General features: G+C 59.6%; 52 protein-coding genes (1 of these 52 running past the window's edge). 21 read left to right on the forward strand and 31 right to left on the reverse strand.

Translation table 11 applies throughout. The features are described from left to right. The first annotated feature begins 133 nt into the window (after positions 1 to 133). Positions 134 to 388, forward strand: a complete 255-nt coding sequence (locus JNB71_RS20805; protein ID WP_220373700.1) for a type II toxin-antitoxin system VapB family antitoxin — start codon at positions 134 to 136, stop codon at positions 386 to 388. After that, a complete protein-coding gene (locus JNB71_RS20810) occupies positions 388 to 774 on the forward strand; it encodes a type II toxin-antitoxin system VapC family toxin (protein WP_220373701.1) in 387 nt (128 codons plus the stop codon). Before JNB71_RS20805 ends, JNB71_RS20810 begins: the two co-directional genes overlap by 1 nt. A gap of 174 nt (positions 775 to 948) precedes the next feature. Here the strand turns inward: JNB71_RS20810 and JNB71_RS20815 are convergent, their stop codons facing one another. Beyond that, positions 949 to 2025 (reverse strand): GH25 family lysozyme, encoded by a 1077-nt coding sequence (locus JNB71_RS20815; protein ID WP_431029470.1) that lies wholly within the window; start codon positions 2023 to 2025, stop codon positions 949 to 951. A 924-nt stretch (positions 2026 to 2949) separates the two neighbouring features. Here JNB71_RS20815 and ggt point away from each other — a divergent pair. After that, a complete protein-coding gene (gene ggt, locus JNB71_RS20820) occupies positions 2950 to 4686 on the forward strand; it encodes a gamma-glutamyltransferase (RefSeq protein ID WP_220373702.1) in 1737 nt (578 codons plus the stop codon). Positions 4687 to 4890: 204 nt separating this feature from the next. On the opposite strand, the gene JNB71_RS20825 is transcribed toward ggt, so the two are convergent. After that, positions 4891 to 5490: an alpha/beta hydrolase gene (locus JNB71_RS20825; protein ID WP_220373703.1), complete on the reverse strand. Its 600-nt coding sequence runs from the start codon at positions 5488 to 5490 to the stop codon at positions 4891 to 4893. Between the two features lie 12 nt (positions 5491 to 5502). After that, entirely contained in the window at positions 5503 to 6435 is a 933-nt protein-coding gene (locus JNB71_RS20830; RefSeq protein WP_220373704.1) for a VOC family protein, read from the reverse strand. 383 nt (positions 6436 to 6818) lie between these two features. Here JNB71_RS20830 and JNB71_RS20835 point away from each other — a divergent pair, with 383 nt between their 5' ends. The 3 genes from JNB71_RS20835 to JNB71_RS20845 all read left to right on the forward strand — a co-directional run bounded on the left by JNB71_RS20835 (position 6819) and on the right by JNB71_RS20845 (position 7984). Then, entirely contained in the window at positions 6819 to 7043 is a 225-nt protein-coding gene (locus JNB71_RS20835; RefSeq protein ID WP_276572477.1) for a cold-shock protein, read from the forward strand. A gap of 148 nt (positions 7044 to 7191) precedes the next feature. Continuing rightward, positions 7192 to 7407 carry a hypothetical protein gene (locus tag JNB71_RS20840; protein ID WP_220373705.1) on the forward strand — a complete coding sequence of 72 codons (216 nt, stop codon included), beginning with the start codon at positions 7192 to 7194 and terminating at the stop codon, positions 7405 to 7407. A gap of 196 nt (positions 7408 to 7603) precedes the next feature. Beyond that, positions 7604 to 7984 carry a DUF6481 family protein gene (locus JNB71_RS20845; protein WP_220373706.1) on the forward strand — a complete coding sequence of 127 codons (381 nt, stop codon included), beginning with the start codon at positions 7604 to 7606 and terminating at the stop codon, positions 7982 to 7984. A gap of 163 nt (positions 7985 to 8147) precedes the next feature. Here JNB71_RS20845 and JNB71_RS20850 read toward each other — a convergent pair whose 3' ends face one another. The 4 genes from JNB71_RS20850 to JNB71_RS20865 form a co-directional block, all read right to left on the reverse strand. Continuing rightward, positions 8148 to 10262 carry a mechanosensitive ion channel family protein gene (locus JNB71_RS20850; RefSeq protein WP_220373707.1) on the reverse strand — a complete coding sequence of 705 codons (2115 nt, stop codon included), beginning with the start codon at positions 10260 to 10262 and terminating at the stop codon, positions 8148 to 8150. 194 nt (positions 10263 to 10456) lie between these two features. After that, a complete protein-coding gene (locus tag JNB71_RS20855) occupies positions 10457 to 10840 on the reverse strand; it encodes a response regulator (RefSeq protein WP_220373708.1) in 384 nt (127 codons plus the stop codon). A gap of 83 nt (positions 10841 to 10923) precedes the next feature. Beyond that, positions 10924 to 12402: a glycogen synthase GlgA gene (glgA, locus tag JNB71_RS20860; protein WP_220373709.1), complete on the reverse strand. Its 1479-nt coding sequence runs from the start codon at positions 12400 to 12402 to the stop codon at positions 10924 to 10926. 226 nt (positions 12403 to 12628) lie between these two features. Further along, the gene (locus tag JNB71_RS20865) at positions 12629 to 12859 is read right to left on the reverse strand and encodes a DUF2934 domain-containing protein (protein ID WP_220373710.1); all 231 of its coding nucleotides are present in this window, start codon (positions 12857 to 12859) and stop codon (positions 12629 to 12631) included. A 315-nt stretch (positions 12860 to 13174) separates the two neighbouring features. Here JNB71_RS20865 and JNB71_RS20870 point away from each other — a divergent pair, with 315 nt between their 5' ends. Next, the gene (locus JNB71_RS20870) at positions 13175 to 13543 is read left to right on the forward strand and encodes a hypothetical protein (RefSeq protein WP_220373711.1); all 369 of its coding nucleotides are present in this window, start codon (positions 13175 to 13177) and stop codon (positions 13541 to 13543) included. A gap of 10 nt (positions 13544 to 13553) precedes the next feature. Here the strand turns inward: JNB71_RS20870 and JNB71_RS20875 are convergent, their stop codons facing one another. The 5 genes from JNB71_RS20875 to JNB71_RS20895 form a co-directional block, all read right to left on the reverse strand. Then, entirely contained in the window at positions 13554 to 14201 is a 648-nt protein-coding gene (locus JNB71_RS20875) for a spermidine synthase (protein ID WP_222857378.1), read from the reverse strand. Positions 14202 to 14291: 90 nt separating this feature from the next. Further along, on the reverse strand, positions 14292 to 15338 hold the full coding sequence (locus JNB71_RS20880; RefSeq protein WP_220373713.1) for a glutathione synthase: 1047 nt from the start codon (positions 15336 to 15338) through the stop codon (positions 14292 to 14294). Between the two features lie 8 nt (positions 15339 to 15346). Further along, positions 15347 to 17191 carry a flavohemoglobin expression-modulating QEGLA motif protein gene (locus JNB71_RS20885; protein ID WP_220373941.1) on the reverse strand — a complete coding sequence of 615 codons (1845 nt, stop codon included), beginning with the start codon at positions 17189 to 17191 and terminating at the stop codon, positions 15347 to 15349. 50 nt (positions 17192 to 17241) lie between these two features. After that, positions 17242 to 18060: an N-formylglutamate amidohydrolase gene (locus JNB71_RS20890; protein WP_220373714.1), complete on the reverse strand. Its 819-nt coding sequence runs from the start codon at positions 18058 to 18060 to the stop codon at positions 17242 to 17244. 150 nt (positions 18061 to 18210) lie between these two features. Next, on the reverse strand, positions 18211 to 18876 hold the full coding sequence (locus JNB71_RS20895; protein WP_220373715.1) for a TetR/AcrR family transcriptional regulator: 666 nt from the start codon (positions 18874 to 18876) through the stop codon (positions 18211 to 18213). A 129-nt stretch (positions 18877 to 19005) separates the two neighbouring features. Between JNB71_RS20895 and JNB71_RS20900 the strand changes: the two genes are divergently transcribed. After that, positions 19006 to 19269, forward strand: a complete 264-nt coding sequence (locus tag JNB71_RS20900; protein WP_112853088.1) for a hypothetical protein — start codon at positions 19006 to 19008, stop codon at positions 19267 to 19269. A 119-nt stretch (positions 19270 to 19388) separates the two neighbouring features. Here the strand turns inward: JNB71_RS20900 and pncB are convergent, their stop codons facing one another. Then, positions 19389 to 20693 (reverse strand): nicotinate phosphoribosyltransferase, encoded by a 1305-nt coding sequence (gene pncB, locus JNB71_RS20905; RefSeq protein ID WP_220373716.1) that lies wholly within the window; start codon positions 20691 to 20693, stop codon positions 19389 to 19391. Positions 20694 to 20919: 226 nt separating this feature from the next. Next, positions 20920 to 21234: a DUF6074 family protein gene (locus tag JNB71_RS20910; protein ID WP_220373717.1), complete on the reverse strand. Its 315-nt coding sequence runs from the start codon at positions 21232 to 21234 to the stop codon at positions 20920 to 20922. A gap of 474 nt (positions 21235 to 21708) precedes the next feature. Here JNB71_RS20910 and JNB71_RS20915 point away from each other — a divergent pair, with 474 nt between their 5' ends. Next, on the forward strand, positions 21709 to 21900 hold the full coding sequence (locus JNB71_RS20915) for a hypothetical protein (protein WP_220373718.1): 192 nt from the start codon (positions 21709 to 21711) through the stop codon (positions 21898 to 21900). A 39-nt stretch (positions 21901 to 21939) separates the two neighbouring features. Here the strand turns inward: JNB71_RS20915 and JNB71_RS20920 are convergent, their stop codons facing one another. From JNB71_RS20920 to JNB71_RS20930, 3 genes are all read right to left on the reverse strand, one after another. Then, entirely contained in the window at positions 21940 to 23475 is a 1536-nt protein-coding gene (locus JNB71_RS20920) for a SpoVR family protein (protein ID WP_220373719.1), read from the reverse strand. Positions 23476 to 23487: 12 nt separating this feature from the next. Beyond that, entirely contained in the window at positions 23488 to 24801 is a 1314-nt protein-coding gene (locus JNB71_RS20925; protein WP_220373720.1) for a YeaH/YhbH family protein, read from the reverse strand. A 140-nt stretch (positions 24802 to 24941) separates the two neighbouring features. Then, positions 24942 to 26891, reverse strand: coding sequence for a PrkA family serine protein kinase (locus tag JNB71_RS20930; protein WP_220373721.1), 1950 nt, complete (start codon positions 26889 to 26891; stop codon positions 24942 to 24944). An 870-nt stretch (positions 26892 to 27761) separates the two neighbouring features. On the opposite strand from JNB71_RS20930, the gene JNB71_RS20935 reads away from it, so the two are divergent. Beyond that, positions 27762 to 28355: a transglutaminase-like cysteine peptidase gene (locus tag JNB71_RS20935; protein ID WP_220373722.1), complete on the forward strand. Its 594-nt coding sequence runs from the start codon at positions 27762 to 27764 to the stop codon at positions 28353 to 28355. A gap of 77 nt (positions 28356 to 28432) precedes the next feature. Here the strand turns inward: JNB71_RS20935 and JNB71_RS20940 are convergent, their stop codons facing one another. Beyond that, positions 28433 to 29230 carry a hypothetical protein gene (locus JNB71_RS20940; protein ID WP_220373723.1) on the reverse strand — a complete coding sequence of 266 codons (798 nt, stop codon included), beginning with the start codon at positions 29228 to 29230 and terminating at the stop codon, positions 28433 to 28435. A gap of 275 nt (positions 29231 to 29505) precedes the next feature. On the opposite strand from JNB71_RS20940, the gene JNB71_RS20945 reads away from it, so the two are divergent. Both JNB71_RS20945 and JNB71_RS20950 read left to right on the forward strand, forming a co-directional pair. After that, a complete protein-coding gene (locus tag JNB71_RS20945; RefSeq protein WP_220373724.1) occupies positions 29506 to 30906 on the forward strand; it encodes a sensor histidine kinase in 1401 nt (466 codons plus the stop codon). Next, positions 30903 to 31553: a LuxR C-terminal-related transcriptional regulator gene (locus JNB71_RS20950; RefSeq protein WP_220373725.1), complete on the forward strand. Its 651-nt coding sequence runs from the start codon at positions 30903 to 30905 to the stop codon at positions 31551 to 31553. The genes JNB71_RS20945 and JNB71_RS20950 overlap by 4 nt, the downstream gene beginning before the upstream one ends. Here the strand turns inward: JNB71_RS20950 and JNB71_RS20955 are convergent. Then, complete coding sequence (locus JNB71_RS20955) at positions 31547 to 31993, reverse strand: hypothetical protein (RefSeq protein WP_220373726.1); 447 nt, start codon at positions 31991 to 31993, stop codon at positions 31547 to 31549. The genes JNB71_RS20950 and JNB71_RS20955 overlap by 7 nt on opposite strands. A gap of 370 nt (positions 31994 to 32363) precedes the next feature. Continuing rightward, on the reverse strand, positions 32364 to 33110 hold the full coding sequence (locus JNB71_RS20960) for a helix-turn-helix transcriptional regulator (RefSeq protein WP_220373727.1): 747 nt from the start codon (positions 33108 to 33110) through the stop codon (positions 32364 to 32366). Positions 33111 to 33660: 550 nt separating this feature from the next. Here JNB71_RS20960 and JNB71_RS20965 point away from each other — a divergent pair. From JNB71_RS20965 to JNB71_RS20975, 3 genes are all read left to right on the forward strand, one after another. Further along, the gene (locus tag JNB71_RS20965) at positions 33661 to 34971 is read left to right on the forward strand and encodes a polysaccharide biosynthesis/export family protein (protein ID WP_220373728.1); all 1311 of its coding nucleotides are present in this window, start codon (positions 33661 to 33663) and stop codon (positions 34969 to 34971) included. Between the two features lie 67 nt (positions 34972 to 35038). After that, positions 35039 to 35956 (forward strand): dTDP-4-dehydrorhamnose reductase, encoded by a 918-nt coding sequence (gene rfbD, locus JNB71_RS20970; protein ID WP_220373729.1) that lies wholly within the window; start codon positions 35039 to 35041, stop codon positions 35954 to 35956. Positions 35957 to 35963: 7 nt separating this feature from the next. After that, positions 35964 to 37466, forward strand: a complete 1503-nt coding sequence (locus JNB71_RS20975) for an O-antigen translocase (RefSeq protein WP_220373730.1) — start codon at positions 35964 to 35966, stop codon at positions 37464 to 37466. A gap of 88 nt (positions 37467 to 37554) precedes the next feature. Here JNB71_RS20975 and JNB71_RS20980 read toward each other — a convergent pair whose 3' ends face one another. Genes JNB71_RS20980 through JNB71_RS21005 form a run of 6 tightly spaced genes read right to left on the reverse strand, consistent with a single transcriptional unit; the run spans position 37555 to position 43070 of the window. Then, on the reverse strand, positions 37555 to 38742 hold the full coding sequence (locus JNB71_RS20980; RefSeq protein ID WP_220373942.1) for a DegT/DnrJ/EryC1/StrS family aminotransferase: 1188 nt from the start codon (positions 38740 to 38742) through the stop codon (positions 37555 to 37557). Continuing rightward, entirely contained in the window at positions 38739 to 39716 is a 978-nt protein-coding gene (locus JNB71_RS20985) for an NAD-dependent epimerase/dehydratase family protein (protein WP_220373731.1), read from the reverse strand. Before JNB71_RS20985 ends, JNB71_RS20980 begins: the two co-directional genes overlap by 4 nt. 16 nt (positions 39717 to 39732) lie before the next feature. Beyond that, positions 39733 to 40437, reverse strand: a complete 705-nt coding sequence (locus tag JNB71_RS20990) for an acyltransferase (protein WP_220373732.1) — start codon at positions 40435 to 40437, stop codon at positions 39733 to 39735. Continuing rightward, positions 40427 to 41533, reverse strand: coding sequence for a DegT/DnrJ/EryC1/StrS family aminotransferase (locus JNB71_RS20995; RefSeq protein WP_220373733.1), 1107 nt, complete (start codon positions 41531 to 41533; stop codon positions 40427 to 40429). Before JNB71_RS20995 ends, JNB71_RS20990 begins: the two co-directional genes overlap by 11 nt. Continuing rightward, a complete protein-coding gene (locus tag JNB71_RS21000) occupies positions 41530 to 42567 on the reverse strand; it encodes a Gfo/Idh/MocA family protein (protein ID WP_018329796.1) in 1038 nt (345 codons plus the stop codon). Before JNB71_RS21000 ends, JNB71_RS20995 begins: the two co-directional genes overlap by 4 nt. Continuing rightward, positions 42564 to 43070, reverse strand: coding sequence for an acyltransferase (locus tag JNB71_RS21005; RefSeq protein WP_220373734.1), 507 nt, complete (start codon positions 43068 to 43070; stop codon positions 42564 to 42566). Before JNB71_RS21005 ends, JNB71_RS21000 begins: the two co-directional genes overlap by 4 nt. 365 nt (positions 43071 to 43435) lie before the next feature. Here JNB71_RS21005 and JNB71_RS21010 point away from each other — a divergent pair, with 365 nt between their 5' ends. Next, positions 43436 to 44692, forward strand: a complete 1257-nt coding sequence (locus JNB71_RS21010) for a glycosyltransferase family 4 protein (RefSeq protein WP_220373735.1) — start codon at positions 43436 to 43438, stop codon at positions 44690 to 44692. Positions 44693 to 44729: 37 nt separating this feature from the next. Here the strand turns inward: JNB71_RS21010 and JNB71_RS21015 are convergent, their stop codons facing one another. Then, positions 44730 to 45638 (reverse strand): glycosyltransferase family 2 protein, encoded by a 909-nt coding sequence (locus JNB71_RS21015; protein WP_220373736.1) that lies wholly within the window; start codon positions 45636 to 45638, stop codon positions 44730 to 44732. Positions 45639 to 45969: 331 nt separating this feature from the next. Here JNB71_RS21015 and JNB71_RS21020 point away from each other — a divergent pair, with 331 nt between their 5' ends. Next, positions 45970 to 46842, forward strand: coding sequence for a right-handed parallel beta-helix repeat-containing protein (locus JNB71_RS21020; protein WP_220373737.1), 873 nt, complete (start codon positions 45970 to 45972; stop codon positions 46840 to 46842). 609 nt (positions 46843 to 47451) lie between these two features. After that, positions 47452 to 48243: a response regulator transcription factor gene (locus tag JNB71_RS21025; RefSeq protein ID WP_220373738.1), complete on the forward strand. Its 792-nt coding sequence runs from the start codon at positions 47452 to 47454 to the stop codon at positions 48241 to 48243. Positions 48244 to 48344: 101 nt separating this feature from the next. On the opposite strand, the gene JNB71_RS21030 is transcribed toward JNB71_RS21025, so the two are convergent. Together JNB71_RS21030 and JNB71_RS21035 are read right to left on the reverse strand one after the other, a co-directional pair. Beyond that, positions 48345 to 49025, reverse strand: coding sequence for a sugar transferase (locus JNB71_RS21030; RefSeq protein ID WP_220373739.1), 681 nt, complete (start codon positions 49023 to 49025; stop codon positions 48345 to 48347). A 479-nt stretch (positions 49026 to 49504) separates the two neighbouring features. Beyond that, on the reverse strand, positions 49505 to 50428 hold the full coding sequence (locus tag JNB71_RS21035; RefSeq protein WP_220373740.1) for a glycosyltransferase: 924 nt from the start codon (positions 50426 to 50428) through the stop codon (positions 49505 to 49507). Between the two features lie 470 nt (positions 50429 to 50898). On the opposite strand from JNB71_RS21035, the gene JNB71_RS21040 reads away from it, so the two are divergent. The 3 genes from JNB71_RS21040 to wecB all read left to right on the forward strand — a co-directional run bounded on the left by JNB71_RS21040 (position 50899) and on the right by wecB (position 54566). Continuing rightward, complete coding sequence (locus JNB71_RS21040) at positions 50899 to 52461, forward strand: lipopolysaccharide biosynthesis protein (RefSeq protein WP_220373943.1); 1563 nt, start codon at positions 50899 to 50901, stop codon at positions 52459 to 52461. Between the two features lie 67 nt (positions 52462 to 52528). Continuing rightward, the gene (locus JNB71_RS21045; protein WP_220373741.1) at positions 52529 to 53317 is read left to right on the forward strand and encodes a CpsD/CapB family tyrosine-protein kinase; all 789 of its coding nucleotides are present in this window, start codon (positions 52529 to 52531) and stop codon (positions 53315 to 53317) included. Between the two features lie 76 nt (positions 53318 to 53393). Next, positions 53394 to 54566, forward strand: a complete 1173-nt coding sequence (gene wecB / locus JNB71_RS21050; protein ID WP_220373742.1) for a non-hydrolyzing UDP-N-acetylglucosamine 2-epimerase — start codon at positions 53394 to 53396, stop codon at positions 54564 to 54566. Between the two features lie 134 nt (positions 54567 to 54700). Here wecB and JNB71_RS24660 read toward each other — a convergent pair whose 3' ends face one another. Beyond that, complete coding sequence (locus tag JNB71_RS24660) at positions 54701 to 56413, reverse strand: calcium-binding protein (RefSeq protein WP_220373743.1); 1713 nt, start codon at positions 56411 to 56413, stop codon at positions 54701 to 54703. Between the two features lie 525 nt (positions 56414 to 56938). Then, on the reverse strand, positions 56939 to 57671 hold the 3' portion of the coding sequence (locus tag JNB71_RS21060; RefSeq protein WP_223215941.1) for a glycosyltransferase. The gene runs 239 nt beyond the window's last position; 733 of the gene's 972 nt are visible here — the last part of the coding sequence; the start codon falls outside the window, past its right edge; it ends in the stop codon at positions 56939 to 56941.

Consider the following 57671-nt stretch of genomic DNA (forward strand, 5'->3'; position numbering starts at 1 on the left):
GGCGGGACTAGTATGGCTCTATCAGAGCCAACGCCGTGGCAATCAACGGGGCGGCTTGCAGCGCCGGCAAGCCCTTGCGAATACCGCTTGCTCTAGGTAGAATTACGCCAATTAGGCACCAAGGAGCCACTTTATGGCACTCAGCATAAAAGATCCGGAAACAGAACGCCTCGCCAAAGCGCTGGCCGATAGAACGGGTGAAACAATCACATTGGCAACGCGGCGAGCGTTGGAAGATCGGCTTCGTCGCCTGGGAAGTCAGGCGGGAAAAGAGATGCTGCTGGAAGAACTGGCGGCAAGCCGCAAACGCTGGGCCGCCCTGCCGGTGCTCGACAATCGTTCGGCAGAAGAAATTCTTGGCTATGACGAAAACGGCTTCCCCCGCTGATGGTGATCGACACATCGGCGATCGTTGCGATCGCACTCAACGAACCAGACGCCGAAGCCTTGGAGCGGAAAATCGTCGACGCGCCGCTGCGACTGATGTCCGCTGCATCCTTGCTCGAACTGACAATGGTTATTGAAACCCGCCTGGGAGAAGCTGGCGCCGCTGAGCTTGATCTGTGGCTCCACAAGGCTGAGGTCGAGATCGTCCCCGTCGAGGTCGAGCAGGCCTACGTGGCGCGGCGGGCGTGGCGGAAATTCGGCAAGGGACGGCACCCTGCCGGCCTGAATTACGGTGATTGCTTTTCCTATGCGCTGGCCGCCATCCGCGGCGAGCCGCTCCTTTTCAAGGGTGAGGATTTCTCCCTCACAGACATTGGGGTGGCCTGACCGCCGCATCGACGGCATTGTCGGGGCAATTCACCGGTCGGCCTAAAGCATGTCGCGCAAAAGGGTGCAGCGGTTCTGTTCAAACGACATGCGTGAAAACAAAGACCGACAGCGCGACAAGCGAATCTGAAAGATCGCGCCGCGCTTTAGGCAGGGACCTTATCAGTCCGCCCCTCACAGGGCCGCAACCCACTGATGCCAATCCTCTTCGCTGCCGTGGAACACGTTGAGGTCGATCCTGCCCTCCACGCCATGCGAAAGTCCCGAGCCGGAATATTGCCAGAACAGCCATTTGCGTCCCGGATAGACCTTTGACGGGTGGGCGGCGACGGAGCGGAGCCAGAACGGGTGGTTCTTGAATTCGCCGTCGAGATTGTCGCGGTAGAAGTCCGGTGCGGTGTAGATCACCGGGCGCTGGCCGTAGTGCCGCTCCAGCTTGTCCATGAAGACCTGCATCTTTTCCAGCACTTTCGCCCGCGAGATGCGCCGCTTGCAGCTCGACTCGCCGTTATATTCGACGTCGATCACCGGCGGCAGCGCGTCCGGGTCGCGCGGCACGTTGCGGATGAACCAGTCGGCCTGTTCGCCGGCGGTGCGGCACCAGTAGAAGAAGTGATAGGCGCCGCGCTTCAGCCCGGCCGCCTTGGCGCGCTTCCAGTTCTTCCTGAACATCGGATCGAGATGATCGCCGCCGTCGGTCGCCTTGATATAGGCAAAATTTGCCCCTTGCGTGCGAAGCTTGCCCCAGTCGATCTCACCCTGCCAGCGGGAAATGTCGACGCCGTGGACGGCAAGCTTGCGCGGCGAGCGGGAGCCGAAATTGATCGGATGGGCGTCGCGGAACTGGCGGCTGTAGATCTGCGACCGCCGGCCCGGCGTCGTCTCGATCGCCGGATCACCGGGCGTCATCAGCGTCACCGGCCGATCCGTCGGAACGGCCATGCCCTCCGTCGCCACGGCCTCGAAGGCCTGCGGCTGCGGTACCTGTCCGGCCCAGGCCAACTCCTGCTGCTGCGGCGCGGCCTGCGCCTCGGTGACGTCGGCCGAGGGCACGGGGACGGCCGGCTGCGCGACCGAGTTGGTCGTCTCCGGCGACGACCGCGCCGAAGCAACGCTGTCCGGCCGCGACCCGCAGCCCGAAAGGGCAAACCCGACAACAAGGAGTGCTAGAGCAAATCCAGGAAAAGTGCGAAGCGGTTTTCCGTCCGGATTTGCGTCAAAACAAGGAAATAGAACAGCCGACAGACGCATAGGACCACACACGCAAAACAAGAGCCCACGGCGCTGGCGCGCCCCACTGCCGTCAATTGCTAACGGAAAATTACCAACAAAGATTAAATCCGATCTTTCTCATACGGGAAACGAGGTGTCGCGTCCCGATGTGTGGGCAGACCGGGCATGATCGTCGGGTCAAACCTGGTCAAATCCGAGGGTGACGACAGGGCTGATCTTTCAAGCTTGGTCCCGGCATGGCTGAACCTCGAAGAGGAGAATGGCGGCAAAAGAGCCTTGCATGTCGGCGCGGCCCCGCGGGTCTCCAACCACCAGGTCATCCTCGGGCTTGACCCGAGGATCCAGGCACGAGCGAGACGCTTGCCAAAAATGGCAAAAATCCCCCCCGCAGTTTCCCCGCTGATCCCCGCCTGGAAAACCTGTGCGATGATCGTGGCGTTCCGTCATCGGCTACCCCGCGAGGCGTCTCGGCGAGGCGGAACCGGTGCCGGGTGGAGGAAGGACGTGAGCCTTTGCCCGGTGGACTGGCAGAAAATGGTTTCCCTCTCGTCTGCAAAATGGCGGGGCGTGCCTGTGAGGCACACATGGGGAGCGGCGACTGGGCTTGCGATAAGCAATTCCCTTTCGTGGCGCCGCCGAACCGGGAGCAATCCGGTATCGGTCGAGCGCCACCCTGTACCGGAAAAAGGTGCCGCCATCCCCGCAGAGAAACCGGAGTTGCCAATCGACGAACACGCGAACGGGGCGCTGGAAGGCGTCATATAAAACTACTTAGTCTCGGCACTTTCCAGCGCCCCGGCCAGGTAAAAGACAGAGCAGAACCACGGCGGATTTTCCGGGCGTGAACAAAGGTGTTTGAGGGTTAGATGCATCGAATGGGTGGCATTGTCGCCTGATCTCGGCAAAGATGCCTTCTCCGAAAACTGGAACCGGGAGACCGCCATGCAACCCGCTGCCCGTGCCTTCGCCGCTTTCACCCTCGTCTTCTCGCTTGCCCTTTCACCCGCGCTTGCCGCCTCGCCCCAGCCGGTCAAAGCCGAGCACGGCATGGTCGTCACGGCCCAGCACCTCGCCTCCGATGTCGGCGTCGAGATCCTGAAGAAGGGTGGCAATGCCGTCGATGCCGCAGTTGCCGTCGGCTATGCGCTCGCTGTCGTCTACCCCACCGCCGGCAATATCGGCGGCGGCGGATTCATGACGATCCGGCTGAAGGACGGCAAGACGACCTTCCTCGACTTCCGCGAACGCGCACCGCTCGCCGCCACCAAGACCATGTATCTCGACGGCAAGGGGGAGATCGTCAAAGGCGCCAGCACCGACAGCTACCTCGCCGTAGGCGTGCCCGGCTCGGTCATGGGCCTGGAGATCGCCCGCGAGCGTTACGGCACGCTGCCGCGCGCCGAACTTCTCGCTCCGGCGATCCGCTTCGCCAAGGACGGGTTCGTGCTCGAACAGGGCGACGTTGCTTCCCTTGCCAACGGCGCAAAGAAGCTGTCGAAGGACAAGGCGGCCGCCGCGATCTTTCTCAAACCGGACGGGAAGCCCTTTGAGATCGGCGCCAAGCTGGTGCAGCAGGATCTCGCGGCGAGCCTGACAAGCATCTCGGAGAAAGGTCCAGACGCGTTCTACAAGGGGGCGATTGCCGACAACATCGTCAAGGCGAGTGCTGCGGCCGGCGGCATTCTTGCCAAGGCCGATTTCGAGCACTACGCGGTCCGCGAGCTGAAGCCCGTGACCTGCGATTATCGCGGCTACGAGATCGTCTCCTCGCCGCCGCCGAGTTCCGGCGGCGTCATCATTTGCGAAATCCTCAACGTGCTGGAGGGCTATCCGCTATCCTATCTCGGCTATGGCTCGGCCGAAACCGTGCATGCGATGGTCGAAGCCATGCGCCACGCCTATGTCGACCGCAACTCCGCGCTCGGGGATCCTGATTTCGTCAGCAATCCCGTCGAGAAGCTCACCGGCAAGGCCTATGCCAGGGAGATCCGCGAGAAGATCAACCCGTTCAAGGCTGGCGTTTCAAAGGAGCTCATGCCGAAGGGCATGGGCGAAAGCACCGAGACGACGCATTATTCGATCATCGACAAGGACGGCAATGCGGTCGCGGTCACCTATACGCTGAACGGTTCCTTCGGCACCGGCATGGTGGCGCCCGGAACCGGCATCCTGCTCAACAACGAGATGGACGATTTCACCTCCAAGCCGGGCTCCCCCAATCTCTATGGGCTGGTGCAGGGCGAGGCAAATGCGATCGAGCCGAAAAAGACGCCCTTGTCGTCGATGAGCCCGACGATCATTTCCAGGGATGGCAAACCCTTCATGATCATCGGCAGCCCCGGCGGCGCCCGCATAATCACGATTACGCTGGAAGCCATCATCAACGTCATCGACCATGGCATGAATATCCAGGAAGCGATCGATGCGCCGCGGATCCACCATCAATGGCTGCCGGACAAGGTCTATATGGAGCCCTACGCGCTGTCGGCCGACACGCTGAAACGGCTCACCGAAATGGGCCATGACGTACAGATCGATGCAAGCTGGCCGATCTGGGGTCAGGCGGCCGGCATTCTCGTCGGCGGCAAGAACCTCGCCGAAATCGAGGAAGGCGGCGGCGCCCGCTATAATGGCGCCATGGATAGCCGCGCCGCGGCGGGGGCGGCCAGGGGATTTTGAGACTAGCCGCGTTGCGCGAGGTTTGACGTGCGCTTGGAACTTGCCGCTCATCCGCCCTGCCGGGCACCTTCTCCCCGAAAGACGGGGAGAAGGAACGCGCGGGTTGACGGTAGGCAGGTCCCCTATCCCTGCCCTGCGAGGAGAGGGTTAAGGGTGAGGGGCTGTCGCCGCGCGAAGAGATGGTGCGAAATCGCCAAAGTCACCCTAGCGCAAGAACCGCTGAACCGCCTCGATCTCGTTCTGTCGGATGTCATGACCACCCGTATGCCACTCGACATCCACGACCGCCTTCTGGGCCGTGAAATAGTCGGCAAGGCCTTGCGTCAGCGGAGCCGGGCAGATCGGGTCGCGCTGGCCGGCGGTAATCAGGATCTGCCTGCCCTCCAGTGCCGCGTTGTCCTTCGGCTTGAAGGGAATGAGCGGATGCAACAGGATTGCCTTGTCAAACAGGTTCGTCTCGATCAGCAGGTTGGCGAGGATGTTGGCGCCGTTGGAAAAGCCGAGGCCGATAACCTGCGAAGCCTGATGCTCCCTGGCAAGCGAGCCGACAAACGTCGCCATCTTGTCGGTCGCCCGGGCGAGATCGGCCATGTCGTAGACGCCCTCGCCGGTGCGGCGAAAAAAGCGCGCCGCCCCGTGTTCGGAAACATCGCCGCGCGGCGAGACGATCGTCGCATCCGGCAGGAGATCAGAGCCGAACTCGAAGAACTGCCGCTCGTCGCCGCCCGTTCCGTGAAAGACGAAGAAGATCGGATTTCCGGGTGCACCGGCCTTCAACCGGTGCACATAGCCATAATCGGTCATTATATCTCTCCTTTAGTCTTCCAGCTTCTGCAGATGCTGCTCGAGGATCGGCCGCAGGTGCTTGTGCTGCTGCGGCAGTTTCAGCGCCTCGCCAAGATGCGCGGTGTCCTCGTCGCGATCAAAACCCGGTTCGTTGGTGGCGATCTCGAACAGGACGCCGCCGGGCGTGCGGAAATAGATCGCCCAGAAATAGTCGCGGTCGATTACCGGTGTCACATGATAGCCCGTGTCCATCAGCGCCTTGCGAACCTCGAGCTGCTTCTCGCGGTTTTCGACCGAGAAGGCAACGTGGTGCACCGAGCCTGCGCCCTGCAGGCCGCGCTGGATGTTCGGCATGGTTTCGAGATCGACGAGGCCGGCGCCATTGCCGCCAGGCACGATCAGCCGGGTGACGCCGTCCCTGCTCTCGAGCGTCTCGTACCCCATGAACTTCAGGAGCTCGGCCGTCGCGCCTTCGTCGCGAAGACGCATGGCGACGGAATGGAAGCCACGGATCGCATGATCCTCAGACACGCCGTTCGCCGTCCAGACAGGGCGGTTGTCGTCCCGGACTTCGACCAGAGCAAAGCCGTCGCCATCAGGGCCGGCAAAGTTCAGTCGCTTTTCACCAAACGTTTCTTCGGTTCTCAGGCCCGTCACGCCGCGTTCGGAGAGCCGGTCGCTCCAGAAGCCGAGCGAACCTTCGGGAACGGAAAAGACGGTGGTGCCGACTTCGCCGGTTCCCGGGCGGCCGCGGCCCATATCCGGGAACGGGAAATAGGTCATGACCGTGCCGGGCGCGCCGGTCTCGTCGCCGTAGTAGAGATGGTAGACGTCGGGCGAATCGAAATTGACGGTCTTCTTGACGCGGCGCAGGCCGAGCACGTCGGTGAAGAACTGGTTGTTGGTGCGGGCATCTGCGGCCATCGAGGTGACGTGGTGCAGTCCCTTGATCTGAGTGAGCATGATCGTGTCCCTTTCTGCCCGTCTGAAAACCGGGCCTCGTTTCGCCTCCCTAGATGTGCCTCTTTTTCGCGTAGCGATAGGCCGGCAGGCATGGACGGATTGTCTCCAATCCGTGGACAGTCAATGGAGACTGTTCGACGAGCGGATAGGTGATCGACTTGACGGGAACAAAGGGTCTGCACAACTTGAACGAGGCATAAAAGAGGCAACTAAAACCTAAAGGTTGACAGAACCGAAGCATCCATCTATAAACCCGTCCATCGATAGTTGTTTGACCGATATTTGTTTCTGCCCGCGCTTGGCGCGTCTCTGACGAACTTCCCTTCAAAAATCGAGATTATGACCCGCCGTGCGTCGTACGGCGGTGGATATACATGTTGCTATTGAAAGGGTTCGTTATGACCACTGGCACAGTTAAATGGTTCAATTCCACAAAGGGCTTCGGCTTCATTCAGCCTGATAACGGCGGCGCCGATGTGTTTGTTCACATTTCCGCTGTTGAGCGGGCCGGCATGCGCGAAATCGTTGAAGGCCAGAAGCTTGGCTACGAGATGGAACGCGACAACAAGTCGGGCAAAATGTCCGCTTGCCAGTTGCAGGCTGCCTAAATCGGACGAAGCCTCTCGGATGACCACGGATGTACTGGCATCTTTGACGAGGCGGCGGCCAATTGGAAGGTCAGGCAAATCGCCTGGCCTTTTTTCGTGACCGAGCATCGGCCGCGAGTTCCGGTGAGAAAGCCGAAGGATATTCAAAGTGACCGAGAATTCGACCAAAACCCGCGATCAGGCGGAAACTGCCTTCAGCAGGACGCAGACCCAGTTCATGGCACGCAACCGGACGATTTCGGAAATCGACGACGTTGCCGCCGAACGTGAGGCCAAAACGCTGCGGCTGCGGCAGTTGCGCCTCGAAAGGGAAGCCAGCACGCCCGTGAAGCTTCCTGCGTCGCGGAAGACCGCAAAACGCTGATTGCCTGCAGCATGCTGCTGCTGTTATTCCTCCACCGCAGTGAAATACGGTGGCCCGGGCGTTTTTTGACGGTTCCGCTCTAGCTTGAGGAAGCGTAAAATGCGAAACGGCACACGGTTGTCGGTTTCCGCGACCCGAGATTCTTTCCGGCCAAGGGCCGGCCAAACGATAAAACCACCAACAAGGACGACGACGATTGAGACACCCAACCGATAATGGCTTTGCCGATCGGCGTAAGGCTGCGGCGGAAGCCAAGCAGAAGCTTCTGAAGAAATTTGCATCGGCACCGAAGGCGGATGATCCGGAACTGGCCGCCAAGCTTGCCGAGCGGCAGGCAAACGCGGCCGCACGCGAAGCCCGTCGCGCCGAGCGCGACCGCCTGAAGCAGGAAGAGAACGCGCGCCACCTCGCCGAAGCCGCAGCCCTGACCGCAGCGGCGGAAGCCGAGCAGAAGGCGGAGGCGACGGCCCGCGAACAGGCCGAGCGCGACCGCATCGCCCGTGTCGTCGCCGACGAAGCCGAACGCAAGGCCGAGCGCGACCGGCGTTACGCTGCCCGCAAGGCTCGCCAGCGCTAGCAACGCCTCCGGCGGCACTCTCCGCCCGGCCGTCCGCTGGAGCCTCCTGGAACAGTCCCGAGCGCTCGACAAGCAACGGCTTGTCGAACGCCTCGGTGCCGTATCAGCCGGCGTTCCCAAGGAGACGCTCAAAACGTTGCGGGAACTCTACGACGAATAAGGCTTACTGAGCCCCCTCGCCGCCGCCTTCGGCCAGCTTCTTCTGCTCCATCGCAGCTTTCACGGTTGCAGCTGCTGCTGCCGCCGCGGATGGATCGTTGCTGGCAACCTGGACCGTCGGCGAAGCGAAGACAACGCCGTTCTGGACGAAGACTTCACGGATCATCATGTAGGCGCGCCGGCGGATCATCGTCTGGTAGCCGGGCTTGGTCATCATCGAGAAGCTCAGATTGATGCCGTAGTCGCCGAACTGCTCCACGCCCTTCATCTTGACGGTTTCGATGATGTACGGCCCGAGTTCCTCATCCTCGAGCAGGGCAGCCCCGACTCCCTTGACCATTTTACGGATCTTGTTGATGTCGCTGTTATAGCCGACCGAGATCGTGAATTTGTCGATCACCCAGTCGCGGCTCATGTTCTCGATGGCGCCAAGCGCGCCAAAGGGCACGGTGAAGATTGGGCCGCGATGGTGGCGAAGCTTGACGGAGCGGATACTGAACGATTCCACCGTTCCCTTGTAGCTGCCGGCCTGGATATACTCCCCTACCCGGAAGGCATCATCCATCATGTAGAACACGCCGCTGATCACATCCTTGACCAGCGCCTGCGAGCCGAAACCGATCGCCACGCCGAAGATGCCGGCCCCTGCAATCAGCGGACCGATTTGCACGCCGAGGCCGGACAGCACCATCATGACGGCAATCAGCCCGATGACAATTGCCAGCGTCGTCCGCAGAAGCGGCAACAATGTCAGAAGGCGCGCATTTCGCGCCTTATAGGCGTCATCGCCGGTGGCAACCCGTGCGCGCTCAATTGCACGGTTGATGACAGCCTTGGCGATCTGCCAAAGAGTATCGGCAACAATCAGAATGATAGCTCCCGCCAAAACACCTTGAATCAGACGATCGGTCATCGCGGACCCGGTGAACATCGAGGATCGCTTGTTGACGAGGAAGGCAAGCCAGGCGACAGCGAGCACGATGATGCCGGCCCGCGCGCCGCGTTCGACAAGAACCTCCAGCACCGGATTGCCACCGTCGGGAGTGTCGCGCTTGGCGGCGAATGCATGTCGCACTGCGGCAGTCGTCGTCTTCAAAAGGCCAGGCAGGACCAGGGCATAGATGCCCAGCCATAGAATGACGATCATGCCCGCGACCCACAAAGCCCACAACAGGCAGAGGTAAGCCGTGAGCGCCCATTCCGTCACCCCGCGGCCCTGCGGCCGGTCAATGGCAGCCGGACGGTTCCAGACGGTTTCGATGCCAACCAGCAGCAAGCCGAGGCCGAGCGCGTAGACGACAACACCGCGCACCGGGGGCGCGACGTTGAGCGCCACCATTACGCCGGCAAAAGCCCAGCCGGCAAACAGGATAGAGGCAAGCCAGAAGACGCGCTTGTACCAGAACTCACTCGCGGTGCGATCGAGCGGTATGAGGCCGGCTGCCTCATCCGGACCATCCGCAGACGGCGGGCCGAGGAGCAGCAGCCTCGCTATGCGAACGACGAAGCGGCAAGCAATGACGCCAAGCAGCAGGGGCAGCATGATAGCGTTAAGAAGCGGCGGCCATGTCAGTGCGAGGAACAGACCAAGGCTCGCCAGGCCGAAGGCAAGCAACGGCGCCAGAACGGCAAAGAGATGATAGCCGGCCCGATGCAGCGGCTTGACACTTGCCCCGTCGACCTGTTTGCCTGCCGCGCGCGCCCGGCTGCGGCTGGCAATGCGGTGGAACAGCCACTCCGCCCCAAAACCGATCATGACCAGCGTGATGAAAAGAACGAACACCGCGAACGGGCCGTGGCCGTTGATCTCGGCGGCGATCGTGCCGCCGGCGCGCATGAATTCGGATGAAACACGCGGTACGGCCTGTCCGATATCGCGCAAGTGCTGGCGTATCTTGCTGCCCCAGTCATTGAAGGTCGCTGCCGACATGTCCACGGCGGCATCTGTCGCCGGCGAGGCGGGCGCGGTTGCGCTTTTGTTCAGCAAGGCGCGGACCTCGGGGTCGTCGAGCAGTTTGATCAACTGATCGATCTTCTGCTCGGACGCCGCCGGAGCCGGTGTCTGCGCGAGGACGGGTTGCCCGCCATAGGCTGCGGCACAAACCATGACAGCCATCATCAGCCACCGCCGCGCCAACAACGGCCAGATATAGCAAGCCTTCCGCATACGCCGCCCCTCACTCCGTGCCGCCCCACAGCACTCTCATACAATTCAGATAGTTAGAGCATTAGCGTGGCACTTTGTCACCTGCCGTGGCAAGTAAAACGACACGCACCGGTTTTTGCGCATCCTATCTGATTTCGGGACAATACTCATGTCGCCCGGCAAACCTTTCCATCTGTCGTCACGAGCGCGATTGCCGCCGCCAGCGTCGCGCTGGAATACGGCTTGTAGACAAGCTGGACAGCCGGTCCCGTTTGTATGTCCTCCACTTCGCTGTGGCCGGTCACGAAGACGACAGGCAAGTGCGCAACCATCGCCTTGGCCCGCTTGGCCAGCAAGACGCCCGACATGTCGGGCAGGCCTATGTCGGTGACAAGAACATCGTTCCGTCGTTTCGACAGGATCGTCAGCGCCGTGGTCGCATCGGCTGCTTCGAAAACCGTATGGCCCCGCTCTTCAAGCATCTCGATCGTGCCAGAGCGGATCAGCCAATCGTCTTCGCAAATCAGGATCGTGTACTTGCCGCAGGTCACCGTTCCACGCCTTCCTCTTCGACACACGCCGTGCTCCAGCGCAACCGCGCTCAAGACAGCCGACACCGTGGCGCCGGTGCCTTCTATTCCGCGGCTTTCGACGGAACGATCGGCATCATCCGGCGGTCCGGAATGAGCTGGGCATAGAGCGCCGCATATTGTTCGGCACTTCGCTCCCAGGAGAAATTCGCCTTCATGCCCTGGTTCTGAAGACGCGCCCATTTCTTCGGATCGTGATAGGCCGCAAAGGCCCGAAGAATCGAGAGACGAAGGTTCTCCGCCGTCGCGGGATGGAACTGGAAGCCGGTCGCCACCCTGGCCGAGATCGCCGCGTCATTGGCGTCGATGATCGTTTCGGACAGTCCGCCCGTGCGGGACACCACGGGCACTGCACCGTAGCGCAGGGCATAAAGTTGGGTGAGGCCGCAGGGCTCGAAGCGGGACGGCTGGATGACGACGTCGGCGCCGCCGTGAATGAGATGGGCCGTAGCTTCGTCATAGCCAATCCGGACGCCGATGCGGTCGGGGTGGCGGCCGGCGGCGGCGAGAAGGGCCGTCTCGATGTGTTCTTCGCCCTTGCCGAGCACGATCAGCCTGCCGCCGAGTTGCGAGATCTCCTCCGCTACCTCGGCCAGCATGTCGCCGCCCTTCTGCCAGGTCAGTCGGGTGACGGCCGCAAAGATCGGTCCGGGACCGCTATCGAGCCTGAATGTCTCCAGGAGTCTCGCGCGGTTCCGGCTTCTCAGCCTTATGCTCTTGTGGTCATAGGTTGCGGGCAGATGGGCATCCGTAGCCGGGTTCCAGATTTCGGTGTCGATGCCGTTGACGATACCGGTGAGTGCCCGCGGTCGCGAACCAAGGGCCCCCGCCATGCCCATGCCCAGTTCGGGCGAAATCACCTCGCGGGCATAGGTGGGGCTGACGGTGGTGATGGCGGTGGCTGTGCGAATACCGCCCTTGAGATAGCTGACATCGCCGTAATATTCGAGGCAATCGAGCGAAACAACCTCAGGCGGCAGGCCGATCTGGCTGACGACGGAGGTCGGGAACTGGCCTTGAAAAGCCAGATTGTGGATGGTCAGCACGCTCGGCACGTTCCGGGCGTTGGTCGAATATTTCATGTAGACGGAGGTCAGCGCCGTCTGCCAGTCATGCGTGTGGACGACGTCCGGCGACCAAGTCCTGATCAGGCCACCGGCGATGGCCGATGCCACGTAGGACAGGACCGCGAAACGCTTCCAGTTGTCTACGTGGTCGCGGCCGGTTTCATCGAGATAGGGGCCACCGGGACGATTGTAAAGCGCCGGGGCGTCGAGGATCAATAGGTCGAGCTGCTCATAGCGGGCCTCGAGAAGCGAGGCTGGAGCGCCGAAGAGATCGGGGAAAAAATGTACCCGCTGGGCCCCCGCGAGCTTGGCAAACAGCGTCGGATAGCCAGGAACCAGGGTACGCGTGTAACAGTTGTAGCCGGTAAGTGCCTTGGGCAATGAGCCCGTTACGTCGGCAAGGCCGCCGGTCTTGATCAATGGAAAGATTTCCGACGTCACCGAAAGTATCTTCACGCAGGTTACATTCCTTTGTACGGACGGTTACGATCGCAAAGCAGCGGCATCGGCCGCTCTCTCCCATGATGTTGCAAAGCGGGGCCGATGTCCGCAGAAAAGCGCAGCGGCTGCGAAAAAAATCGGGTCACGGAACAAGCGTACGATCGGCGCGCATCCGGACGAGATGCGCGCCGATCGCGTGGTGCTTCTGCGGAGTAACGGTTCGGAGCAACCCCGCGCGGATTTAGACGGTGCGGGTGCGTTTCTTGGGGGCGGGCGCATTTACCGGGTCGTTTTTAACGACCGAAAGTTTCGAGGCCCGCGTCGTCTTCTGCGGAATACCGGCGGCGGCTTCGCTCCTCAACTGCTGCAAGGCAGTCAGCCAATGCTCTTCATGGCTCCCCTCCGGGCAGCCTGCCGCTTCCCAGACTGCGTATGCCCGTTTCCTGATGTCGTCTTCGCTGATATCCGTCATTTGCTTCTCCCTTTGCACATAGCCAACAATAACTGTGACGAGAGCGCTTGGTTCAATATGACTGCCGGCGCGCACTTTTGCCGTGTGCATTTTTCAGACGGCAAACCGGGAATTTCAAGGTAACGCGTTTTCCAATTCATGAAAAGGACGCATGAAAAACAAATCGAGCCCGCGAGTTTACGCCCGCTTCGCTCCCCCGGAAATTACATTCAACCGGCGCACTTCGGTTTTGCACAGCCCTGCATGGAACCGAAAGGCACGCGGACCGTTATACTGGTGGCGCCGGCCGGGGCTGGCTTTTGAGGAGTGCGCGCCATGAAGATAATTGGTCTCGTTCTGGCGCTGGCCGCCACTCCGGCTGCTGCCCAGTCGCTGAAGGTCGAAGACCTGTGTGTCAAAGTGGCGAAGCATCTCCTGATGACGGACAATCTGCGCACCGGCGTCGTCCAATCCTTTCCCGACCTCAAACCGCCCGGCGCGCGCCTGACCTACTCCACCCGTGACGGTGTCGAGAAGAAGGACATGGTCGACATGATCTCGTGCGAATTCGCCAACACGACGGCACCATTCGGGTTGCAGCGGTTCTGCCTTGCCAGCACCTGCTATTCGGCAGGCGAGCGCAACCCGGAGAACAAGCGCCGGTTCGAAGAAGTCCGCGTCTTGCTGGAGCGGGAAGGTCTGTAAGGCGCCTGACCTATTTGCCGTTCTTCGTCGCCATCCAGATCACATGGCGCGCGCCGCCGCCCCTGGTGCTGGCTCGCACCTTGAGTTCCTCGACGGCAAAGCCGGCGTCCCTCAGCCGGCGTGTAAATCCTGCATCCGGCGCCGACGACCAGACGGAGAGAACGCCGTTCGGCCGCAACGCCCGGCGCGCCGCCCGCAAGCCGGCCACGGTGTAGAGATCGTCGTTGGCCTTGCGGGTCAGACCTTCGGGCCCGTTATCGACATCGAGAAGGATCGCATCGTAGGCACTCGGCGCCGACTGGATGAGACGACCGACATCGCCTTCGCGAATGGTCACCCTGGGATCGTCAAGACAACCGCCGAACACCTCCGCCATCGGCCCGCGCGCCCAGCCGACCACGGCGGGAACGAGTTCGCCGACGGTCACGCGCGCATCGGCGGGGAGTTCGGCCAATGCCGCCCGCAGCGTAAAGCCCATGCCGAGCCCGCCGATCAGCATATGCGGTCGAGGGTGATTGCGGATCCGCGCGTAGGACAAGCGCGCCAACTGCTCCTCGGAGCCGCTCAGTCTGCTGTTCATCAATTCGATGGTCCCGAGCATGATGGAGAATTCGCTGCCGCGCTGCTTCAGGCGCAGTTCACCGCCGCCGTCCGGCATTATCGCTGTGTCAATGTGGGTCCAGGGGATCACGGGCGCTTCCAATCGTCAGAGGCGCACGCGATAGCACAGATGACAGCGCATTACAGCTCAAAGCGTCGCCAGCGCCCGATTGGAAATCGCGCCCGCATAGGTCTTTCGAATGGCGATCTTGTCTTCTAGCGCCGCGATGATTTCCTCGGAGAAATCGATCTTGTGGATGGCGGCGATGTCGGGAAGCCCGCCGGGCGTGAAGACGTTGATTTCCAGGATCTTGTCGCCGACGATATCGAGGCCGACAAGGAACATGCCGTCTTCGATCAGTTTCGGGCGCACCATCTCGGCGACCGCCAGAATGCCATCCGTGATCTTTGCCGCCTCCGCGGTACCGGCGGCATGCATGTTCGAGCGGAGATCTCCCTTGGCCGGAACGCGCCGGAAGGCGGCGTAGACGCCGTCGCGGCTCAACGGCCTGCCGTTCATCAGGAAAAGGCGCGTGTCGCCGGCCTTTGCCTCCGGCAGGTAGGCCTGCGCGATCAGGTAGCCCTCGCCGCTGACTGCTTCGAAGATCTGGTTGAGATTGGCATCGTTGGCGGTGGCGATCTTGAAGACGTGTTTGCCTCCGGAGCCCTGCAGTGGCTTGATGATCACGCCTTTGCGGTGATCGGCGATGAAGGCGCGGATTTCCTCGATGCTCTTGGAAATCAGCGTGGTCGGGCGCACGACCTCGGGAAAGTCCTGGAAATAGAGCTTGTTCTGCGCCAGCGTCAGGCCCAAGGGATCATTGACGACGATCGTGCCGCGCTCGCTGGCAAGCCGCCCGAACATGACGCCGATATGAGCCGCCCATGGACGATCTTCGGAATCCAGCGAAGGATCGTTGCGCAGGAAAATGACGTCGAGCGCCCGCACGTCGATGGTCTGGATCTCTGCATCCTTGCGCTGGAAGGCATCGTGAAAGGCTTGCGGATCCTTGTATTTCGCGGCAGGAACCACCGTTGCCCTTACCATCAGGCTGTCGTCCGGCCGCAGCACGAAATCGCCCGGAGCGACGTAATAGACATCGTGCCCGCGGGCGACAGCGACCATCGCCAGCGCCGTCGTCGTGAACCCGGTCTCCTCGCTCTCGATCGAATTGACGAAGAATGCGATACGCATGGCGGCTCCTAGCTTGTGACCATGTCGAGTGGGGTCATTCCCGCCCGCGCCTTGTCGAGACGGGCCTGGGCATGGGGATGAACGAGGAAGGCGGGACGGATGACGGGCATTTTGAGCAAGCCGCGCAGGCTGAGTTCCTGCATCACCCGGAAATGCGACGCGGAGATCTTGCCCATCCAGAACGGGTCGAGCGCGCCACCCGCTTTTAGGTGATCAAGCAGTTCCATGAGGCCGCGCAGATAGATGGCATCCTTGGCGAGCCCCCCGCCGCGGTAAAGCCGCAGGGCCACGTTGAACGCCGTGGCCGGGCCAAGCCCGTGCTCGCCGACAAGCATGTCGTAGGTTTCGGCAAACGGCCGCCCTTCCAGCATCGCGGCGCAAGCGACGACGCGAGCCGCGATCAGGCGCAAACGCGCGATCGTCATGCCACCGGCCATGTATTCGGAAAAGACGGCGAGGCCCTCCTGCATGCCCTCGTAGCCGGCGAGACCCGAGCGGAAAAGCCGCAGGCCCTGCGCCGACCCATTGAAATAGGTGAGCAGGTGTACCCCGATTTCGTGGCTAAGCAGCGCATCGACGCGGCTGGCTGGCACGCGGGTGGTTCGGGAAACGAGCAGGCGGCCGTCCGACACCAGCAGGCCGGGCGGCAGGTCGTCACGCAATTCTATCTCCGCTGTGAACCCCTCATATTGCCGCTGATAGCTGAGGATCATCGCACGTGCGGCGATTTCGACATCGCGGCAATCGGCGATCTCCTTGCCAGCTTCTCCATCATCACCCTCATGGGCAGCTTTCTCGGTTTTAGCCAGGATTTCGGCTGCGCTGCGGTACAGAGTCGCCTCGACGGGACCGTAAAGCGCGCGGCTGTACTCAACGAAGCGGCTGGTCTCGCGCGCCGTGATCAGTGAGAGCTGCAGATCAAGCTCCTGCTGCTTCTCGCGGTAGAGATGGTAGAGAACCGGATCCTCGAAGCGGTCGAAGGCGACAGAGAAGAGCTTGCGCTTTTCCACCTCGACCTGCACGGACAGCGGCCGATAGAGGAACCGTGGAGCGCGCTTGAAATTGCCTGCCTTGAACTCCTGCCAGGCGGCGTCTGCATTGATCGGCGTGACAGCGAGCAGAAAGTCGAAGCTCGCTGCGACTTCGTCGATGCTGCGGTCGGCCCGGCTCACCGCATCGACGAAGGCCTTGCGGCCCAGGGCGCGGTGGGTGGTGATCTTGAGGGTCTGCGTTGCAGCGACGAAGGCGGCGAAAGCCTTCAGACCTGCGTCGAAGATGTTGGCGATCAGGCGTTCCCGCAAGTCGGGATAGATCTTGCCCGATTCCGGCTGCCGGTAGATCGGCGCAAACCGCACCGCGACCAGCGAAAATCCCGTTTGCCGCGCCAGCGCCGCTGCCTGGAAATCGGTCTCCAGCGCAAATCGCTCGACATGAGGGGTGCGGAACTTGACCTGCCTTATATCGACCCCCTCCGCCAATGCGGTCTCGGCTTCCTCGGCGGCCGGCTCGCCAGTGGCGGCAATCCTGATCTCGAATGGCGGCAGAAAGGGTGAATCGTCGGTGAGCAACGTATCATGTTCCAGTTCATCGACGTCCAGCAGCATGAAGGCGCCGAACCGCTCTTTGAGAACGCCGCCGACTGCCGCAACGATCGGCAGAGCTTCCTCCAGATTGTTGGCGATGAGATAGGAGGCATTGGCGGCGGCGACGTCGCGGGCTGCGATGTCCTGGCGCCCCCTGATCAGGAAGAGTGACAGGAAGGGCAGCGGCCGGTCGATATGCAGACGTCCGCCGTGCCCGAAATCCTTGCGCACCGGCTTGCCGGCGCGGACGCAGCCGAGGATCTCCTCCATCCATTCGGGATAGACGGAAGGCCCGTCGCGATCCCTGTGGTGTGTGCGGGTCACGATTGCCCCCGGGTGGTTTGTTCGAGAAGCGGCACGGAAAGCCGGATCATCCGCCGCATGGCCTGCAACGCCTCGATATCCGCCTCGCCGGTCCATTCGTCCATGAAGATTTTCTTGAACTCGATGGCGATGGCGCAGCCGGTTTCGGGGAAGCGCTGATGGACGAAACGCGTCTGTTCGCCCCTGCCCTGGAACGCGACGTTTTCGCGCACGTCCATCCGTTCGCCGCGGAATTCGAAACTGCGCAACTGCTCCATGAACGGGTCGAGTACCGGGGCCCAGCGCTGGCGATCCATCGAGGAGGTGCCAATATTGATCTGCGGCGCCCTGGCGAAGGGCATTTCGGGTGCATCGACGCCGTCGCGGCGGTGGTTGTAGCTGTGGATGTCGAGAAGGACGAAGGCGCCGTACTGTTCCTCGATCCCGCGCAGATAGGTCTCCAGCATGGCATAGTAGGCGTCGTGAACCTGCAGCGAGGCTGCAACGGCAGTCTCAGGCAGCTGGTCCTTCCAGACCTTCAACCCCCAGGCCTGCTCGGGCCGGAAATAGATTGCGCCGTCACGAGCACGGTTGATGTCGACCTCGAAACGCGAGCGGTGCACGATGATACGGTTTTGAAGGTCGCGGATGAAGAATTCCGTGAAGGGATCCTCCTCGCGCAACCGTTCGTCGTCGTCGAGCGTTATCAGGTTCCTAAGATCGCTGCGCAGATGATGGCCGTTGTGAATGGCCGTGCCGACCACGGGCGAGGCGCCGCGATGCGCCGACCACCAGCTCAGCGGATCGGATTCTGCGACTTCCTGGAAAGAGGGCATACCGTCCTTCTCGTTGGCAGACACTTCTCACTCAACGAGTAAATGGAGGGGAAATGGGTTTTGTTCCATGAAACGTTATGCGCCTGCCGGGCATCAGACTTCCCGCGGGCGGCGGCTGGCGGGCTTGAAAAACTCCGCGCCGGCCCGGGCTTACGGCGTCGCCGCCGCTTGGCAGAATGACGCGATCGCCGCCTCGCACGCACGCATGAATCGCATCGATGGGCCCTCGCTGCCGGTCGCAAGCTTGCTCACCTGCGCGCCTTCCATCAGCATCGAGAGCGTGTCGGACAGGAGTTCGGGTTCGCTGACGCCGACATCACGGCAGAGTGCTTCCAGCCGGCGGCGCTGGGCAAGCTTGAAGCTCTCGATCACCGCATGGGCGGGATGGCCCTGCTCCTTGAGTTCCACCGCAGCGTTGGCGAGATCGCAGCCGTACTGGTTATCCGCAAGACATTGGGCCCGGGCTTTGACCCAGCCGTGCAAGCGCGCCAGCGGGTCGTTCGGATGCTGAGCCTCGAGTTCGTCCCAGAAGGCCGAAGCCTGTTCGGACTTGAACCGTAATGTTTCGCAGATCAGGTCGTCCTTGGAGCCGAAATGACGGTAGAGGGTCATCTTGTTGGTGTCGGCTGCTTCGGCGATGGCATCGACCCCGATGCCGCGGATACCGTGTTGCCGAAAAAGCTCGCAAGCCGTTGAAACGATGCGATCTCGGGGCGCAAGCTTTAGCTGCGGACAGTCGTTTTTTTCCGGCCTTACATCCGCCGGTTTCACGTCCGACACGGATTTCGAATTTTTACTGACGAGGCTTCTTGACATAGGTGTGACCGGTCGGTAACTATACGGATGTTACTTACTGGTAACACCCTAAAAATCTACTGTCAAGTTCGAGACCCCGGCCAGCATCCGCCCCGCCGGAAAAGACGATGAACCCGAAGGAATACCCCGATGCACCTGGCAAACAGCGATCTGACCATCACTGAGGTTTTGACCGATCCGATGATCCGCGCCGTCATGCGTGCGGATGGCGTCACCACAAACGAGATGAAAACGCTCCTTTACTCCGCTGCCAGCGCACTTCGCCAGACACAGCCCGGAACAGTGAGCGCCAAGAACCATACGGCCAATCTTCTTGCCGCGCCGAAGCGCCGGCTGCTGTCCATGGTACACCCGCTTGCCTCACGCTCGGACGTCCTGCGCATGAGCGCGTAACGACACCCTATCCTCCCGGCGCGGCCCTAAAAGGAATGCGCAACTCAACCCAGCCGGACGCCTCCACCGGCTGGGTTTTTGTTTTAAAGGCGGGCGAAGCTTAAACCGCCGCGGCGCGGTCAGACCTTTATCGCCTGCTCGGCAAAGTCCTCCGTTCCGAAGAACTTCAGGTAGCGCTCGACTTCCGATGGCTCGCCGGTTGCCTTGCGGGGATTGTCGGAGAGCTTGACGGCGGGACGACCATTAGCGTCGCTCACCTTGCAGACGATCGAGATGGGATTGAGCCCGCTGATCTCCATCGGCGCGCAGCCGGCGAAGTCGTTGGTGAGGTTCGTGCCCCAGCCGAAGCTCATCCGCACCCTGCCCCGGAAATGGCGGTAGGTCTGGAGGATCGTCTCGACGTCGAGCCCGTCGGAGAAGATCAGCAGCTTCTCTTTCGGATCGCGACCCATCTTCTGCCACCAGGCGATGATCTTCTCGCCGCCTTCGATCGGCGGCGCGCTGTCGGGACGAAAACCCGTCCAATCGGCAACCCAGTCGGGCGCGTTGCGCAGGAAGGCGGCGGTCCCGAACGCATCGGGAAGGACGATCAGGAGGTTGCCGCCATAGAGCTGGTTCCAGTCCTGCAGCACCTTGTAGGGCGCTTCGCCGAGTTCCTTATCGGTGCGGGCGAGCGCAGCTGCCACCATCGGCAGCTCGTGCGCATTGGTGCCGAGCGCCTCAAGATCGGTATCCATCGCAAGCAGCACATTGCTGGTGCCGGAAAAGGATTTGCCGATGCCTTCCTTCAGCGCCTCGACGCACCACCGCTGCCAGAGGAAACTGTGGCGACGGCGCGTGCCGAAGTCGGAGATACGCAGGTCGGGATAGGTTCTGAGCTGCTCGACCTTCGACCACATCTTGGCCTTCGCCCGGGCATAGAGCACATCGAGCGCGAAGGGACCCATGTCCTTCATCGCCGTTCGCGAGCGGAGCTCGTTGATGATCGCCAGCGCCGGGATTTCCCACATGGTCGTGTGCGTCCACTTACCGGGGAAGGTCAGCTCGTATTGGCCGTGACGGCGCGACAGCTCGTAATCCGGCAGCTGAAAATCGGCGAGCCAGGCGAGGAAATCGGGAGCGAAGATCTGCTTGCGGCCATAGAAGGTGTTGCCCGCGAGCCAGATCATTTCCTTTTTCGTGAAACGCAAACCGCGCACATAATCGAGCTGCTCGCGCAACTCCTGCTCGTCGATCTCGTCCGTCAAGAGCACGGTCTTGGTGCGGTTGATCAGCGAAAAGGTCGCGTCGACCTCCGGATAAAGCCGCCAGATCATCTGCAGCATGAGGAGCTTGTAGAAGTCCGTATCGAGCAGGCTGCGCACCACCGGATCGAGCTTCCAGGCATTGTCGTAGACGCGACGGGCGATATCCGTCTTGGTCATGAAAAAACTCCCCGCGCCCTGCCCTTCAAACACATGCCTGTGCGGCTCACCACGCACTCATGACACGGTACCCGGCTCCGCGGCAACAGGCTGATGCAAAGCAAATCACCTACACGCACCAGGAAGAGGAGTGCAACTGGCCAGCACCGCGTATCAGGCGGATTGGTCGCGCACTGATGCCACGCCCCCATCCGTTCAAAGCAGGACTGCAGACGAGACTATAATCTCATGGATTGAGGCGGTAACCGTCCTGCGCTTCGCCCGCAAGGCGGCCCGAATAGCGTCGCATCATTTCCACCTGGACTTCGGTCTGGAACGCCATGACCTGCTGCGAGATCGCATCATCGGCGCAGCCAAGCGTCCTCAGCCGTTCGGCCAGCGCCCGGCACTCGCTTTTCCAGTAATGCAGTGCGGCTTGCCCGTGAATATTTTCCAGTTCCGACGCACAGCGCCGCACCAGGCTAACCTGCCCTGCCAGAGGAAACGGCACGACCCGTTCATCCAATTCCGAAAAACCCAAATCCTTCAACGCAGCACTCATCCGGCGGTTCTCCATGTTCCCGATTCTTGTTTACAAAGCATATGGTTAACGCTTCGTGTCCACAGCGTGATCTTCCATCATTTCGGGTCCTTCACACCGTTCTGTGATGGGAAATGCGGCGACGGCGGTACCATGCCGGCCTTTCGCGCGGCGCTTTGGCGGCGACGAACGGCCCCGTCGTTTGCCGGCCCCCTGTCGAAGACGAAGGCATCGTGCTCCTGATACCGACAGGCTGTCAGGTCGTTGAGGCTACGTCCGTGAGATATGGCTAAAATAGGTACGAACGGTCGATGAACGATTACGGTACGGGACCGGTCCGCGACCGGTTTCCCGGCCGCCGGTCGGCCTGTTCCGGCTGCCGCTTACGTCGATAGGCGTATATTCTTTTGGTTGCCGTCCTTCGGTAACGAAATTTGCCCTGTCGCCGGGAACATCGGCTTGTCTCCTACGTTTTCAAAACAGCGGAGGAAAACCATGACGCATCACATCGACAATCGACAGACCCAAAGACATTCAAAGCCGATGTATGAGGTCGCCAGTCACTGCAAGAAAAATGGAATCGACAAGGCTGAAGCGCGCAAGATCATTCAAATGCTGGGCCGTTTCGCCAGCCGGCACGAACTCGAAGTCAACGCTCCGCCGAAGAAGCCGCGGTTTCGATATTGATCGCTGTCTTATCGCCCATTTTAGATTGGAGACGAGAAGCTAAGCCGTCGCGCACTCATACCGCACTTTGCCTGTTTCCGCGTCGACGCCGACCAGGCTCACGTCATAGCCCCATAGATGGCGAACGTGCTGAAGGGTCGCGTCGCGTTCCTTTTCATCCAGAAGGATGCCATTCTTGATGTTGTGCCGCAGGCGCAGCTGGCGATCGCCCAGCAGGTCGACATCCACGACCTGTACGTCGGGCTGGTTCGCGCCGATGTCGTAGCTCTTTGCGAGGGCCGCGCGGACAGCCCTGTAGCCGCGCTCGTTATGAATTGCCGCAACCTCGCAGTATTTTTCATTCCGCTGATCCGTCAGCAGGAACAGCCTGAACTTACGGATCAGCGCAGGACTGAGATATTGCAGGATGAACGACTCATCCCTGTGGTTTGCCCAGGCATCGAGAAGCGTTTCGCGCCACTGGCCGCTGCCGGCGATGTGCGGAAACCAGTCGCGATCCTCCGATGTCGGATTGTTACAAATGCGCTCGATCTCCTGCATCAAGGCAAATCCGAGCGCATAGGGATTGATACCCGAGTAGCGCGGATCATCGAAGGTGGGCTGAAAGACGACGCTGGAGTGGCTGTGGAGCATTTCCAGGATCGCGCCCTCGCTTATCTTGCCCTGGTCGAACAGCCGGTTGATGATGGTGTAGTGCACGAAGGTTGCGCATCCCTCATTCATCACCTTCGTCTGACGCTGCGGATAGAAATACTGGGCAATGACACGCACGATCCGCAAGAGTTCGCGCTGCCACGGCTCGAGGATGAGGCTGTTCTTCTCCAGAAAATAAAGCAGATTCTCTTCCGGCAGATTGAGCACTTTCTTGCGCTCCATGGCTTCGCGCTCGGCCTCTTCCGGGTTGGGACGCTCGGCGGAGCGCGGCAGCGTCCTCCATAGATCGCTGTAGGTCTGCTCCTCATATTCGAGCCGTTCGCGGGCGCGCTCCTGCTCTTTCTTGGAGGACAGTCGGGGCGGACGGCGGGAGCGGAAAACGCCTTGTTCCATCAGCGCATGGGCGGAATCGAGAATGGCCTCCACGGCCGAGGTTCCATGGCGCTCCTCGCATTTCGCGATGTATTTCTTGGAAAATTCCATATAGCTCAGGATGGCGTTGGCGTCGGTCCACTGCCTAAACAGGTAGTTGTTCTTGAAGAAGTGATTGTGGCCGAAGGAAGCGTGGGCGGTCACCAGGGTCTGCATCGCCATGGTGTTCCCTTCCATCAGGTAGGTGATGCAAGGGTTGGAATTGATCACCAGTTCGTAGGCAAGGCCGTGATGGCCCTTGCGGTAGTGGTGCTCCTCGAAAACAAAACGCTTGCCGAAGGACCAATGCTGATACATCAGCGGCATGCCAACGGAAGAATAGGCATCCAGCATCTGCTCGGCGGAGATGATTTCGAGCTGGTTGGGATAGACGTTGAGACCGAGCTCATCGAGCGCGATCGTCTCAATGGCGTCATAAGCACGCGACAACGTCTTGAAATTCCAGTCGGAACTGTGAAACAACAGTTGTGACGTGGCGCTCTTTGCCATTGCCGGCTCCAATCAACTGCGAAACTGCATGGTCGGCTGCCTGGCGAAGAGCTTCCGAAAGACGGGATAGATGTCGGAAGGCCGTGCAATCCGCGTCATCTGGAAATTCGGCCACTTGTCATCGACGGTGCGATAAGCACGCCAGAGCGACGTGCCGTTGTCGGTCGACCCGAAAATCTCGGTTTCCCGTTCATCGATGATCTCGACATAGGCGTAGTATTGGCACAGGCGCATCAGCGCCCCGTTCAGTATCGCTGCGCAGCGTTCCGAATCGCGTGGGATATTGTCGCCGTCCGAGGCCTGGGCCGCATAGATGTTCCATTCCTTCGCGGGGTAACGTTCGCGGATGATGTTGAGCATTTCCTCCAGCGCGGTCGATACCACCGTACCGCCGCTTTGCGTGCTGTAGAAGAAGGTGTCTTCATCGACCTCGCCGGCCTCATCGGTGTGGCGGATGAAAACCATGTCGATCCGATCGTAGCGCCGCTTGAGAAACAGGTGCAGCAGAACGAAGAAGCGTTTGGCGAGATCCTTCTCCCGCTCGCCCATGGAGCTCGAAACGTCCATCAGGCAAAACATCACGGCATTGGCGTTCGGCAGCGGCTGGCGCTCGAAACGGTTGAAGCGGATGTCGACGGGGTCGACGTAAGGGATACGCCGGCGCCGGCGCTCCAGCCCATCAAGTTCCTCGCGCAACGCTTGCAGGCGTTGCCGCTTTGATGCGTCCAGGCTCACTTCCGCTTCCAATTGGGCGATTTCCTCGGCGAGCGCCTCGACCGCCTTTCGCCCCGGCCGGTGCAGAGCGATGCGCCGGCCATAGCTGTTGCGCATGGTGCGGCCGACATTGATGTTCGTCGGAGAGCCGCTGGTGGCAAAGCCTGCCCGTCGCGGCTTGAACGCAACGGCTTCCTTCAGGCTGAGCTTGATCATGTCGGGAAGTTCAAGGTCCTCGAAGAAGAGATCGAGCACTTCCTCACGCGACAGCAGGAACTGGAAGTCGTCCTCATCCTTGCCGGTGCCGGCGCCCGACCCTGCCCCACCGCCGCCGCCCTGTTTCTCAATCCGATCGCCCGGAATGTATTCGCGGTTACCGGGCAGGACATATTCCCGATCACCACTGTCACGCGCCGGCCGGAATGTTGGCTCATTGGAACCGCCGACCGGCATTGGCACCTTGTGCCCGGCGTCCACATCGGCGATGCGGTCCGTCTTGACGTGCTCCTTGATGGTCCGCTTCAGTTCCTCGCGTGCGCGCTTCAAGAAACGCCGCCTGTTGCCGAGGCTCTTGTCTTTCGGATTGAGGCGACGGTCGATGAAATTCGGCATGGACTACCCCAGGAGCATGAAGCCGAAAATTATGAAGCGGCTTTCGGGCGACATCATGCTCCAACTCTTGAAATTGAGAGGCGGATTCCGGTTTCAGGTGGATTCGACCTGAAATCATCCGGCTCTGGACATCCCTACCCTCACCCCGCCTTGTTGACGCGCATGTACCACTCGACGAGCCGCCGAACCTGCCGTTCGGTATATCCGCGCTCGATCATGCGCTGGACGAACTCTGCATGCTGCTTTTCGGTGGCGCTGTCTTTCTTGGAACCGAAGCTGATTACCGGCAACAGATCTTCCACTTGGCCGAACATACGCTTTTCGATCACTTCGCGCAGCTTTTCATAGCTCATCCAGGACGGGTTTCGGCCATGGTTCTTGGCGCGGGCGCGAAGCGTGAACTTGACGACCTCGTTGCGGAAGTCCTTCGGGTTGGCGATGCCGGCCGGCTTCTCGATCTGCGACAGTTCGTTATCGAGGACTGTCCGGTTGAGAATCTGCCCGGTGTCGGGATCCTTGAAGTCCTGATCCTCGAGCCATGCATCGGCATAGGCGATATAGCGGTCAAACAGGTTCTGGCCGTATTCGCTGTAGGATTCCAGATAGGCCTTCTGGATTTCGTGGCCGATGAACTCGGCATAGCGGGCCGCCAGTTCCGACTTGATGAAGTCGAGATAGGCTGCCTCCGTCTCCTTGGGAAACTGCTCGCGCCGGATCGCCTGCTCCAGGATGTACATGAGATGCACCGGATCGGCGGCTATTTCCTTGGTGTCGTAGTTGAAGGTCTCCGACAGCACCTTGAAGGCAAACCGGGTGCTGACGCCCGTCATGCCCTCGTCGACGCCCGCGGCGTCGCGATATTCCTGCACCGATTTCGCCTTCGGATCGATGTCCTTCAGGTTTTCGCCGTCATACACCCTCATCTTCGTGTAGAGGGGCGAGTTCTCATGCTCTGCCAGCCGTGTCGAAACGGTGAAGCGGCTCAGATTTTCAAGCACCTCCGGGGCGCACGGATTGTTGGCCAGTTCGCTTTCGCGAAGGAGCTTTTCGTAGATCTGCCGTTCTTCGGTGACGCGCAGGCAATAAGGCACCTTGACCACCAGAATGCGGTCGAGGAATGCCTCGTTATTCTTGTTGTTCTTGAACTGCAACCATTCGGACTCGTTCGAATGGGCAACGACAATGCCCTGATAGGGAAAGGCGCCGAAGTTCTCCGTGCCGTTGTAGTTGCCCTCCTGCGTGGCCGTCAGAAGCGGATGCAGGACCTTGATTGGGGCCTTGAACATCTCGACGAATTCGAGCAGTCCCTGCGTCGTACGGTTCAGCCCGCCGCTGTAGGAATAAGCGTCAGGATCGTGCTGGCTGAAGTTTTCCAGCTGGCGGATGTCGACCTTGCCCACCAGCGAGGAGACATCCTGGTTGTTTTCGTCGCCCGGTTCGGTCTTGGCAATGCCAATCTGGCGCAGACGGGACGGCATCAGCTTCACGACGCTGAATTTCGAGATATCGCCGCCCACCTCGTCGAGCCGCTTGGTCGCCCAAGGTGAAATCAGTCCGGTGAGGCGCCGCCGGGCGATGCCGTATTTGTCTTCCAGAAGGTCGGCCATGCGTTCGGGATGGAACAGGCCGAGCGGAGATTCGAAGACGGGGCTGATCTTGCCGCCGACCATCAGAGTATAGATCGGTCGCAGCTCCATCAGCTTCTTCAGTCGCTCTGCCAGCGATGACTTGCCGCCGCCAACTGGTCCGAGCAGATAGAGGATCTGCTTGCGTTCTTCGAGGCCCTGGGCGGCATAGCGGAAGTAGCCGACGATCCGCTCGATCGTATCCTCCATGCCGTAGAAATCGGAGAAGGCGGGATAGATCTTGATTGTTCGGTTGGAGAAGATCCTGCCAAGCCGCTCGTCCGAACTGGTCTCGACGAAGGTCGGATCTCCGATCGCTGCGACCATCCGCTCCTGCGCGGTGGCGTACATGTTCTTATCATCACGGCATGCAAGGAGATATTCCTGGAGGCTGATCTCCTCTTGTGCTGCGCTGGTGTAAATCTCCGAAAAGAGATCGAAGACGTCTGTTTCACCTTTTGGCATCATGCTCTCCCGCGGCCGGTTGGTTGCGACGGGATCGCTGGCTGAACGGCTCGCTCATGAGATCAACGGTTTCCCTTGTAGTAAAGTTCCTTCACATAACCGGCATTAGCATTGAATTTGCAGGGTGGCGCCAAGCGACAAGTTGCGCATGTGCGCCGGTGGCCAATACCGGGACAAGACACGTCGCTGTACCCGTTGCACCGACTCAGTAGTGTAGTGAAGACCGCCCTCGATGGCAATTCTAAGTGCCCAGTTATAACGAGGAATCCATCGTCATCGTCACCGTTTCAAAGTACGAAGCGGCCGCTCGCCATCGCGCCCGCGTCATCACAATGGATGGCGCAATCGATAGCTGATCGCCAAATCCGTCGCGGTGGATGAGGGTGTTCGACGCTCATTGCGTATAGTCAGGCTTGCCGATCATACCCGCGAAAGTAGCGACCCCATGCGGGCGCCACCCTTCCGGCGTTTGGCGCCCTCATCCGGCAATACCACCATACCTCTTGCGACGGCGTCCGACTACCCCAAAGCGTTGGCCCCTACCGCTTGTATCATTCTGCCTACCGCAACCGCGACATGGTAAAAATGACGTATCGGTCAGCGCCGGATGGCGGGCCGATCTCCGGCACACGCTCCCGTCCCCCAGGGATCGCAGGCAGCCGGGAACACCAACGTGCTGAATGGGGAGACAAAAATGCATATTTTGTCGACGTAGCGCCAGCCCGACCACGGAGAGCGCGAGCTGACGGTCCGTAGCCAAACGCAGACTTGGCCGCGCGCCAAGGCTTGCGCCAACAGGCACTCGGTCACCGGCAATCTCACCCCTTACCAGCAAACCCAGCCGATTTTTTCTGCTGAACGCAGCGCGACTTGTCGTGCGCCGCGAGCAAGGATTTTGACAATGAGGACGTTCCAACCAGCCTTATCTCGCGGACAGCCGGATACCACCTCGCGCCAATCGGCGATGACATGCAGACCGTCACGCGCCGCAATGGCCGCAACTGGTCCTTGCTCCTGATCCTCGGATCAATGACGATCGGAGTCCTGGCCGTGTTTTTCTGGCTGGCATCGGCGCTCCTGTCATTCGTAAGCGCGGCTGAACCGATGGCATTCAGTATCTACTGCATGGATCACATCGATGAGTGCCCGACCGAGGGGCCGAGATTCGTCCGCTATTCGGCTCCGCTGATGCAGCTCGTGAGCACGGTGCAAACCCAGGTCAACGGCGCAATCATCCCAAGGCGGGAAACCGTCGATGTGTGGTCGGCAGACGTCGCCAGCGGGGATTGCGACGATTATGTCATGACAAAGCGACGCAGGCTCATTCGAGCCGGCGTTCCCGCGACAGCGATGCGCGTCGTCGTCGGCCGCCGCTTCGGAGAAAGCCATGTCGTGCTGATCGTGAAAACCGACCGGGGCGACATCGTCCTCGATAACCTGCGACGCACCGCATACCTTCGCTAGGCGGCGTGAACGCCGCCGAGCGACCAGCTATTGGAGGCGTAGCCGGCAAGTCATATCCTGGCCGGCCACGCGGATGCTTAGTTTACAGTATCGACTTCAATCGTCGTCGTCGTCGTTTCAGTGGTTGTTTCAGTAGTCGTTTCAATCGTCGTTTCAGGCGAGGTTTCAGCTGTCGTTTCCGGCAGCGTCTCACGGATTTGGTCGATCTTGCCGACCGCTGGTCCGACACCCAGGATCTCCTTGGCGTCCTCCAACGTCTCGTCGGTGACAACGCCGTCCTTGGTGAAGCTGGCAAGCGCGTCTCGCAATGCCTCGTCGCTCAGAGCCGGATCGGTGGGAATGACGTCAGTGCCGTTTTCAGATTCGAATTCCGCATAGGCTATCGCATAGGCCGAAATCGCAGCCATGCGGGGATCGTTCGAATTGAGATAGGCATGATAATTCCGATTGAGCGAACTTATTGCGGCGGTGTCGGCCTTTTCTACCACAACCGTCGTCTTGGCCGCCTTGGCCGCTTTGACCGTCTTGGCTGCCTTCGGCGCCTTTTCAGTATCAGCTGACTTTTCGGATTTCTTCCCGAATGTAAAAAACGACTTCAGCGTCGGCGTGTGATCGGCGCTTTTGCCCTTGGTGCTCTTGCCGGAGTGCGTGCTCTTGCCGGAGTGCGCCTCGCCAGACTTTCCATGGCTGTCGCTGCCGCGGCCACCTCCATTGCCATTGCCGTTGCCGCCACCATTACCGCCGCCGCCGCCGGAGTTGCCGTTGCCGTCTTTTGCAAAGGCCGTGCCGGCGATGCCGAATGTGCCGCTTGCCACCGGGGCAGCCGCAATGGCCAGAGCAAGGATGCTTCGGCCAATTAGTTTCGAAATAGCCATAGTGACCTCCCGTTGAAGATTCGTAGCCTCGTTACAATGACTGAGTCACTCTCGAAGTAAGGGGACAATAGTTCGTGCAGACGCACGGTTCCATTGTCCTCGGACCATTGCTACAACAGGTAAGACTTAGGTCCGATCGCCGCGGCGCCAAAAGTCCGAGCCGCATCGGCGCATACTTCGCGCCATTGACCCCTCACCGGAAGCCGATAGTTTGTCGGGTTCGAATGTTATAAAATTGCCGTCTGCGAGCCAGGCCGCCGATCCCGAGATCTCTCGTGCGTACCGACACCCTGATGACACGATGGAACACGCAATCGCTGACGAAGCAGTTCCTGCTGATCGGCGGCATCGTCGCGACGACGGCCATGATCCTGGTCGGCGGGTTCGTCTCCAGTCTCATAGAGGATGCGGTCACGCGAAATTCGGCCGCAACGACAGCGCTTTATGTCGACAGCGTCATCGCGCCGCTCTTGCCTGACATGCAAACGACCCAGGTTCTGGACGACGCGGCCACCCGTGCCCTCGACGAGACGCTCGGACAGGGCGCGCTGGGAGATCGGCTTCGATCCTTCCGCCTCTGGCGGGCGGACGGTACGGTGCTCTATTCGAACGAAGAAGACGCGATCGGCAAGCGATTTGGCCTCAGCGATGAATTGAAGACGGCATTCGCCGGCGAAATGGTCGCCCGGTTCGAGCCGTCTGACGCCGCTGCGGAGGAAACTGGGCAGGCCGACGGCGCGCCGCTCCTGAAGATCTACAACCCGGTCCTCCAACCCTGGTCGGGACAGGTCGTTGCCGTTTCCGAATTTCACGAGATTGCCAACGATTTCCAGCGGAGCTTGCGGCAGGCGCGTTTCCACGCCTGGCTGGCGGTCGCCGCCTTCACCGTTTCCTTCTTCGTCGTGCTTTCCGCAATCGTCCTGCGCGGCAGCAGGACGATCGAAAGTCAGCGCCGCGCCCTCAGGCAGCGTATCGATGAGCTTTCGGCTTTGCTTTCGCAAAACGAAACGCTGCGGGGGCGCCTCCAGCGTGCGTCGCAGCGTGCGACAGCGCTGAACGAAAGCCATTTGCGGCGCATCGGCGCCGACCTGCATGACGGCCCGGCGCAACTCGTTGCCTTTGCCTCGTTGCGGCTGGACAGCCATGCATTGATCAGCCCGATGACGTCATCGGCGGCGCGCGAGCGTGAAATCATCTCCATCAAGGCAAGCCTCGATGAGGCCATGGATGAGATCAGAACGATATGCAGCGGGCTGGTCCTGCCGCAGATCGAGACCGCGAGCCTGGCAGAAATACTGGAAAGAAGCGTTCAGGCACACAAGCAGCGAACGGGATCGGCCGTGGAATTATCGATGTCCACGCCGCCCGATCGCCTTTCGCCGTCGGCCAAGATATGCATATACCGTTTCGTGCAGGAGGCGCTCAACAATGCCTACCGCCACGGCGGAGGCGTCGGTCAGCGGGTTGCCCAGACGATGGATGGCGACCGAGTCAGGATTGAGGTCGCGGACAGCGGTCCGGGCTTCGATCCGGGTGATGTAAAGCCGACAAGTTTGGGCCTCGCCGGCCTGAGAGAGCGGATCGAAAGCCTGGGTGGCGCATTTGAAGTCAGCGCTTCGACGTCGGGTACGATCGTTCGGATGTCGCTCAGCACTGAGGAGATTGGGCAAGCATGACGGTGGCAATACGTGTGGCGGTGATCGACGATCACCCACTATTCAGGGAAGGCGTGACGCGAAGCCTCTCGGAAATCGACGGGTTCGAGATCGTCGCGGAGGGAAGCTCGGCGGAGGACGCACTCCGCATCGCCGAGCAGCTGAACCCGCACATCATGCTGTTGGATATCTCCATGCCGGGCGGCGGGCTCAACGCGATCCCTCTGATCCTTGCAAAAGCGCCGCTGCAGAAGATCGTCATGCTCACTGTTTCCGAGGCAAGCGACGATGTCACCGCAGCTCTCGGCCATGGGGCAAAGGGCTATGTTCTCAAAGGTATAGGCTCTCGCGCACTGGCAGATGTCATCCGCACCGTGGCTTCGGGGGAGAGCTATGTCGCTCCGACGCTGTCTGCCAAACTCCTCTCCAGCCGCTCGCACGCCTCTGCAAACCAGTTTGAACTGGTCGCCAGCCTGACCAGCAGAGAGCAGGAGGTCCTGCAACTGGTGGCATCGGGAATGAGCAACAAACTCATCGCCAGGAGGCTCGATCTGCAGGAAAAGACGGTCAAACACCACATGACGCAGATCATGACCAAACTGGGGGTCACGAACCGGACGGAAGCCGCCATGGTGTGGCGTGACGCGATCGACCAGAGGGGTCAATGAATAAGAGAGTGAAGCCGCTTTTCGTCGGCCGACGTCGCGCGCCGATTGACGATGGTGCGCCCCTTGGCATCCTTCATTATATAGCGGCCATCTCTGATTACTTCGCTCATCCCGTCGACGTGGCGGACGCCCAACGCCGACGTGCCGTCCTCGACCGACGTGGCCTTTGCGCTCACCCCACCTGAATTGCCCTTGTCGCTCTTGCTGTTTGAGTTGCCGCTTCCCTTCCCGCTTCCCTCTCCACCGCGGTTTCCATCACCACCACCTTTTCCCTCGCCGCCTCCCTTGCCATTGCCGTTTCCGCCGTTTTTGGCCAAAGCGGACTGTGAGGCGAGCTCAAGCGTGGAGCCACTCATTTCTATCTTGCAGGGAAGGATGGAAAGACAAAGAGCGATCGGGACACACCACAGCGCTGCAACAAATCTCCGGCCCGTCGTCATGATTATTCCCTTGGCAGCTCCAATTGGCGCACTGCTCACCCTCTATCGGCTACAGAAATACGCGTCCGCGAACAAGGCGAATTTGAGGTCGAGACCGTCGCATTCGTTGCCACCGCGGACCAGAAGGGTTCCACGGTCATGATGGACCAACGGGGAGTCCTCAACACGCGTATCCATCACGTTCTGAGGATTTTGCTCACGGCTCCCCTCATCGTCAACCACAGACCCGGCCAGCCGGGGGCTATCAGACCTTTCCCTCAGCGACCATAGGACGTTCGTCCGAGGCGTTTTGGGACTAAGGTCGCAGGGACGCCGCGGGCAATCGCAAAACAGTTGCGCCCACTCCTGCTGGCTGAAAACCTCGAACGGCTCAGCCCTCGACCATAGGCTGGCCGCTGTCCTGAAGGCCGCGGAACCGCGCGGCGGCCTCCGTCCTGTTGTGCACACCCAGTTTCCGAATGATGTGGTGCAGATGAATCTTGACCGTATGTTCGGATAGCCCGCATTCGACAGCAATCACCTTGTTCTGAAGACCGTGAGATACCATCCCGAGTATCTGCGATTCCCGCGCCGTGAGTTCAGCCATGTTGGTCGTCCGAGCAACTGGAACCTGAGGGGCGCCATTATGTGCCAGCAAAGCGTTTTGCTCGCGCAACATCGTCTTGATCAGCGGTCGGGGAGGAAAATACTCGCCGCCGCAGAGCATCAGACGGATGACCGACAGCCAGACATCGAGCCTGAGATCCATTGGCAGAACGCTGCGAACGAGCGGAGACCCGGCAATTTCGCTTAGAGGCGTGACCTCGACCTTGTCGTAGGGCTCGATCAAGGCGGTAAGAGCATGCGGATGCATGCGTAAAAGTTCTGCCGATGAGGCTTCGGCTTCCTTCATCAGCGCTATGTCGACCAGGATGAGTGCCACGGGATGAGAAAACGGCACGCAGGCGGCGGCAACGTGCTCAACTTGCTCGATCCGGATCCAGGGGAATTCCCGTTCAATGGCGTCGATCAATCGTTCCGACACGCTTCCACTGTTCGTCAGAATCAAAATGACGCGTTGCGGCTCAAGTCGCCTTCTGGCGCCTGCAGCGTCATACGCATTCCCGTCGAGCAGCATATCCGTTACCTATCAGCACTTTGCCCACATCCCGCAACCGGCCAGTTTCAGGATAAAGGCAAAAATCCAAACTGTTGGAGCGATCCCGATATCTCCGACCAGGAACCCTCCTGATACAGTCTCCGCATCCTGCGGCGGCGACGATGCATTCCGCACGCCCACTTGCTGGACTTTAGCCCAGTCCGCAGACAATCGCGACGACGCAAAAGGACTGAGGCTGGAGTGGCCGCTCGATGAACGAAGAAAGGCTGTGACGGCGTCACTCATCCAAACGGTCTATGAGTGGGCTATATCCGGGGTTCTGCCGGAGGTATGCCCGCACCCCTTCTCCTACCCGCCCTCCATCTACATCCCTCCTTAGATCAGTTGGGCTAAACCGATATCCACCTCGGTCTAGTCCACGCATGCCGCGCATCCGATTCTCAGCAATATTGATGAACCGGAACCCCCGCTCTTCCCCTTCTCAATCCGCGTTCAATTGGCACACTGAGCATTGCTCTTTGCCTTCTAGCCACGGGGCGCTTTGGTTTTTGCAGCACGGAGAAAGACCTTGAACGTATCTTCCCGCTCGTACCGTGGACCGCTTCGTGCGGTGTTCATTGCCGCAGCAATGACCGTTTTCGGCGGCATCTCGACAGCTGCTCTGGCCGAAAGCGCTCAACTTGCACCGCAGACCAAAATTCGATTGACGATCGTCCAATGGATGCCCACCCGCGGCGTCTACGAAAAATGGGATTCGATCGGCGGCGAGTTCCTGATTTCTGACGCGGGAACGGTGTCACTCCCCGTTATCGGCACTCTGCCCGTCGGCAATATCGACACCGTCGCTCTGGCCGCACAGATTTCCAATGAACTGAAGGCCAAGATCGGATTGGTCGAACCACCGCACGTCACCGTCCAAATTCTCGAGCACCAACCGGTTTATGTTGTCGGCGATGTCAACAAGCCGGGGGAGTACAAGTTCCATCCAGGCCTCACCGTCCTGCAGTCGTTGGCTATGAGCGGCGGCGAATTCCGCCCATCGAATGGTCTCCTGGGGTCCGGGGATAGTACTGGTTACGTCGGCCAGCTTCGGGAGATCGAAAACTCCATATTGCGCACTCGAATCAGAATTGCGCGGCTTCAGGCCGAAATTTCCGGCGAAAAGGAGATGCGGTTCGATCCGGGCTCGCAGGACGACCAGGAACTCGCTGCAGCAATCCTCCAACAGGAAAAAAACATCCTTGCCGCCCGCCTCAATGTCGTCGCTCGGCAATCGAAGTCTTTCGTGGAACTGCGTGATCTCCTAGGGGCGGAAATCGGCGTCATCGAAAAAAAGATCGACGGGACCGACGAGGATATAGCATCGATCAAAAAAGAAGTCGCGAGTGCCAAAAGCATGGTCGAGAAAGGCATTGCGCTTCCATCACGCCAAGCGGATCTTGAGCGGACGCTGCGCGGTTACCACGCCAATCGGCTCGATCTGGTGACGGCGATCATGCGGGCACGCCAGAACATTGCCGAAGCAACACGCAATCTGGAGGGACTTTACGACAAGCAGCAGACAGAGGTTGCGACCGAACTGCAATCGGCGCAGGCGGCTCTGGATCAGTTGCAATTGAAGCGCGACACCACGCAGAAACTACTGCTGAACGCCCTTTCCAGCGGCATGGCTTCAGGCACACCCGGTGGCGATCGTACGCTCGCCTTCACGGTAACACGCCGGACCGGTGAGACCGTCGACGAGATCGCGGCCTCCGACTCGACATTTCTGCAGCCGGGAGATGTTGTCCGCGTCACTCGCAAAGTCACTGCGAGCGCCCAGCCTTCACCACAGGTGACGCAGCTTCCGGATACGCGGTCAGAGCAGGCTAGCCAATGACGCGCAGAACACTTCGTAGGCAACCGCTAACGAAGATTGCGAACCAGTCGGATGTGATGGCGACGATATGAAAATCGCGGTGACCGGCACAAGCGGCCAGGTGGTGACCAGCCTTGTCGAGGCAGCTGCGGCCATGCCCGACATCCAGTTGGTGCCTGTCGGACGACCGGACCTCGATCTGGCAAATCCCTCTTCCGTCAGACAGGCAATCCTGGATGTGAAGCCTGACATCGTCGTATCTGCAGCCGCTTGTACCATGGTCGACCGTGCCGAGGACGAACGGAACCTCGCCTATACGATCAACGTGGTGGGTGCAGCCGCTGTCGCCGAGGTGGCGGCCACGCTCCACGTGCCGATCATCCATCTCTCCACCAACTACGTCTTTTCCGGCGATGAGCCCTATCCCTACGACGAGGAAGACGAGGCCGAACCGAAAACCGTCTATGGCTACACCAAGCTCAGAGGCGAACGCGCCGTTGCCAGCGTCAACCCCCGCCACATAATCCTGCGCACGAGCTGGCTCTATAGTGCCTTCGGCCACAATTTCGTCCGGACGATGCTGCGCATCGCAGCCGAGCGTCAAAGGATTGCCGTCGTCTGCGACCAGTACGGCAATCCGACATCTGCCTCGGACCTGGCAGATGCCATTCTGCTCGTCGCAACGCACCCGACAAGACATCATACCGGCGTCTTTCACGTTGCCGGTACCGGCGAGACCAATTGGTCGGGATTCGCCAGGTATATTTTCGACGTCAGCCGCACGCATGGCGGCCCGTTCGCCGAGGTGCAGGAGATTGCTTCCGCCGACTACCGCACCAGGGCCAAGCGGCCATCCAACTCCTGTCTCTCGACCGACAAATTCGACAGGATCTTCGGCTGGAGGGCGCCAATCTGGCAATCGAGCGTGGTGCCCGTCGTCCGGCGCATCATCAACGCGGACTACCCTCGCTTTCGCCCGAAAGCACGTGGGAAACGAAGGGCTTGAGCGATCCATGAACATGCGCGAAACGCCAGCCGCACGGCATACTTACGTCCAGATCCTCAAATCGACGATGGTGATCGGCGGTTCCTCGCTAGTCACGATGATTTTCGCCGTCGTCCGCAACAAGGCAGTGGCCCTGCTGCTTGGCCCCGAGGGTGTGGGGCTGATGGGAATTTACAACTCGATCGCCGATATTGCCCAGACGATTGCCGGCCTTGGGGTGCAGTCCAGCGGTGTCCGCCAGATTGCCGAGGCTGTCGGAACGGGGGATGACGCAAAGATTGCGCGAACCGCATCCGTGCTTCGATCCGTGCCCATTGCACTCGGCCTCGCCGGCACGATCATGCTTGCGGCGCTGGCCTTTCCGGTGACGTGGTTCACTTTCGGTGACCATCAGCACGTCATCGGCGTCGCATTACTCTCAGTTGGAATTTTCTTTCGCCTTGCCTCAGCGGGGCAGACGGCATTGATCCAGGGACTGCGGGAGATTTCGACACTTGCGCGGATCAATATGCTTGCCGCATTTTCCGCCACAGTGGTTACCATACCGCTGGTATATTTGTTCGGCGCCGACGGGATTGTCCCGTCTCTCGTCGCCTCAGCAGGCGCCACGCTTCTGGTCTCATGGTGGTACAGCCGGCGCATGCTGCGCAATACGCCCGATCTTTCCGGCGCGCAGTTCAGGGAAGAATTTGCCGGCCTTGTGAGGCTGGGCTTCGTTTTCATGATCAGCGGCCTGCTCACTCTCGGCAGCGCCTATGTCGTCCGCATTATCGTGCTGCAGCAAGGCGGTGTTGCGGCCGCCGGCTTGTATCAGGCCGCCTGGGCACTCGGCAGTCTCTACGCCGGCTTCATCCTGCAGGCCATGGGGACCGACTTCTACCCACGCCTCACGGCGATCGCAAACGATCATGCCGCGTGTAACCGCTTGGTGAACGAGCAGGCGCAGGTGAGCATGCTGCTTGCCGGGCCGGGGGTACTGGCGACCTTGACGTTCGCGCCGTTTGTGATGTGGTTCTTCTATTCGCCGGAGTTCTATGCTGCCGCCGACCTTCTTCGCTGGATCTGCCTTGGCATGTTGCTTCGCATCGTTGCCTGGCCCATGGGCTACATCGTCCTTGCAAAGGGCGAAGAGGCCATCTTCTTTTGGACGGAAGTTGCCGCGACCGCCGTCCATGTAGGCTTGGCCTGGCTCTTGGTATCAAAGTTCGGCGTGGCTGGTTCCGCGGCAGCATTTTTCGGCCTTTACCTCTGGCACGGCGTCCTCATCTACATGTTCGCGCGAAAGCTTACCGGATTTCGCTGGTCGGACGCCAACCGCAGGATCGGGTTTGTATTCCTCGCCGCCGCTGCATTGATATTCGGCGCGACTGTCCTTCTGCCGCTATGGCAAGCGACTGCGTTGGGTTCCCTGGCGGTTGTCGTGAGCGGACTCTACGCGCTGAAACTGCTGGTCGGACTTGTGCCGCCGGAGCGCCTTCCAGGGCCAATCAGGAAATGGGTGCCGAAATGAGATTGGCGGCGCGGCCGGCAAGCCCGCTCTCATCCAGGCGGAGCGAAGCAATAATTTCCGTTGTTCGATGGAAAAACGCTCAACGGCCTTATGCAGTGGCGGCCTGGCGATCGATGCACAGATCGCGCAAAGCCTCGACGACGAAAGATACCTCGTTCTCCGTCATCTGCGCAAACAGCGGCAGAATGACCGCGCCTTCCTGCGCCGCGACGCTTCGAGCAAGGTGGCTTGCCGCCACGCGATGCGACGCCTTGTCGGCATAAGCACCCTCACGATGGATGTTCATGATGCCCCGGCGCGTCGATATGCCCATGTCGAGAAGCGCCTGCATCGTGTCCCGTTGATCGAGCCATGGCGGAAGCTTCACACAATAGCTCTGCCAGTTGCTGCGGGCCCAAGAAGGTTCAGCCGGCGTCTCGAGCCAAGGGATATTTCGAAGACCTTCCCGGTAAAGCTCGGCAAGATGACGCCGTTGTGCGACCAGGGCCGGCAGACGCGCCAGCTGCACCCGGCCGATCGCCGCTTGCAGATCCGTCATGCGGTAGTTGTAGCCAAGCTCGGGGTAACCTTCATAGATTACCTGCTTCGAGCCATGACGAACCGTATCGGGAACACTCATGCCGTGTTGTCGCCACAGGCGAAACTTTTCGTCATACTCGGCGTTGGCGGTGGTCAGCATTCCGCCGTCGCCGGTAGTGACCACCTTGCGCGGATGGAAGGAAAAGCATGCAATGTCCGCCTGCGGAGCGCCGATTTTTTGCCACGCGCCATTCCACAGGATTTCGCTGCCGGTCGCACAGGCGGCATCTTCGATGACGGGTATTCCGTGGCTGCGGCCTATGTCGACAATCTTTTCAAGATTGCAGGGCATCCCGAGTTGATGCACGCACAATATAGCCTTCGTCCGCGGCGTGATTTCCGCCAGGATCAGGTCCGGATCGATATTGAACCCATCGGCTTCGATGTCGACAAACACAGGGATTGCCGCACAGTAGCGAATTGCATTTGCCGTTGCGATAAACGAATGGCTGACCGTTATGACCTCGTCGCCTTCGCCCACGCCGACGGCCCGCAAGGCTAGATGGAGCGCCGTCGTGCAGTTTGAAACCGCGCAGGCATGATCCGCCCGCACGAATTCGGCAAACTCGCGCTCGAACGCGGCAACCTCCGGCCCCTGGGTTACCCATCCGGACAACACGACTCGGCGCACGGCCTCCACTTCCAGCTCGTTGAGAAGGGGCTTTGCTACGGGAATCTGGAGGAGCGCCGGTTTCATGCTGCCCGCCCGCCGGCATCGACTGCCCTCTCCTGCCGCCACCACTGCACCAGATCGCGAAGCCCATCCTCGAGGGTCACACGCGCCCGGAATCCAAGAAGTCGCTCGGCCTTGCTGGTGTCGGCGAGCCGTCGCGTGACGGCGTTCACTTTGCGCGCTGGCTGATGCTGCGGTTCGATCGTCGAATTCATGACGCCGGCGAGCATCCGTGCCAGTTCCAGGAGGCTCGTCTCGATACCGCTGGCGACGTTGAAAACCTCGTCGGTGACATCCGATTTTGCAGCGAGCAGGTTTGCTCGCGCAATATCGTGAATATGGATGAAATCCATCGTCTGGCTGCCGTCTCCATGGATCACCGGCGGCAAGCCGGCCGAGATTCGTTCCATCCATCGGATCAGCACCTCGGTATAGACGCCGTAGACGTCCATGCGCGGACCATACACGTTGAAATACCGCAGTGCGACATAGCGAAGGCCATACATCTCGGCAAAGCTGCGCAGGAGCCCCTCGTTGAACGCCTTTGCCGCGCCGTAGATCGTTCGGTTGTTGTACGGATGATGTTCCTCGGTTGTGGGGAAACTGTCGGCAAGACCAAGGACGGATGCGGAAGAGGCCGCTATCACCTTTTCGACATTGGCTTTGACGGCGGCCTCGAGGACATTGAACGTGCCCTCCGCCAGGACGTCGAATGCAAGACGCGGTTCTTCGGCGCACTGGGTTATCCGGATTGCCGCCTGATGGAAGACGACGTCGACACCCTCGAGGCACGTCGCCAGCAGCGCGCGATCGCGAATGTCTCCCTCGATGATCGTCAGCGGAAAGATCGCGGCTGCCTGCGCGAGGTTTTCCCGCCGGCCACGCACGAAGTTATCCAGGATCAGAATTTCCCGTGGCTGTTCCAAGGCAACCAGATCGGCAATATGCGACCCGACAAGGCCAGCCCCGCCGGTAATCAGTATCCGCTTGTCCTTCATGATCTGCCCCTCATCTTCAAGACGTTGCCGGCGGTGCGTCGCTTTCATTTCGCCAATGCAGGAATTTCGCCGGAACGCCGGCGACGACCGAAAATGGCGCCACATCGGAAACGACAACCGCTCCCGCGCCGACGATCGCTCCTTTGCCGATCGTCACGCCGGGAAGGATCGTCGCATTGGTGCCGATATCCGCCCAGGCTCCGATGCGGACCGGCTTGATTTCGAGGTCTGTTCGAATAATCGGGACATCGACCGGAATAGCCGTATGACTGGAGCCAAGCAGCTTGGCGCCCGGGCCCCAGCCGACGCACTCCTCGATCACCAGGTCGCGTGCATCCATATAGGCTTGCGGGCCAATCCAGACATTGTCTCCGATCACGCAGGTTCCGTCATACCGGCCCTGGATATAGGCCTGTGCACCGATGAAAACGCCGTTTCCGATTTCAAACGTTTCGGGGTGCTTGAAGCCGGCGCCGCTGCCGACCTGGAGACCCGCGCCGCATCGCCGCGAGATCGCATGCCAGATCGCGCGGCGCATAACGGCATCGATAAAACCGTCGCCGGAGGAAAAGCGCCCGTAAAGCTCCAAAAGGCCCGCCGAGCCGTAGGCTTTCTTCAACTCAGCGGCGAGTTCGCCAAGAAAACGCGCGTCCTCTGGGCCATCACGGCGGCCATGCACGGCCTGCACAATTCGCGCCATGGAGATCTTCTCAACCGACATAGGCGTCCTGCTCCACAGCTGCGACCACCTGTTCAACCTGCTTTGCCGTCATCTCCGGGTAGATGGGCAGCGAAAGCACCGTACGTGCGGCAGCCTCGGAGACCGGGAAATCCCCTGGCCGATAGCCCAGGTCTTCATGCGCCTTCTGAAGGTGTACGGGGATCGGATAGTGAAGACCTGACTGGATGCCTTCGGCTTCCAAAGCCCGGTGAAGCCCTTCACGATCCCGGCATCGAACAGCATAGATGTGATAGACGTGCCGGCGACCGGCAACCTCGACCGGGGTCTTGATCGTGTCCAGGCCGGCAAGCAGGGACGAGTAGTGCGCCGCATGCGTGCGCCGCGCCTCGGTCCAGGCATCCAGATGGCGAAGTTTCACGCGCAGGATGGCGCCCTGAATACCATCCATGCGGTAGTTGAATCCCTTCATTACATGGTGGTAGCGCCGCTCCTGTCCCCAGTCCCTCAGCATCCGCATGGTCTTGGCATGCGCATCGTCATTGGTGACCGCGATGCCGCCCTCCCCGCAGGCGCCGAGATTTTTGCCCGGATAAAAGCTGAAGCAGCCAGATATGCCCATGCTGCCCGCTCGGTGGCCTTTATATTCGGCACCATGGGCCTGACAGGCGTCTTCGATCACGGGGATGCCGTGACGCGCCGCGATTGCCGTGATCGCATCCATGTCAGCCATCTGTCCGTATAGATGAACGGGGATAATGGCCTTGGTGCGGGGCGTGATGGCCGCTTCCAGCTTTGCCGGATCCATCGTCAGGGTGACGGGCTCGATATCGACGAAAACGGGCACCGCGCCGGTGTAGCAAATCGCCGATACCGTTGCGACGAAGGTGAAGGGAACAGTGACGACTTCGTCGCCGCGGCCGACGCCAGCGGCGAGCAGGGCCAGATGCAGCGCACTCGTGCCGGTATTGACGGCAACGGCATGCTTGACGTCACAATAGGCAGCAAACTCTTCTTCGAGATGCGCCACTTCGTCGCCCAGAATATACTGAGCCGAGGCAAGGACACCCAGAACCGCGCTATCGATCTCGCTCTTGATCGATGCATATTGCGCTTTCAAATCGAGAAATGGGATCATGCGATCCGCCTCGTCTGTTCGAGTTCGATCAACCGTCCGCGCTGCGCAAGGGATTGTGTTGCCGCTTCGAGAATGCGGACAACCCGCAAGCCGGCATGTCCGTCGGCGATCGGCTGTTGGTTCTGTTCGACGCAATCGACGAATTGGCTAAGTTCGCGGCTCAGCGCCTCCGTCATATCGAGATGCGGCGCATACATGTCGCCGGTGCGGTAGCCTACCAGCATCTGGTAGACTTTCTCGCCGTTTCGCTGCGGGTTACCGTTCAGGGTGATACCCTTGTCGTAGATCTTGATCTTCTCGCTGGGCTCCAGATCGTCATAGACGATCATCTTGCTGCTGCCGCCGATCAGCGTCCGGCGCACCTTGACGGGCGCCAGCCAATTGACGTGGATATGCGCAATGAGCTTGCTTTCAAAAAAGAGATTGAGATAGGCGATGTTCTCGGGTTCGCCGACAACGTGGCTCATCCCCGTTGCCGAGACGGCAACCGGCTTTTCCGGAAGCACGTAGTCCATGATGGAGAGATCGTGGACGGCGAGATCCCAGACGACGCTAACATCGTGTTGGAACAGTCCGAGATTGACCCGCACGGAGTCGTAATAATAAACGTCCCCTAACCCGTTCTCGACGATCTCGCGCATCTTTCGCACCGCACCGGTGTGCACGAACGTATGATCGACGGCGAGTATCAGGCGTCTGCGGGCGGCTTCATCGACCATGCGGCGTGCCTCGTCCACCGTCCATGCCATCGGCTTTTCGACAAAGACATGCTTGCCAGCCATCATGGCTTTCATGGCGAGCTTGAAATGGGTTGACACCGGAGTGGCTATCGCGATCGCGTCGACGCTGGGATCGCGCAGGACCTGCTCGAAGTCGTCGGTTATCTCGACCGAGGGATAGCGCGCCTTGACGGCGGCCAATCGCTCCTTCCGAAGATCACAGACATAGAGGAGGCGCGCGCCGGGGACTTCCGCTATGTTCCGAACCAGGTTCGGTCCCCAATAGCCATAACCGATTACCGCGATGCCAATCATCGTGTTCTCCTGGAGAATGGGACAGTTGCCGGCGCATCCTGCACACGGCCGATAATCCTGGCGGGAACGCCAGCTACGATGGCGTGGTCTGGAACGTCTCTTGTCACGACCGCTCCGGCGCCGACCTGCGCTCCCTCGCCGATCGTCAGACCCGGCAGGATCGTGGCATTGCTGCCGATCGCCGCGTGCCGCTTGACTAAGGTCGGGACGACCTCCCAGTCGCCATCGGCCAAAAGCCCTCCGCCAGGATTAACGGCGCGCGGGTAAGGGTCGTTGGTGAACATGACGCCGTGGCCGATGAAAACACCGTCCTCGATCGTCACGGCCTCGCAGATGAAGGAGTGGCTGGAAACTTTGCAGTTGCGGCCGACATTAGCGTTTTTCTGGATCTCCACGAAGGTGCCGATACGGGTGCCCGCACCAATGCTGCAGCCGTACAGATTGACCAGATCGGGATGATGGATAACCACCCCCTCGCCTAAGGTAACATTCGATGCAATCATCCCGCGACGACCCCGCATTCTCGATTATCGCTCAACCGACTGGATTCCATGCGGCTATGTGCCTCGCTCCAGTGCCCGCGACTAATGCGCAACTTGCTTCTTTCAACGTTCAGAAGAGTTCGTTTCGACCAGCGAGTAAAGAAAACAAAATGCGGTATTTAGGCCTTCGAAAGGCGTAGCCGCGCACGGAATCTTAGTGCGCCCTAAGGCGGATGCCGGTCGCGGTCGGCTCTGGCACATGTGGTTTTCAGTCGAAGTAGGAGGTTGAAGTACGCATGGATCCACGCAAGTCTGGCAGCCCTTCCGTGCCCCCGTCCCAGCGACGGAGCACGATCGTGCCGAGAGGCCGAAAACCGAGGGAAACGATGCGTCTTCTTGTCTATCCGCATGACCTGTCGATCGGCGGCAGCCAGATCAACGCAATCGATCTCGCAGCCGGTGCAGCTGCTGCGGGTCATGAGGTGATCGTCTACGGCATCCCTGGCCCGCTTGTGGACTACATCGCCGAACGTGGGCTGCGTTTCATTCCCGCTCGGCCTCTTCCCTACCGCCCGGCACCATCGCGAATAGCTCAAATAGCCACCATCGCATTACGAAACCGGATCGACCTCATCCACACCTACGAGTGGCCAAGTTGCCTGGACGCCTATTACGGCGCTTCGCTTTTCCTCAGCGTGCCGTTGCTGTGTACCGTGCTGAGCATGGACGTGATGCCCTACGTTCCCGCTTCGGTTCCTTTGATCATGGGAACAGCAGATCTCGGAGCACAGGCACGCAAGGTTCAGCGGAGCGACGTCTGGGTGCTTGAGCCGCCGATCGATGTAGACTATGACAATCCCGGCATTGACGGCAGCGCGTTCCGCAGCAGGCTCGGCGCGTCTGCGGATGACTTCCTTGTAGTCAGCGTCTCACGCCTCGCGCTCGACCTCAAGCTGGATGCCTTGGTGCGTGCCCTCGACGCTGTCGATATTCTCGCAGGCCAATATCCGCTGAAACTTGCCCTGGTTGGTGACGGCCCCGCCCGCGAGGCGCTGGCCGGCCGAGCAAAAGCAGTAAACCTGAGGCACGGTCGAGACGTCGTTCTTCTCCCGGGCGCCGAAATGGACCCGCGGCCGGCTTATGCCGCAGCGGATCTGGTGGTGGGGATGGGAAGCTCGGCGCTGCGAGCGCTGGCAATCGGTCGCCCGCTGATCGTCCAGGGCGAAAAGGCGTTTTCCGAGATATTCGATCCGACAAGCTATGACCTGTTTCTGAAGCAGGGCTTCTACGGGTTAAGTGATGCATCGGCCGGTTCCCACCGGCTCGCCCGGCAGATCGAAGAGTTGCTTCTCGATCCTGCCCGCCGCAGCAGGCTCGGCTCCTACGGGCGACAGGTGGTGGCTGAGCGCTTCAGCCTAAAGCGAGCGATCGATCTGCAACTGGACATCTACCGGCATGTCCTTGCCAATCCGCCCCGCCGAAGCTTTGCCGACGCCGCGCGCTCGGCACGCTTGGCCCTCACGCTGGAATTTGCAAATCACGACCCTGCTCGAAAGAAAAGCAAGAAGATCCGTGAACTGGCAATCCTTTCGGCGGCACGTTCGGGGCGCTGGCCACCGGAGGCCGCTGAATACGGGCAGTAAAGGGGACGTCAAAGTAACGGCCTATCACACGCAGCCATCAAGTGGCAGACCGGTGGGGCCTTCTCTTAAACAGCTTGCCGAGTAGAATGGAACCGATCAGCTTTACATGAAGCGGATAATCCTTAAGCGCCGCCGCCAGGAACCTGATCATTCGTCTTTTCTTGCCCACGGCGTGGAAATAGCGGCCGACATCGATCAGCATCAGCGACCGCTGTTTCTTTCGACACTGCAGGACGTCTTTGTTCTTTCGCAGTATGCGCAACACGCCGATCGTTTCTTTGCGGCGATTTCTCGAAATGCTGTCATGCGAGATGAAGCCCAGCACGACCGGTTCGATGTCCTCGTAGATGGACGTGTGCTGGGCCAGTCTGATGGCAAACTCCCAGTCTTCATTGGCCCTGGCGCAAACATCGAACCATTCCGCATCCGGAATGCAGTTCTTGCGAAACAACGCATTCTGCAGGCTGATCCGGTTCTCTATGAGCAGGTGTCCTAGCTGGTCTTCACCAAGCCGCAGTCGCCCTTCCGGGACGGGGGCGTAGGCAACCCGGCCGGGGCCGTAATTCAGTTCATTGTCACGACCGTAGATGATTTTCGCACCGGTAACGGCGCCGACATTGCTGGGAATGGAAGAGAACAGCATAAGCTGCCTTTGCAGTTTACCGGGCAACCACAGGTCATCACTATCCTGGAAGGCGATATACTCTCCTTTGGCGTGACCAAGGCCGGTATTTCGTGCGGCTGCAGCGCCACCGTTTCGTGAGCGCCTTACATAACTTATCCGATGGTCATTCACGCTGCGAACGACTCGCTCAATATCTTCCGTCGAAGCGTCGTCGACAACGATCAGCTCCAAATCCTCATAGGATTGCGAAAGCACGCTGTTCATCGCTGCCACCAGGCAGTCGCTTCGATTATACGTGGGTAGGATCACCGATATTGTCATCAGAAGAAGAATCCAAACGATTGAAAATAGGCGTGACGGTGCGACACGACCCTTCTTCCCTATGGGAGGACAACGAGCGACACAATTTATCTTTATTCGTGAGGGCGATGCCATCAGGCTTGCACGAGATATCCGGCGGATTGAACGCTCCCCCTTTGGATGATCCTTCATGCGACCGATAGTCGGTTTCGAGGCCGCCTACAGACGGGCAAGCAGGCTTAAGACGTATGCCCTCACACGAAGCCTCGCCCCTTCGCTACGAAAATCGAAGTTTCTATCTGCCAAGGAGTTGGACACACTTCTAACGGTTCTGGAATGTTTTGAGATCGCCATGAGACACCGGGTAAAACCTGCATTGCTGCTCGCCGCCGCCTTGCTTCTCCCTGCCGCGGTCGAAATACGTGGAGCGGCCGATGCCGTAGCACAACAAGGAGCGCAACTTATGCATGTACAGGCGGCGCGCGCGGAGGCCGGCGCCTATCCCGAGGCGGCGAACACCGGCGTACCCGCAGACATGAAGCTCATCCCCGCCACGCGTTTCAACCTTGACGTTGCCGGGGAGACGCTAAGTGGCCTGATTTTTCAGGGGCCGGTCACGATAGCGGCGCCCAACGTGACGCTCAGGAACTGCCGCATAACCGCCAATGGCTGGGCGGCGTTGGAAATACGCGCTGACGGAGTGACCGTAGAAAATTGCGAGATAAATGGTCAAAGCACGGCTGGTATTCGGGGGATCAGCGTTTCCGGCAGCAATGTTTCGATCCGGCGCTGCGACATTCATCATGTGGAAGACGGCATCTACCTGACCGAAACTTCAAGATTATCAATCGAAAACAATTATATACATGACCTGCAATCCGATTGGGGAGAGCCCCATTTCGACGGAATCGCCGCGGATGGAGGCGTATCGGATGTCCTCATCCGCGGTAATACAGTGATCAATCCACACGGGCAAACGTCGGCGGTCATGCTGAGCAACTATTTCGGCCCCATCTCCGGCGTCTTGATCGAAGGCAATCGACTTATAGGCGGCGGATACACCGTTTACGCCGACGGCCAATTCACTGACAGCAAAATCTCAGGCGTTACGTTCCTGGGCAATAGGCTGGGGCGAGGTTACTACGGATACGCCTCCATCCAGAAAAACTCCCCAAAATGGTCTGGAAACATCGACGACAAGCTTGGCACGCCCGTTAACCCGTGAAATCCCGAGGACTTGGCGCGACGATCGCATTCCTTTGGCCGGTGCGGTTCGGGCCGCGCTTTCAAGAAGGTGAAAGTAATGGCAACGTCCAGCCAAGTTGAAGCGGCCTCCCGCTGACGCGAGAAATTCCTGACGCCCTGGACCAGGTTTTACTATATTTTACATATAAGCCATAAGAATACACTTTATCGTTTCATCGATCCGGCAAATTCATCCGTCAGATGAGCGAAATGTCATTTTCGCCTGCGCAATCGCCAGGGCCTAAAAAAAAGGCAGAGCGCGACATCTCACCGTCACCAATACATAAAACACTCCAAGGATCCCCCAAAAAGATAGGGGGTATGCTTAGGGATAATATTCTACCTCTATTGGGTGATCAGGCAATTTGTCCTTGAAAAACAACCAGTTCACGAAATTACTCTAAAGCTATGCAATCACGTAAGGATCGGTTAATATAAGCAGGTACGCATAGAAAAAGTTCGCTTTATTGATCATGTATAAAAGGGCTCGAGGCCCGCATTAAAAACTGGGGCTAGCACATGCGCTGTGTAAAACACCTCGAACGGATCGGGGCCGGTGAGCATGTGTCTTTAAGGGAGTAAGGTACCGATGAACTCGCTCACAATGACGAATGGCAAGCCAGTACAGAACAGTCTTTTTCATACAGCACCAACCATCGACCCAACCCACACTCTGGACGATACCGATAACGTAGCACTTCCGCGAGGACGTTCGCTGCTGATCATCGACGACCGCGCGCTTGATCGCCAATGCCTTGCCTACTGCATATCCGCCCACAAGATGGACATGGACGTTCTGGCATTCGGCTCGATCAATGAGTGGGAACGCAAGCGCCACGACTATCCGCCTCTGGCTGCAATTCTGTTGAACGTGGGAGGCAAGAAAATTGCCGAACCGGCCGTTGCCGAGGAAATCCGCAGGCTATCTTCGGCGTTGGAAGCGCCGATCATCGTATTGGCCGATACCGATGAGCTGTCGCAGATCATGAAGGCGCTCGAATGCGGTGCCAAGGGCTATATTCCTTCGTCAGTCAGCATTGACGTCTGCATCGAGGCGATTGCCCTTTCAATGGCGGGAGGCATCTTTGTTCCGGCCAGCAGCGTCTTGGCCATGCGCCAGGCGATCGAATCCGGCAGTCCAGCCGCACGGCCCCTCGCCGGCATGTTCACCGAACGACAGGCTGAAGTGGTCGAGGCGTTGCGGCGCGGAAAAGCCAACAAGATCATCGCCTATGAGCTGAACCTGCGGGAAAGCACCGTAAAGGTCCACATCCGCAACATCATGAAGAAGGTCAAGGCGACCAACAGAACCGAGGTGGCCTACAAGATCAAGGATCTCTTCCCGCTTTCGGTGGAGGGTATGAACGCAAGTGAACACTAGCGCTTGATCGAGGCCCTTCGGGCGACAATTATGGCGAAATGCACGAACTAAGGCAAAGCACGGGACCGTGCTTTGCCTTCTCTTCTGTTTGTCTGAACGGGTTAGAGCCCGGTTCCCTTGAGGACCACAGCGGGCGTCCGCATCAATATCCACAAATCGGTGCTAAACGACATGATGCCGGAATACCGCGTGTCATGCAGCGCCCGTTCGGTGAAGGTGCACCCATTGCGCTCGCTGATTTGCCAAAGCCCGGTCAGTCCAGGTCGCATGTCGAAATAGGCTGTCCCTGGGTAATGCTGGCGCTGCTCGGGAAGCATCGGGCGTGGACCAACAAGGCTCATGTCCCCAACAAGTACGTTGTATAGTTGCGGAATTTCATCAACGGAGTATTTGCGCAAGCACTTACCCAGCCGGGTGATGCGGGGATCGTTTCTAAGCTTCTGCATGGTCTCCCATTCCGCCTTCGCCACGGGGTCGGCGGCGAGATAGGTTTGCAGCCGCTGCTCTGCATCGGGGGCCATGGTACGAAGCTTCCAAAGATTGAATACCCGTCCCCCTTTTCCGATACGCGGCTGGCGGTAGAAAGCCTTGCCGCCATCGCTGCGGATCAACACCACACATATTCCAACAATTGCGAGCGCAAACGGCGCGGCCAGCAATGTCACCACGACATCAAAAGCACGCTTGGCGCCGAAATAGAGGAATCGCGGCTTGATTGCCTGGCGATCCGGAACGCTCCGCGGGACAAGCCGTAAAGAGTATTGCATCTCTAGTTTTGACATACGCCCTCCAGCAATATGAATTTTTTAAGAACAGTCAGGCTGATCCAACACAAGAGATGAAGAATGAGGTTGTGCCTGAGACAATGATTTCCGTTCTCTTATTTTGTCCTTTGAACGGGAAATCCCTCTATTAATTAGATATTAATCATATTGGAAAGAAACTCAATAAATCTAATGTAAACAATTGGATGTAGGTCGCGCTTTGACGAGGCGATAAGCTCGAACCGAACTTGGCAAAGTTCAAAGGAAGGGGGGATTTTTGCCGATCAGGCGCTGCGACTGCCTTGTTCGAATGGAGGCATCGCGCCAAGGTTGTTGCCGACCAGTTCGCCCTTCACGGCAGACAGCGCCGCGCGTCTTATCAGACGCGTAAAGGTCGCTGTAATACTTTGAATGCTGCATGTTTTTCGTCCTCAAATCGGCTACGATTTAAGGAACCATGCAGTAGGCAAACCAAAGAGGGCCGGTGAAAACGGAAATCAGGACCGTTCGCGGTTCCAACTTTCGACGAACCGGCTTGAACCGCCGCGTAGCGCCAGATCGAACATTCGGCGTCCGCGGTGAAGCCGAATGCGGGTCAGGCAAGCCATCGCGAGCAGGCGATTTCTGAGGCCCGAGACACGATCCGTCCTCAGGATTTTTATGCTTTCGGCCAGGGGCGAAGCAACCACGACCGCGCAGCCGACCAGCCATCGCAACATCGCCGTGCGGCGGCCGGCGACCTTCCCATATTCATGTGCCACGTGCCGGTCCCATCTTCGGGCCAGTTCCGCAAAGGATTTGCAAGATGGCGTGAGCACCCGCGCCTCAGGCAGAAAGGCGATCCGATAGCCCAGCCTCGTTGCTCGCTGGCCCCACTCGGTGTCCTCCATCGTCGCAATTCCGCCGAAGGGCCCAACGGACTGAAAAACCCGGGCTCGTACCGCCATGTTGCCGGTTGCCGCAAAACCATAGCGTTCCACGTAAACACGCGCTCGGTAGCTATAAATGTTCTCATAGGATTCGATTGCGCTCGGGTACGCGGGGTTGTCGAGCAGGACCCCAATATCGCCGCCGACGAGGTCGATGTCGGGGTTCCTCGCCATGTACCCGACAATTGCTCGCACCCAGCCCGGTTGCGCAATGCAATCAGAATCGATGAACGCAAGTATCTCAGCCCGGGCGAGAGAGGCGCCCAAATTGCGCGCAGGGCCTGGACCGGGAAGAGTTTCGCGCTCCAAGCGCAGATTTTGGATATGAGAACACGCAGCCTCAGGCATTTCGGTTGAACCATTGTCGACGACGATGATCTCGAACGGGATGCCGTCCGCGTGCTGCGCATTCAAGGAAAGAAGGCAGCGACGCAGATCGTCGGGCTCGTTGAGGTGCGGAATGATCACGCTGAGCTGCAAGGGACCGTCCATCAAATCTTCCCGCCGGGTTCAAGCAGAATAGGCGGCACAGGCACGCCTCCGCGATTGCGGATGCCCTCATCAGACCATGAACGGGCCGGGCGTAGGAAGACGCGCCCCCCCCCGCCTTGAGGCGCAGGGCGGCTGAACGCCTGGGTGCAAAACGGGGGACCGCTCCGCGCCAAGTACGCCTTCTGGGGGAGGACATGTGCCCACCGATCTGCATCTTGTCGGCGCTACGGCTGCGCGTTTGCAAGCGCGTCGATGCATCGAGGGCAAGGCGGACAACCGGCTAAAGCCAATTTGCCACGCCCGGATAATGCCTAAGGCATCGGGTGAGTTGCCATGTCCGAAAGTACTACATGCGCGGACGGCGCCCCCCTTCCCACCTCATATTGACTATCTATTCCGCAACCGCGAACCGCCGAACAATGATTTCCATCACGACGCCAATCTGGTTCCGGGAGTTGAGTGTCTGCGCAATGGGCAACATAGATATACGCGACATACGTTTCTACCGTTCGATCCTGCTACAGAGGATGCCTTATGTGTTGGCGATTGCCGCCACTGTATTTGTATCTGCAGTATCGGTGGCGTTGCTTCTCTCGCCCGTATACCGTGCAAGCGCCAAAATTCTGGCGGAGTCTCCGCAAATTCCGGCTGAACTGGCTCGCTCAACAGTTCCGATAGGCGCAGTCGCGCAGTTACAGATCCTTCAACAACAGATCACCACGCGCGCCGACTTAATTGCCCTTGCGCAGAAGCTGCATGTCTATGACGACAGCGAGACGCAAGCTGACGCAGACGATATCGTCAAAGACATGCGGGCTCGTATCGCGTTCGAGCAACTGCAGCTTGACCCACAAGGTGACGGTGCATCGATCTTCAGCGTATCCTTCCAGGCCAACGAGCCGGATCTCGCCGCAAACGGTGCCAACGAACTTGCTGCGATGATCCTGGGCAGAAATCAGCGTCAACGCACCGACCGTGCAGGAAGCACCCTGCAATTCTTCAACCGGGAGGTCTCGAGACTGGGCGTCGAATTGAACCGGCTCGAGGCAGATATCCTCAAGTTCAAGACCGAGCATAAGGACACTCTGCCGGACAGCCTCGAATTTCACCGCAGCCAGCAAAGCAGTCTCCAGGACAGGCTGATCTCTCTGGAACGCGAAGAATCCGATCTTCGCACCAGGCGGAGCAGCCTTGTCGCCACGTACGCCACTTCTGGGCAGCTTGCCGGCGTCGTTTCGCTCACGCCGGAACAGCAAATGCTCGCGGAGCTGAACAGGGCGTTGTCCGAGCAACTGCTGATTTTCTCGGAAGCTAGTCCAAACATTTCAGCGCTTCGCCTTCGGATCGCGTCCCTGCAGAACAGTCTGCTGGCCATCAAGCCAGAAGGCACGAAGAAGGCGGGAGCGGCCGCCATGCAGGGCACGCCCTTTGGGCTTAACCTGCAGCTTTCGGAAATCGACAAGCGTCTTCAAGCCGTGGCAGCAGAGAAGGTATCTGTCGCCCGGCGCATCGAAGAGCTGACCCAGGCGATCAGTGGCACGCCGGCAAGCGAGACCGTCCTGAATTCGCTTCAGCGGAACCGGGAAAACATACAGACACAATATAACGCCGCTATCGCACGGCGCGCAGAAGCGTTGACCGGGGAGCAGATAGAGATGCGTTCTGACGGCGAGCGCTTCTCGGTTCTCGAAGCAGCGACGCCGCCCAGCCAGCCGATCCGCCCTCAACGGAAGCGGCTGGTGGGCTTGGCCTCCGTTGCCGGGATCGGACTGGGACTGGCCTTCGTCGTTTTACTCGAAGTGCTCAACAAAACGGTTCGCAGACCGGTGGACTTGGAGCGCCTGCTTCAATCTCCGCCGTTGGCCACGATCCCAAACATCAGTTCCCCGGGCGAGTTTCCGTCATCCAGACTGAGGCGCCGCATCGCGGCAATGATCGCCGCCGGAGTGATACCGATCTCCTTCATCGTCGCCGACCCTGTCTCGATGCAGTCACCTTCAACCGGCCGGGAAACCATCGCCGAGCAGATATGAGTCCAATGCATATTTTCAGTATCGCCCAACACGAACTGTATTTGTCATCAGGATCAGAGTTGAAAACATGAAGCACGTTCCGCCATCACTGCAGGAGACCCGGCGCTTTCACAGCACGGACCGGCTGACAGAGCAGGCAATTCAGGCCTGCACGCGGCTCGGACGCGAAATCGCCTGGGAAAACTTGTCGCCGCTTGATCTCGACCAGGAGAGAGCACTTCAAAACCGCATCGTCACCATAGACCGTTCTGACCCCGCGCATGCCCCGTTCGATATGTTGCGGACTCGGGTGCTGCAGGATCTGCGGCAGAACAACTGGACTTCCGTCGCGATCACATCGCCGACACCCTCCTGCGGAAAATCGCTTGTCGCGCTCAATCTGGCGTTCAGCCTTGCCCATCAGGAAGATTGCCGGACACTGCTGATCGATCTCAATCTGAAACATCCCGCAATCGGCGCGATGCTTGGCGTGAGAGCGCCAGCGTCGATGGAGGAGTTTTTGAGAGGCCACGCTGCGACCCACAACCTTTTCATGCGGCACGGCGATAATCTGGCGATCGGCACAAACCACCAGCCCGTACAGTTTTCAGCGGAACTGCTGCAATCCCAGGACGCGGCAAGAATCCTGCAGGATCTGCAAGCGAAGCTGGAACCGGATGTGATCCTGTTCGACATGCCCGCAGTGCTCGCAAGTGACGATGTTACGGCTTTCATGCCCAATGTGGATTGCGCGATCCTGGTTGCGGCAGCCGATAGCAGCACCTTCGACGAAGTGGACGAATGCGAGCGGTATCTGGCGGAACGCACCAAGGTGCTTGGCGCCGTTTTGAACAGGTGCAGGTACACCGACCGGTGACCGGCGCATTCGTGTCGATGACTCTGAAGATCTCTCTTTCCGAAGCGCTATGAACACAGACTATGAGGAGATGGCGATGCGCAAGATATTGATCGTCTATGGCACCCGCCCGGAGGCGGTCAAGATGGCGCCACTGATCGGCGAACTTGCTCGTTCGAGCCATTGCAGGCCAATCGTCGCAGTTACAGGTCAACATCGCGAAATGCTTGATCAGGTCAACCGGCTGTTCGACATCCAGCCTAGCCATGATCTCAATATCCTGACGCAGTCGCAAAGCCTCGAAAACGTCACGACGCGCGTTTTGATTGGAGTTTCCAACGTCATTGAGACGGAAGCACCCGACGCTCTTCTGGTCCAGGGCGACACGACAAGTTGCTTTGCCGCTGCATTGGCCGCGTTCTACCGCAAAATCCCGTTGATCCACCTCGAGGCGGGCCTGAGGACCGGCGATCGCCACAACCCCTTCCCGGAGGAAATCAACCGGCGCCTCACAACCCAACTCGCGGCGCTGCACCTGGCGCCGACCCGGACATCGAAGCAAAATCTGCTGAATGACGGTGTCGCCGAGCGCGATATCGTCGTTACGGGCAACACTGTCATCGATGCGCTGCTGCAGGTGTCGGGCCGAAACAGTTCGAGTGGAAATCCCGACCTAGACCGGATCAGGGGTAGAAAGAGCGTTCTGATAACCGCTCATCGGCGCGAATCCTGGGGGGAACCGATGGCGCAGTCCGCTCGCGCCATCGCGCGGCTGGCGCGGATATTTCCGGAGATTGTCTTTCTCCTTCCAGCCCATCTCAATCCGGCCGTGCGCGACGTGCTGCTTCCTCCACTTGCGGGGCTTGAAAATGTGGTGATTACACAACCGCTCGATTATGGAGACTTCGTCAAGGCCATGCGCGACTGCACGATCGTGCTCACCGATAGCGGTGGCGTCCAGGAAGAAGCCCCCAGCTTCGGCAAGCCGGTCCTGGTCATGCGTGACACAACCGAACGGCCGGAGGCCGTTGCAGCCGGCACGGTCCGGCTCGTCGGTACGAGCGAGGATCGGATCGTTGCGGAGGTGACAAGACTTTTGACGGATCGACGTGCTTACCAGAAGATGGCGCGCTCCATAAACCCTTACGGTGACGGACAAGCCGCGATGCGCTCGGTTCAGGCTATCGAGCATTTCTTTGGATTGGCAGACCGACCGGCCGAGTTTGGACCGACTACAGAACCGACGCCTACACGGGTGGTCGCGGCCTGAGACAATCGAGAGCGAGGCGACGTCCCAAACAATCCGGATGTTTTGAACGCCAAAGGCGACCGGAGGGTCGCCTTTGGTTTATCGCGGTTCATGACAGGCAGGAATCTGCGGCCGCATCAAGCGGCCGCATCACGTCACAGAAGGAAATAGCCCTTCGACAACGACACTGCATCATCAAGATGAACGGCGAAATCGGCATTCCTGTCACCATTGGTGTCACCATATACATAGGTGTCCGACGCCTGCTTGACGTAACGCAGTTCGCCGGCCTTGCCAGTGAAGGCAGCAGTACCGAGGTAGGTGAAAGCTTGATCGCCGGACGCAGCCGTATTGGCATCGATGTCCGCAAGATCAATCCTGTCGCCGCCGGTGCCCGAGAAGTCGAAGATCGAATCTCGGCCCGTCAGGGCAGACGTGCTCTCGCTCGCCGCGTTGAAGACGAAGGTATCGGCGCCTGAGCCGCCCACCAGATCATCCGCGCCGAGACCACCATAAAGCACGTCGTTGCCGCCGCTGCCCTTGAGGACATCATTGCCGGCGCCGCCCGAAAGCAAATTGGCGCCTGCGTCGCCATAGAGCTTGTCGGCAAAGCTGGAACCGGACAGCTGCTCGATCGAAACATAGGTGTCGCCCATGGCGTCGCCGGTGTTGTACGCGGCATTGGCAAGGCTTGCCGTAACGCCAGCCTCGGCACCGATGTAGGAGGCGGTATCCGCGCCTGCTGCGCCGTCGAGCTTGTCGGCACCACTGCTGCCGTTCAGGACGTTGTTTCCGGTGTTGCCCTGCAGGGTGTCGCCGAAGCTGGAGCCGAGCACTTTTTCGATGCTGGTGAACTTGTCGCCAGTTGAATCGCCGCCGGAAGCGGTGTCCGCTCCAAGATTGACCTTCACGGCAGCCTTCGATCCGGAATAGCTTGCGGTGTCGGTGCCTTCGCCACCATCAAGAACGTCCGCACCCGCGCCACCCTTGAGCAGATCATCGCCGCCGAGCCCCTTGTAGGTCTCGCTGCCCGCATTGGATTTTCCGGTGACCGGCAAGACGTCATCACCTGCGGTACCCGTGTAGACGGTTGAAGTGCCGGTATCCGTTCCAGTGTCGGTGCCAGTGTCCGTACCCGTGTCAGTACCGGTGTCCGGCAAGGTGTTCAGGTCGGTATTCCCGTACATCACCGGGTTGTTGCCATAGAGCGCGAAATCACCCCATTGACCATCGCCGACCTGGTTGTTGATGATTTTGATCGAGGAATCATCAACGGGGCCGCCCCCAAAAGTGTCATCGAGGTAGACGGTGTATCCACCGCCGGCCAGACGATTGTTTTCAACCGTGATGTTCGACAAACCTCCAGCCCAGTTGTCGAGCATCACCGCCGACGTCTGGCCGTGATCGACAACGATGGTGTTGTGGACGATGTCGATGTCGTGACCGGCATTGACCTCGACACCATCGTAGTGGGCCTCGGCGGTGCCAAGGAAGTTATGGATGTAGTTGTCGCGGAAGTCCGTAGGGCCGCTGACAGTGATGCCGTTTTCAACGCCGTAGATGTCGTTGCCAATAAACGTGCCGTGACCGTAGATGCCGTTCTGGCTGAGGCCCTTGCCATTGATTTCACTGTTCTGCAGCGTGAAGCCGGTCGCATCGTCCATGACCCGGATCGCCGTCCATGCGCCGGTGGATGTCAGCTTGACATTGCTCAGCGTGACGTTCTTGGCGTCGATGACGATATCGCCGGTAATGTCCATGTTGCTGATGACGGCGTTGTCTTCGGTGATGTGAAGCGTGCCGTTATACTTGGTCAGCGTCGCCCCGGACGTGACGCCTGTGTTGGTTGCATCGGGAAAATCTGCCACTGTTGTTATAGCCTTTCTCCTCAGCCCTTAACCCCGTTTCAAGATGGTCTTACTGCTAGGCCGCCTACCTCTTTTTTGGTAAGCCGAACCTATAAAACGGAGACCTATTGCAACTTCCAAAGTTGTGCAATGCAGTAGGAAGGGGCTCACAAAAGCCGAAAATCGGCGCCTTACAATCGCCGTAATAAATTGAATTAGACATTGCTACTATGAAATAATTGGTTAATTTCTGGCGGCTCCCGAAAAAATAAAGTTTTCAAACTTTTTAAATAATCATACAAAAGCGCAACCTGCGGTCTCACTACCTCGCTGAAACTATTTGGAAAAAAAATTCAAACTCCGCGCGATCGCCTCGCCGGTCAAATTAGCCATCTTTTTTTCTGAAAAAATTTTCTCGGCAACCTAAAAGTACAAGAACGCGCCGCTCAACCGCATTTTGGCGGTTTTTCCACACACAGGGACGGTGAAAGAGGCGAAAGGGCGGGTGATTCGAGGAAGTCGGAGCTTACAAACAGGGGATTTGGTTTATTGAACACCGCTAGGCTGTTTGAGGTCGCCGTGGAGACCATCGCTCAAGCCGACCGCGGCCCTGAATGCCGAGCGATGCCCCAATCCGACTGCCAGGCGCATCCCCTCCCCGACGATGACGCCGAGCCGAAACAGTGCCGACGCTGCGGCATTGTGGTGCCGCCGGTAATATTTGATGCGGTTGACCGTCATGAGAGCAGTGAGGAAGGGGCTGCTGTGATAGTCGCCGCCAATGTGGACCGCCAAGGCCTGCGGAACATACAAAACCTCGAGGTCTGCTGCCCGAACGCGGCGAAGATAATCAACCTCCTCGCTATACAGAAAGAAGCTCTCATCCCATTCGCCGACCTTTTCGCGAGCTTCGGCAGACACCAACAGGATGGCGCCGGTTGCCCATTCGATCGGGCCTCCCTCGCGGTAGACGGCAGCACCATCGACAATTTCGCCAAGCCCCAATCGGGCAGCGAGCGTGCCTCCCAGCAGCGCCTCCGACCATGCGGTAACCAAAGAGGGCTCGCGGCGGATCGACCTCGAAATGCCGCCGTCCTCTCCACGGACCTGCGGCACCGCCACTCCGGTTGAATGAAGACCTGCGTACAGGCTGGCTATGCAGCCACGCTGCAGGCGAATGTCCGGATTGAGAACGAGCAGATCGGCAGACGGATCGATGGTCGCCGTCGCGGCATTGATGGCGGCGGCATAGCCGGCGTTGCGACCCGTTTGAATAATT

It is taken from the genome of Rhizobium herbae, assembly GCF_019511375.1.
GTDB classification, from domain to species: domain Bacteria; phylum Pseudomonadota; class Alphaproteobacteria; order Rhizobiales; family Rhizobiaceae; genus Pararhizobium; species Pararhizobium herbae_A.

Bases quoted from the DNA above. Each gene is read 5' to 3' on its own strand.
- JNB71_RS20805 (WP_220373700.1), top strand. From the start codon at position 134: ATGGCACTCAGCATAAAAGATCCGGAAACAGAACGCCTCGCCAAAGCG.
- JNB71_RS20810 (WP_220373701.1), top strand. From the start codon at position 388: ATGGTGATCGACACATCGGCGATCGTTGCGATCGCACTCAACGAACCA.
- JNB71_RS20815 (WP_431029470.1), bottom strand. From the start codon at position 2,025: ATGCGTCTGTCGGCTGTTCTATTTCCTTGTTTTGACGCAAATCCGGAC.
- ggt (WP_220373702.1), top strand. From the start codon at position 2,950: ATGCAACCCGCTGCCCGTGCCTTCGCCGCTTTCACCCTCGTCTTCTCG.
- JNB71_RS20825 (WP_220373703.1), bottom strand. From the start codon at position 5,490: ATGACCGATTATGGCTATGTGCACCGGTTGAAGGCCGGTGCACCCGGA.
- JNB71_RS20830 (WP_220373704.1), bottom strand. From the start codon at position 6,435: ATGCTCACTCAGATCAAGGGACTGCACCACGTCACCTCGATGGCCGCA.
- JNB71_RS20850 (WP_220373707.1), bottom strand. From the start codon at position 10,262: ATGATGGCTGTCATGGTTTGTGCCGCAGCCTATGGCGGGCAACCCGTC.
- JNB71_RS20865 (WP_220373710.1), bottom strand. From the start codon at position 12,859: ATGACGGATATCAGCGAAGACGACATCAGGAAACGGGCATACGCAGTC.
- JNB71_RS20870 (WP_220373711.1), top strand. From the start codon at position 13,175: ATGAAGATAATTGGTCTCGTTCTGGCGCTGGCCGCCACTCCGGCTGCT.
- JNB71_RS20875 (WP_222857378.1), bottom strand. From the start codon at position 14,201: ATGCCGGACGGCGGCGGTGAACTGCGCCTGAAGCAGCGCGGCAGCGAA.
- JNB71_RS20880 (WP_220373713.1), bottom strand. From the start codon at position 15,338: ATGCGTATCGCATTCTTCGTCAATTCGATCGAGAGCGAGGAGACCGGG.
- JNB71_RS20885 (WP_220373941.1), bottom strand. From the start codon at position 17,191: ATGGAGGAGATCCTCGGCTGCGTCCGCGCCGGCAAGCCGGTGCGCAAG.
- JNB71_RS20890 (WP_220373714.1), bottom strand. From the start codon at position 18,060: ATGCCCTCTTTCCAGGAAGTCGCAGAATCCGATCCGCTGAGCTGGTGG.
- JNB71_RS20895 (WP_220373715.1), bottom strand. From the start codon at position 18,876: ATGTCAAGAAGCCTCGTCAGTAAAAATTCGAAATCCGTGTCGGACGTG.
- JNB71_RS20900 (WP_112853088.1), top strand. From the start codon at position 19,006: ATGCACCTGGCAAACAGCGATCTGACCATCACTGAGGTTTTGACCGAT.
- pncB (WP_220373716.1), bottom strand. From the start codon at position 20,693: ATGACCAAGACGGATATCGCCCGTCGCGTCTACGACAATGCCTGGAAG.
- JNB71_RS20910 (WP_220373717.1), bottom strand. From the start codon at position 21,234: ATGAGTGCTGCGTTGAAGGATTTGGGTTTTTCGGAATTGGATGAACGG.
- JNB71_RS20915 (WP_220373718.1), top strand. From the start codon at position 21,709: ATGACGCATCACATCGACAATCGACAGACCCAAAGACATTCAAAGCCG.
- JNB71_RS20920 (WP_220373719.1), bottom strand. From the start codon at position 23,475: ATGGCAAAGAGCGCCACGTCACAACTGTTGTTTCACAGTTCCGACTGG.
- JNB71_RS20925 (WP_220373720.1), bottom strand. From the start codon at position 24,801: ATGCCGAATTTCATCGACCGTCGCCTCAATCCGAAAGACAAGAGCCTC.
- JNB71_RS20930 (WP_220373721.1), bottom strand. From the start codon at position 26,891: ATGCCAAAAGGTGAAACAGACGTCTTCGATCTCTTTTCGGAGATTTAC.
- JNB71_RS20940 (WP_220373723.1), bottom strand. From the start codon at position 29,230: ATGGCTATTTCGAAACTAATTGGCCGAAGCATCCTTGCTCTGGCCATT.
- JNB71_RS20950 (WP_220373725.1), top strand. From the start codon at position 30,903: ATGACGGTGGCAATACGTGTGGCGGTGATCGACGATCACCCACTATTC.
- JNB71_RS20955 (WP_220373726.1), bottom strand. From the start codon at position 31,993: ATGACGACGGGCCGGAGATTTGTTGCAGCGCTGTGGTGTGTCCCGATC.
- JNB71_RS20960 (WP_220373727.1), bottom strand. From the start codon at position 33,110: ATGCTGCTCGACGGGAATGCGTATGACGCTGCAGGCGCCAGAAGGCGA.
- rfbD (WP_220373729.1), top strand. From the start codon at position 35,039: ATGAAAATCGCGGTGACCGGCACAAGCGGCCAGGTGGTGACCAGCCTT.
- JNB71_RS20975 (WP_220373730.1), top strand. From the start codon at position 35,964: ATGAACATGCGCGAAACGCCAGCCGCACGGCATACTTACGTCCAGATC.
- JNB71_RS20980 (WP_220373942.1), bottom strand. From the start codon at position 38,742: ATGAAACCGGCGCTCCTCCAGATTCCCGTAGCAAAGCCCCTTCTCAAC.
- JNB71_RS20985 (WP_220373731.1), bottom strand. From the start codon at position 39,716: ATGAAGGACAAGCGGATACTGATTACCGGCGGGGCTGGCCTTGTCGGG.
- JNB71_RS20990 (WP_220373732.1), bottom strand. From the start codon at position 40,437: ATGTCGGTTGAGAAGATCTCCATGGCGCGAATTGTGCAGGCCGTGCAT.
- JNB71_RS20995 (WP_220373733.1), bottom strand. From the start codon at position 41,533: ATGATCCCATTTCTCGATTTGAAAGCGCAATATGCATCGATCAAGAGC.
- JNB71_RS21000 (WP_018329796.1), bottom strand. From the start codon at position 42,567: ATGATTGGCATCGCGGTAATCGGTTATGGCTATTGGGGACCGAACCTG.
- JNB71_RS21005 (WP_220373734.1), bottom strand. From the start codon at position 43,070: ATGATTGCATCGAATGTTACCTTAGGCGAGGGGGTGGTTATCCATCAT.
- JNB71_RS21010 (WP_220373735.1), top strand. From the start codon at position 43,436: ATGCGTCTTCTTGTCTATCCGCATGACCTGTCGATCGGCGGCAGCCAG.
- JNB71_RS21015 (WP_220373736.1), bottom strand. From the start codon at position 45,638: ATGACAATATCGGTGATCCTACCCACGTATAATCGAAGCGACTGCCTG.
- JNB71_RS21020 (WP_220373737.1), top strand. From the start codon at position 45,970: ATGAGACACCGGGTAAAACCTGCATTGCTGCTCGCCGCCGCCTTGCTT.
- JNB71_RS21025 (WP_220373738.1), top strand. From the start codon at position 47,452: ATGAACTCGCTCACAATGACGAATGGCAAGCCAGTACAGAACAGTCTT.
- JNB71_RS21030 (WP_220373739.1), bottom strand. From the start codon at position 49,025: ATGTCAAAACTAGAGATGCAATACTCTTTACGGCTTGTCCCGCGGAGC.
- JNB71_RS21035 (WP_220373740.1), bottom strand. From the start codon at position 50,428: ATGGACGGTCCCTTGCAGCTCAGCGTGATCATTCCGCACCTCAACGAG.
- JNB71_RS21040 (WP_220373943.1), top strand. From the start codon at position 50,899: ATGGGCAACATAGATATACGCGACATACGTTTCTACCGTTCGATCCTG.
- JNB71_RS21045 (WP_220373741.1), top strand. From the start codon at position 52,529: ATGAAGCACGTTCCGCCATCACTGCAGGAGACCCGGCGCTTTCACAGC.
- wecB (WP_220373742.1), top strand. From the start codon at position 53,394: ATGCGCAAGATATTGATCGTCTATGGCACCCGCCCGGAGGCGGTCAAG.